Source organism: Paenibacillus sp. FSL L8-0470 (assembly GCF_038008625.1).
Taxonomy (GTDB): domain Bacteria; phylum Bacillota; class Bacilli; order Paenibacillales; family Paenibacillaceae; genus Paenibacillus_AQ.
This window is the reverse complement of sequence record NZ_JBBOZM010000001.1, coordinates 7,131,274-7,188,944: the sequence shown is the minus strand read 5'-3', so window position 1 is coordinate 7,188,944 and position 57,671 is coordinate 7,131,274. Positions and strand designations below refer to the sequence as shown.

General features: G+C 47.1%; 54 protein-coding genes (2 of these 54 only partly in view). 39 read left to right on the top strand and 15 right to left on the bottom strand.

The window, feature by feature from the left end:
- The 13 genes from NST99_RS32765 to NST99_RS32705 all read left to right on the top strand — a co-directional run.
- Nucleotides 1-34 carry the end of a M16 family metallopeptidase gene (locus NST99_RS32765; RefSeq protein ID WP_341097309.1) on the top strand. The gene continues 1,187 nt to the left of window position 1, outside the view, so the window shows 34 of its 1,221 coding nt (coding positions 1,188-1,221); its start codon lies off the left edge, out of view; it ends in the stop codon at nucleotides 32-34.
- A 26-nt stretch (nucleotides 35-60) separates the two neighbouring features.
- Nucleotides 61-1,092: a radical SAM/SPASM domain-containing protein gene (locus NST99_RS32760; RefSeq protein WP_341097308.1), complete on the top strand. Its 1,032-nt coding sequence runs from the start codon at nucleotides 61-63 to the stop codon at nucleotides 1,090-1,092.
- A gap of 20 nt (nucleotides 1,093-1,112) precedes the next feature.
- Nucleotides 1,113-1,430, top strand: coding sequence for a YciI family protein (locus NST99_RS32755; protein ID WP_052092395.1), 318 nt, complete (start codon nucleotides 1,113-1,115; stop codon nucleotides 1,428-1,430).
- Nucleotides 1,431-1,453: 23 nt separating this feature from the next.
- Nucleotides 1,454-2,692, top strand: a complete 1,239-nt coding sequence (locus NST99_RS32750) for an MDR family MFS transporter (RefSeq protein ID WP_341097307.1) — start codon at nucleotides 1,454-1,456, stop codon at nucleotides 2,690-2,692.
- Between the two features lie 16 nt (nucleotides 2,693-2,708).
- Complete coding sequence (locus tag NST99_RS32745; protein ID WP_341097305.1) at nucleotides 2,709-3,380, top strand: MOSC domain-containing protein; 672 nt, start codon at nucleotides 2,709-2,711, stop codon at nucleotides 3,378-3,380.
- Between the two features lie 168 nt (nucleotides 3,381-3,548).
- A complete protein-coding gene (locus NST99_RS32740; RefSeq protein ID WP_341097304.1) occupies nucleotides 3,549-4,496 on the top strand; it encodes a helix-turn-helix transcriptional regulator in 948 nt (315 codons plus the stop codon).
- A 65-nt stretch (nucleotides 4,497-4,561) separates the two neighbouring features.
- A complete protein-coding gene (locus NST99_RS32735) occupies nucleotides 4,562-5,107 on the top strand; it encodes a DinB family protein (protein WP_341097823.1) in 546 nt (181 codons plus the stop codon).
- A 248-nt stretch (nucleotides 5,108-5,355) separates the two neighbouring features.
- On the top strand, nucleotides 5,356-7,089 hold the full coding sequence (locus tag NST99_RS32730) for a histidine kinase (RefSeq protein WP_341097303.1): 1,734 nt from the start codon (nucleotides 5,356-5,358) through the stop codon (nucleotides 7,087-7,089).
- A gap of 13 nt (nucleotides 7,090-7,102) precedes the next feature.
- A complete protein-coding gene (locus NST99_RS32725) occupies nucleotides 7,103-8,677 on the top strand; it encodes a response regulator (protein ID WP_341097301.1) in 1,575 nt (524 codons plus the stop codon).
- Between the two features lie 149 nt (nucleotides 8,678-8,826).
- Nucleotides 8,827-9,747 carry an ABC transporter permease gene (locus NST99_RS32720; protein ID WP_341097300.1) on the top strand — a complete coding sequence of 307 codons (921 nt, stop codon included), beginning with the start codon at nucleotides 8,827-8,829 and terminating at the stop codon, nucleotides 9,745-9,747.
- A gap of 40 nt (nucleotides 9,748-9,787) precedes the next feature.
- Nucleotides 9,788-10,669, top strand: a complete 882-nt coding sequence (locus tag NST99_RS32715) for a carbohydrate ABC transporter permease (RefSeq protein WP_341097299.1) — start codon at nucleotides 9,788-9,790, stop codon at nucleotides 10,667-10,669.
- Nucleotides 10,670-10,723: 54 nt separating this feature from the next.
- Complete coding sequence (locus tag NST99_RS32710; protein ID WP_341097298.1) at nucleotides 10,724-12,313, top strand: ABC transporter substrate-binding protein; 1,590 nt, start codon at nucleotides 10,724-10,726, stop codon at nucleotides 12,311-12,313.
- Between the two features lie 415 nt (nucleotides 12,314-12,728).
- Complete coding sequence (locus tag NST99_RS32705) at nucleotides 12,729-14,243, top strand: hypothetical protein (protein WP_341097296.1); 1,515 nt, start codon at nucleotides 12,729-12,731, stop codon at nucleotides 14,241-14,243.
- 117 nt (nucleotides 14,244-14,360) lie between these two features.
- Here NST99_RS32705 and NST99_RS32700 read toward each other — a convergent pair whose 3' ends face one another.
- Both NST99_RS32700 and NST99_RS32695 read right to left on the bottom strand, forming a co-directional pair.
- The gene (locus tag NST99_RS32700; protein WP_341097294.1) at nucleotides 14,361-16,598 is read right to left on the bottom strand and encodes a M56 family metallopeptidase; all 2,238 of its coding nucleotides are present in this window, start codon (nucleotides 16,596-16,598) and stop codon (nucleotides 14,361-14,363) included.
- Nucleotides 16,595-16,972, bottom strand: coding sequence for a BlaI/MecI/CopY family transcriptional regulator (locus tag NST99_RS32695; protein WP_038598023.1), 378 nt, complete (start codon nucleotides 16,970-16,972; stop codon nucleotides 16,595-16,597). Before NST99_RS32695 ends, NST99_RS32700 begins: the two co-directional genes overlap by 4 nt.
- 308 nt (nucleotides 16,973-17,280) lie before the next feature.
- Here NST99_RS32695 and NST99_RS32690 point away from each other — a divergent pair, with 308 nt between their 5' ends.
- Nucleotides 17,281-18,783, top strand: coding sequence for a malate:quinone oxidoreductase (locus NST99_RS32690; protein ID WP_341097292.1), 1,503 nt, complete (start codon nucleotides 17,281-17,283; stop codon nucleotides 18,781-18,783).
- Between the two features lie 64 nt (nucleotides 18,784-18,847).
- Here the strand turns inward: NST99_RS32690 and NST99_RS32685 are convergent, their stop codons facing one another.
- Complete coding sequence (locus tag NST99_RS32685; RefSeq protein WP_341097290.1) at nucleotides 18,848-20,515, bottom strand: histidine kinase N-terminal 7TM domain-containing diguanylate cyclase; 1,668 nt, start codon at nucleotides 20,513-20,515, stop codon at nucleotides 18,848-18,850.
- Between the two features lie 198 nt (nucleotides 20,516-20,713).
- Between NST99_RS32685 and hprK the strand changes: the two genes are divergently transcribed.
- Nucleotides 20,714-21,631 (top strand): HPr(Ser) kinase/phosphatase, encoded by a 918-nt coding sequence (gene hprK, locus NST99_RS32680; protein ID WP_341097287.1) that lies wholly within the window; start codon nucleotides 20,714-20,716, stop codon nucleotides 21,629-21,631.
- Nucleotides 21,632-21,710: 79 nt separating this feature from the next.
- Here hprK and NST99_RS32675 read toward each other — a convergent pair whose 3' ends face one another.
- Nucleotides 21,711-22,331, bottom strand: a complete 621-nt coding sequence (locus tag NST99_RS32675) for a flavin reductase family protein (RefSeq protein ID WP_341097285.1) — start codon at nucleotides 22,329-22,331, stop codon at nucleotides 21,711-21,713.
- A 99-nt stretch (nucleotides 22,332-22,430) separates the two neighbouring features.
- Here NST99_RS32675 and NST99_RS32670 point away from each other — a divergent pair, with 99 nt between their 5' ends.
- Complete coding sequence (locus NST99_RS32670; RefSeq protein ID WP_341097284.1) at nucleotides 22,431-23,132, top strand: ArsR/SmtB family transcription factor; 702 nt, start codon at nucleotides 22,431-22,433, stop codon at nucleotides 23,130-23,132.
- Nucleotides 23,133-23,185: 53 nt separating this feature from the next.
- Entirely contained in the window at nucleotides 23,186-23,470 is a 285-nt protein-coding gene (locus NST99_RS32665) for an alpha/beta-type small acid-soluble spore protein (protein ID WP_341097283.1), read from the top strand.
- Nucleotides 23,471-23,630: 160 nt separating this feature from the next.
- Here the strand turns inward: NST99_RS32665 and NST99_RS32660 are convergent, their stop codons facing one another.
- Entirely contained in the window at nucleotides 23,631-24,170 is a 540-nt protein-coding gene (locus NST99_RS32660) for a MerR family transcriptional regulator (RefSeq protein ID WP_341097282.1), read from the bottom strand.
- Between the two features lie 306 nt (nucleotides 24,171-24,476).
- Here NST99_RS32660 and NST99_RS32655 point away from each other — a divergent pair, with 306 nt between their 5' ends.
- From NST99_RS32655 to NST99_RS32645, 3 genes are all read left to right on the top strand, one after another.
- Nucleotides 24,477-25,520: a sugar phosphate nucleotidyltransferase gene (locus NST99_RS32655; RefSeq protein ID WP_341097279.1), complete on the top strand. Its 1,044-nt coding sequence runs from the start codon at nucleotides 24,477-24,479 to the stop codon at nucleotides 25,518-25,520.
- Between the two features lie 120 nt (nucleotides 25,521-25,640).
- Nucleotides 25,641-26,870: a glycosyltransferase family 8 protein gene (locus NST99_RS32650; protein ID WP_341097278.1), complete on the top strand. Its 1,230-nt coding sequence runs from the start codon at nucleotides 25,641-25,643 to the stop codon at nucleotides 26,868-26,870.
- Between the two features lie 139 nt (nucleotides 26,871-27,009).
- Nucleotides 27,010-27,351 carry a zinc ribbon domain-containing protein YjdM gene (locus NST99_RS32645; protein ID WP_341097822.1) on the top strand — a complete coding sequence of 114 codons (342 nt, stop codon included), beginning with the start codon at nucleotides 27,010-27,012 and terminating at the stop codon, nucleotides 27,349-27,351.
- A gap of 53 nt (nucleotides 27,352-27,404) precedes the next feature.
- On the opposite strand, the gene NST99_RS32640 is transcribed toward NST99_RS32645, so the two are convergent.
- Both NST99_RS32640 and NST99_RS32635 read right to left on the bottom strand, forming a co-directional pair.
- The gene (locus NST99_RS32640; RefSeq protein WP_341097275.1) at nucleotides 27,405-28,079 is read right to left on the bottom strand and encodes an HAD family hydrolase; all 675 of its coding nucleotides are present in this window, start codon (nucleotides 28,077-28,079) and stop codon (nucleotides 27,405-27,407) included.
- Between the two features lie 52 nt (nucleotides 28,080-28,131).
- A complete protein-coding gene (locus NST99_RS32635; RefSeq protein WP_341097272.1) occupies nucleotides 28,132-28,347 on the bottom strand; it encodes a hypothetical protein in 216 nt (71 codons plus the stop codon).
- A 194-nt stretch (nucleotides 28,348-28,541) separates the two neighbouring features.
- Between NST99_RS32635 and NST99_RS32630 the strand changes: the two genes are divergently transcribed.
- Genes NST99_RS32630 through NST99_RS32620 form a run of 3 tightly spaced genes read left to right on the top strand, consistent with a single transcriptional unit; the run spans nucleotide 28,542 to nucleotide 30,804 of the window.
- Complete coding sequence (locus tag NST99_RS32630) at nucleotides 28,542-29,372, top strand: sugar phosphate isomerase/epimerase family protein (RefSeq protein ID WP_341097270.1); 831 nt, start codon at nucleotides 28,542-28,544, stop codon at nucleotides 29,370-29,372.
- Between the two features lie 54 nt (nucleotides 29,373-29,426).
- Nucleotides 29,427-30,005: an RNA polymerase sigma factor gene (locus tag NST99_RS32625; RefSeq protein ID WP_341097268.1), complete on the top strand. Its 579-nt coding sequence runs from the start codon at nucleotides 29,427-29,429 to the stop codon at nucleotides 30,003-30,005.
- The gene (locus tag NST99_RS32620) at nucleotides 29,998-30,804 is read left to right on the top strand and encodes an anti-sigma factor (protein WP_341097267.1); all 807 of its coding nucleotides are present in this window, start codon (nucleotides 29,998-30,000) and stop codon (nucleotides 30,802-30,804) included. Before NST99_RS32625 ends, NST99_RS32620 begins: the two co-directional genes overlap by 8 nt.
- Nucleotides 30,805-30,895: 91 nt before the next feature.
- Here NST99_RS32620 and NST99_RS32615 read toward each other — a convergent pair whose 3' ends face one another.
- Entirely contained in the window at nucleotides 30,896-31,693 is a 798-nt protein-coding gene (locus tag NST99_RS32615; RefSeq protein ID WP_341097264.1) for an AIM24 family protein, read from the bottom strand.
- 419 nt (nucleotides 31,694-32,112) lie between these two features.
- Here NST99_RS32615 and NST99_RS32610 point away from each other — a divergent pair, with 419 nt between their 5' ends.
- Nucleotides 32,113-33,840, top strand: a complete 1,728-nt coding sequence (locus NST99_RS32610; protein WP_341097262.1) for an ABC transporter ATP-binding protein — start codon at nucleotides 32,113-32,115, stop codon at nucleotides 33,838-33,840.
- Here NST99_RS32610 and NST99_RS32605 read toward each other — a convergent pair.
- The gene (locus NST99_RS32605) at nucleotides 33,809-34,366 is read right to left on the bottom strand and encodes a DUF5823 family protein (protein ID WP_341097261.1); all 558 of its coding nucleotides are present in this window, start codon (nucleotides 34,364-34,366) and stop codon (nucleotides 33,809-33,811) included. The genes NST99_RS32610 and NST99_RS32605 overlap by 32 nt on opposite strands.
- A 35-nt stretch (nucleotides 34,367-34,401) precedes the next feature.
- Nucleotides 34,402-35,301, bottom strand: coding sequence for a helix-turn-helix transcriptional regulator (locus NST99_RS32600; RefSeq protein WP_341097259.1), 900 nt, complete (start codon nucleotides 35,299-35,301; stop codon nucleotides 34,402-34,404).
- A 177-nt stretch (nucleotides 35,302-35,478) separates the two neighbouring features.
- On the opposite strand from NST99_RS32600, the gene NST99_RS32595 reads away from it, so the two are divergent.
- A complete protein-coding gene (locus NST99_RS32595) occupies nucleotides 35,479-36,348 on the top strand; it encodes an SMI1/KNR4 family protein (RefSeq protein WP_341097257.1) in 870 nt (289 codons plus the stop codon).
- A gap of 220 nt (nucleotides 36,349-36,568) precedes the next feature.
- Nucleotides 36,569-37,696, top strand: a complete 1,128-nt coding sequence (locus tag NST99_RS32590; protein WP_341097255.1) for a nucleotidyltransferase domain-containing protein — start codon at nucleotides 36,569-36,571, stop codon at nucleotides 37,694-37,696.
- A 135-nt stretch (nucleotides 37,697-37,831) separates the two neighbouring features.
- Here NST99_RS32590 and NST99_RS32585 read toward each other — a convergent pair whose 3' ends face one another.
- Both NST99_RS32585 and NST99_RS32580 read right to left on the bottom strand, forming a co-directional pair.
- The gene (locus tag NST99_RS32585) at nucleotides 37,832-38,695 is read right to left on the bottom strand and encodes a type II CAAX endopeptidase family protein (RefSeq protein ID WP_341097254.1); all 864 of its coding nucleotides are present in this window, start codon (nucleotides 38,693-38,695) and stop codon (nucleotides 37,832-37,834) included.
- A gap of 204 nt (nucleotides 38,696-38,899) precedes the next feature.
- Nucleotides 38,900-40,054, bottom strand: coding sequence for an MFS transporter (locus tag NST99_RS32580; RefSeq protein ID WP_341097821.1), 1,155 nt, complete (start codon nucleotides 40,052-40,054; stop codon nucleotides 38,900-38,902).
- A 310-nt stretch (nucleotides 40,055-40,364) separates the two neighbouring features.
- On the opposite strand from NST99_RS32580, the gene NST99_RS32575 reads away from it, so the two are divergent.
- The 3 genes from NST99_RS32575 (at nucleotide 40,365) to NST99_RS32565 (ending at nucleotide 43,338) form a co-directional block, all read left to right on the top strand.
- Complete coding sequence (locus tag NST99_RS32575) at nucleotides 40,365-40,946, top strand: TetR/AcrR family transcriptional regulator (protein ID WP_341097251.1); 582 nt, start codon at nucleotides 40,365-40,367, stop codon at nucleotides 40,944-40,946.
- Between the two features lie 97 nt (nucleotides 40,947-41,043).
- Nucleotides 41,044-41,754 carry a DUF421 domain-containing protein gene (locus NST99_RS32570; RefSeq protein WP_341097249.1) on the top strand — a complete coding sequence of 237 codons (711 nt, stop codon included), beginning with the start codon at nucleotides 41,044-41,046 and terminating at the stop codon, nucleotides 41,752-41,754.
- Nucleotides 41,755-41,928: 174 nt separating this feature from the next.
- Nucleotides 41,929-43,338: an alanine/glycine:cation symporter family protein gene (locus NST99_RS32565; RefSeq protein WP_341097248.1), complete on the top strand. Its 1,410-nt coding sequence runs from the start codon at nucleotides 41,929-41,931 to the stop codon at nucleotides 43,336-43,338.
- A 91-nt stretch (nucleotides 43,339-43,429) separates the two neighbouring features.
- Here the strand turns inward: NST99_RS32565 and NST99_RS32560 are convergent, their stop codons facing one another.
- Nucleotides 43,430-44,140: an SDR family NAD(P)-dependent oxidoreductase gene (locus tag NST99_RS32560; RefSeq protein WP_341097247.1), complete on the bottom strand. Its 711-nt coding sequence runs from the start codon at nucleotides 44,138-44,140 to the stop codon at nucleotides 43,430-43,432.
- Nucleotides 44,141-44,240: 100 nt separating this feature from the next.
- On the opposite strand from NST99_RS32560, the gene NST99_RS32555 reads away from it, so the two are divergent.
- Both NST99_RS32555 and NST99_RS32550 read left to right on the top strand, forming a co-directional pair.
- On the top strand, nucleotides 44,241-44,600 hold the full coding sequence (locus NST99_RS32555; protein ID WP_341097820.1) for a MerR family transcriptional regulator: 360 nt from the start codon (nucleotides 44,241-44,243) through the stop codon (nucleotides 44,598-44,600).
- A gap of 483 nt (nucleotides 44,601-45,083) precedes the next feature.
- A complete protein-coding gene (locus NST99_RS32550) occupies nucleotides 45,084-46,667 on the top strand; it encodes a hypothetical protein (protein ID WP_341097244.1) in 1,584 nt (527 codons plus the stop codon).
- A gap of 148 nt (nucleotides 46,668-46,815) precedes the next feature.
- On the opposite strand, the gene NST99_RS32545 is transcribed toward NST99_RS32550, so the two are convergent.
- A complete protein-coding gene (locus NST99_RS32545; protein ID WP_341097243.1) occupies nucleotides 46,816-47,148 on the bottom strand; it encodes a helix-turn-helix domain-containing protein in 333 nt (110 codons plus the stop codon).
- A 140-nt stretch (nucleotides 47,149-47,288) separates the two neighbouring features.
- Here NST99_RS32545 and NST99_RS32540 point away from each other — a divergent pair, with 140 nt between their 5' ends.
- Together NST99_RS32540 and NST99_RS32535 are read left to right on the top strand one after the other, a co-directional pair.
- Entirely contained in the window at nucleotides 47,289-48,014 is a 726-nt protein-coding gene (locus NST99_RS32540; RefSeq protein ID WP_341097241.1) for a DNA-binding protein, read from the top strand.
- Nucleotides 48,015-48,217: 203 nt separating this feature from the next.
- Nucleotides 48,218-48,961 (top strand): sugar phosphate nucleotidyltransferase, encoded by a 744-nt coding sequence (locus NST99_RS32535; protein ID WP_341097240.1) that lies wholly within the window; start codon nucleotides 48,218-48,220, stop codon nucleotides 48,959-48,961.
- A gap of 118 nt (nucleotides 48,962-49,079) precedes the next feature.
- Here NST99_RS32535 and infC read toward each other — a convergent pair whose 3' ends face one another.
- Nucleotides 49,080-49,595: a translation initiation factor IF-3 gene (infC, locus tag NST99_RS32530; RefSeq protein WP_341097239.1), complete on the bottom strand. Its 516-nt coding sequence runs from the start codon at nucleotides 49,593-49,595 to the stop codon at nucleotides 49,080-49,082.
- A 180-nt stretch (nucleotides 49,596-49,775) separates the two neighbouring features.
- On the opposite strand from infC, the gene NST99_RS32525 reads away from it, so the two are divergent.
- From NST99_RS32525 to NST99_RS32500, 6 genes are all read left to right on the top strand, one after another.
- On the top strand, nucleotides 49,776-51,104 hold the full coding sequence (locus NST99_RS32525; RefSeq protein WP_341097235.1) for an Imm51 family immunity protein: 1,329 nt from the start codon (nucleotides 49,776-49,778) through the stop codon (nucleotides 51,102-51,104).
- 799 nt (nucleotides 51,105-51,903) lie between these two features.
- Nucleotides 51,904-54,360 (top strand): hypothetical protein, encoded by a 2,457-nt coding sequence (locus NST99_RS32520; protein ID WP_341097233.1) that lies wholly within the window; start codon nucleotides 51,904-51,906, stop codon nucleotides 54,358-54,360.
- A 183-nt stretch (nucleotides 54,361-54,543) separates the two neighbouring features.
- Nucleotides 54,544-55,440 (top strand): ABC transporter ATP-binding protein, encoded by an 897-nt coding sequence (locus tag NST99_RS32515; RefSeq protein WP_341097232.1) that lies wholly within the window; start codon nucleotides 54,544-54,546, stop codon nucleotides 55,438-55,440.
- A complete protein-coding gene (locus NST99_RS32510) occupies nucleotides 55,437-56,672 on the top strand; it encodes an ABC transporter permease (RefSeq protein ID WP_341097229.1) in 1,236 nt (411 codons plus the stop codon). The genes NST99_RS32515 and NST99_RS32510 overlap by 4 nt, the downstream gene beginning before the upstream one ends.
- A gap of 15 nt (nucleotides 56,673-56,687) precedes the next feature.
- Nucleotides 56,688-57,527 (top strand): SDR family NAD(P)-dependent oxidoreductase, encoded by an 840-nt coding sequence (locus NST99_RS32505; RefSeq protein ID WP_341097227.1) that lies wholly within the window; start codon nucleotides 56,688-56,690, stop codon nucleotides 57,525-57,527.
- 95 nt (nucleotides 57,528-57,622) lie between these two features.
- Nucleotides 57,623-57,671, top strand: the 5' portion of a protein-coding gene (locus tag NST99_RS32500; protein WP_341097225.1) for a hypothetical protein. 689 nt of this gene lie beyond the right edge of the window; 49 of the gene's 738 nt are visible here — the first part of the coding sequence; its start codon is at nucleotides 57,623-57,625; the stop codon falls past the right edge of the window.

Sequence of the window (57,671 nt, the reverse complement as noted above, 5' to 3'; positions counted from 1 at the left end):
TAACAACCAGGAGTGCTTTGAAATATACGGATAATCACAAGAAACGGAGCTGGTCTAAACATGGTGGAGGAATGGTTCCGCTATCCTGTACATATGGTCTGGTCGGTTACTAATTTGTGTAATGCCCACTGCATACATTGCTCGTCAAGCTCTGGAACCTGTCTTCCGGGAGAACTGGATCAGGCGCGGGCATTGCAGTTAATTGACGAGCTGGCGGATATGGGTTGTATTGATTTAGCCTTATCCGGCGGGGAGCCGCTGCTTCGGGCAGATATCGAACAGATCATCGAACATGCCGTTCATCATCATATGCAGGTGGGTCTGGGAACCAACGGCTGGGGTCTGAATCTGAAAAGAGCGAAGGAACTGAGAGCATTAGGACTTCAGCGCATCCAGATCAGCCTCGATGGCATAGGCCAGACACATGATGAAGTGAGAGGGCTGAAGGGGCTGTTTAATCGTGTAGAACGTGCTATTGATGCTTCTCTGGAGTCAGGACTCCAGACACATATCTGCTTTACTCCTCACAAGGAAAATGTGCATCATACCGAGCAGGTCATTCAATATGCCTTATCCAAAGGAGTCCATCTATTCAATCTGTCCCAGTTCGTGCCTGTAGGCCGGGGAAGTCAAAGTATGGACTTGCTTCCCGGGCAATGGAGATCTTTGGCGATGCTGTGGGTGAACAAGAGGGAGCAGCTTAAAGGGCGTATGAAGTTCAGCAGCCACTTGGCGCAAATGGCTTTGGTTGATCCCACTTTAGCCTGCCAGGAGGGCTTCAGAGGCTGCCAAGCCGGTATGGCGCAAGGGTATATTTCTGCAGATGGCTGGGTCACTCCCTGTGTTATGCTTCCGGTACATTTAGGCAATGTCCATGAGCGCCCCTTAAAAGAGATTTGGGACAGCTCGCCTGTTATCCAGCAATTGCGTGACCGGAGCAACCTGGGCGGAAACTGCGGGCAATGCGGAATTCGGGAAAAATGCGGGGGCTGCCGCGGGGTTGCTTATGGCCTGTATCACGACTATTTAGCTGATGATACACACTGCTGGCTGCATTCCGCACCGGAGTCTGCAGACCGGATCACAGTCTAATAAAAAAGGGGAATGTACAAATGAGCTATGTTACCAGAGATGAAGATATTCGTTATGTTATTTTGCTCAGCCATGCAACGAATGAAAAAATGAGTCTTGAACTCATTCGCGCCCATGTGAACCATTTACGTGAGCTTGACCGGGAGGGGAAGCTGGTATTGTGCGGGCCGTTTACGGATTATGCCGGCGGTATGGTCATTATCCGCGCTGCGTCCAGAGAAGAGGCCGTGCAGATAGCAGAGCGTGATCCTTATGTCCTTTCGGGCAAAGAGAATTATGAATTGCGCACCTGGGAGTTGTCGCTTGAGAGTAACGGGCATATGGGCATTGTTGAATAGAATGAAGAGAGGTTGATTCTTTCATGCGGCTTACGTTTTCTTATTTTAGACGACATGACCCCGTACTATGGATTCGGGTGTTTGGAACCGGATTATGTGCATTAACTACATTTATGATCCGGCCTTTTCTCATTTTTTATATTTCGGATAAGCTTGGTGGAACTGTGCTGATGCCTCTGCTGGTTGTAGGTCTTCAACCGCTGGCGGGAATTATGCTCAGCTTCTGGGGCGGGGGGCTGGCTGACCGTTACGGGCGCAAGCCGGTTATGCTTGTATCCTTGGTTATTCAGGCTTTGTCCATGCTTGGTTTTATATTTGCCGATACCCTGTGGATGCTGATTCTGATTTCTGTACTTGGGGGCATGGGGATGCCGATGTTTCTGCCGGCAGCCAATGCCCAGATTTCTGACATTGTTCCCGAGGAGAAACGTGCGGAAGCCTTTGCCCTTATTCATGGTGCAGTCAATGTTGGCGGTGCGCTGGGGCCCTTGCTGGGCTTGGCCGTGTATCTATTGAACCAGAGTGTTATCTTTGTGATTTGTTCGGCTTCTTATGTTTTGTTCGCTTTGCTTATTTGGTGGAAGGTGCCGGAAACACGAACGGAAGAGATCCTGCAGCCTGATAAGCCTGCGGCCCATTCGACCAGACTTCCATACCGGGAACATAGATTGCTGTACCTGTTGACCTTGTTCGCGCTTCCTGTGGGATTATTGTACTCACAGGTGGAAACCACTCTTCCGCTGCATCTGAAAACTAACTTTTCTAATGCCTCCTCCATCTTTGCCGGACTTATGACAATTAACTCTATTGTTGTGATTCTGCTCATGGTCTGGCTGCCAAAGAAGACGGAAAACAAATCACCGCAGTCCATGATATTGATAAGTTATGTGCTGTTTGCCATCGTAAGTCTGGGTTATGGATTTGCTGCATCTTTCCTCGTATTAGTGGTCACGGAGCTGATTTTTACCGTAGGCGAAATTATAGGCATCATCCATTTGCAAAAATATGTTTCCATTGCTGCACCTGCAGGCATGAGAGGAAGATATAACTCTATCTTTGGCTTATATATGCAAATCCCCAAAATCCTCGGCCCCATTTGCTTCGGACTGATCTTTGAGTATTTTGGCGGGGGAATGATGTTTTCGCTTGTCGCTGGTCTGCTGGTTCTCTGTGGCGTGGCCATCTATCAACTAATCCGTAATGCACAGAATCAGAAAGTCGCTCTAATGCAAAAGGAGCTGCAGACGGATACAGCGGTTTAAGGAGAGTGGAATCAGAATGCAAATCTGTTCTGTGAACATCGGAAAAGCCGGATGGATTGAATGTGAAGGGAAACGCGTATTGTCTGCGATCACGAAGATACCAACAAAAGACCAGGTGTTCTTATCCGTTCTAGGTTTGCAAGGAGATGAACAGGCGAACAAAATCAGACATGGTGGACTAGACAAAGCGGTTTGCGCTTATCCTGAAGAATATTACGATGACTGGGAACAGGAGCTATGCATGGAGCTTCCCTTTGGTTCCTTCGGAGAAAATCTAACAGTACGGGGTATGAGGGAACCGGAAGTACATATCGGCGATATTTTTATGTGGGGGGAGGCGTTGCTTGAGATTACCCAGCCCCGCCCCCCATGTCATAAGCTGGCTAAAAAGTTTGGCAACCCTCAGCTGCCGCTTCTTTTTCAAAATCTGGGGAGAACCGGTTTTCTCATGCGTGTTCTGAAGGAAGGGTGGGTTAGCATGGATAGCCCTTTCTTTTGCTCCAAAACTCATCCCTCTCAAATTTCCATTGCAAGGGTCAATGATGTTATGTATAAGGATATACGGAATAAAGAGCTGCTCACGGCCATTTTACAGGTGGAGGCCTTGTCGCCAAGCGTTAGGACCACTTTCAAGCTAAGGCTGGCAGGGCATTATGAGGATTCTACGAACAGGCTGCAAGGGATGTAAATGGAGAAGCTGCTTCGATCGCACAAGAGACGGGAATTCCATTTCACCCCCCCTGAGTTTATGATTCAAAGTAAATATGCTTTGGGTTTCCTGTAAATTTTGCTCTATAGATGATATAGTGATCCGTATTGTAAGTAACGGTAAACAGCCGGGAAAGGGTGCAGCCGCATGAACAAAACGGATCGTTTGTTAGCCATAGTGCTTGAGCTGCAGCGTAATAAGGTGCTGCGGGCCGAGGATTTGGCCGCTACCTTTGAAACAAGCGTGAGAACCATTTATAGGGATATTCAGGCTTTAAGTGAAGCAGGTGTATCCGTGATAGGGGCGCCAGGACAGGGATACTCCTTAATGGAGGGGTATTTCCTGCCGCCAGTCAGCTTTACGGTAGAAGAAGCTGTGACGTTACTTATCGGAACGGATTTTATCGAGCAGTGGTTTGATGTCCACTATGGCCGTAAATCCCGTACTTCCAGAGGAAAGATTGAGGCGATCCTCCCGGAACCGGTCCGCAGTGAGGCTGCCCGGATACGTAAGAGCATTCGGTTGCGTACGTCTGCTGAGGATGTATCACGAATACAAGAGAAGGCATACCTGGAAGCGATTCGTCAGGCGATCCTGGAGGAAAGAAAAATAAGCTTCCACTATTCCAAAAAAATTGCCGAAGCCGATGGAAACCGCCAAAGCGTTCGTACAGTTGCTCCTTATGGGCTTGTGCTCCTTCATGGGGCATGGGTACTCATCGCATGGTGTGAATTGCGTCAAGACATCCGTCATTTCCGGTTGTCCCGGATGACAGAGCTTATTGAACTGGAAGCTGGATTCAAGCTTCCAGCAGATTTTAATTTGGAGGCATACCGGCCTCCAGACGACCGCAACATCCGTGTGCGCATCCGGGTCCAGCCTGACATTGCCGATAAGGTAAGGGAGTCAAACAACTTCTATATAGATACGATAGAGGATCAACCGGAAGGCTTGCTGGTAACCTTTCGTGTTAGGCAGGCGGAGGAATTGCTGCAATCCGTGCTCGGCTGGGGAGCGGGAGTGGTTGTACTGGAGCCGGAATCCTTCCGATATCGGGTAAGAGACGAACTTGAGAACATGTTGAAACGCTACTGACATAAGGGTGTCAGTAGCGTTTTTGTATACTTAGAACAAAAGATGATTAAAGGAGCTAATACATGATGGTTACAACTAAGGAAGCCTTACAACGTTTTGAGGAAACTGTGGCACATTATATTCATGAACTGGAACCATTCAGTATGGAGCAGCTGAAGCAAAAGCCAAGCGACAACGAGTGGTCTATCGGACAGATGGTTCAACATCTCATTAACTCAGCGCTTTATATGCAGCTTCGCAATGTAGATCAATGCCTGGTGCCAAGCGAAGACTCCCTGGTATCTCAAGCGGGAAAAACCGAAGCAGGTGAGGCAATATTCGCTCAAGGAAGTTTCCCGCCCGTTCGTGTTCAGGTTCCGCCTTCCCCTCAATATACGCCGCAGCAGCCGGAAAGCAAAGAGCAGCTAATTCAAGGGCTGCACGCGGTCATCCAGAGAATGAAGGAGATTGAACCGACCCTTGGGGAAGCGTCCAAACAAAATACAGTGCCCCATCCGCGATTCGGTGGATTGTGCGCAGAGGAATGGTTTCTGCTAGTTGAAATGCACTACCGTCATCATCTTCTGCAGCTGGACCGCTTAAAACAAGGTTTGGTTCATGCTCATGAATGAACAAGCTAACGTTGCCTCTTCTGAATAGGTAGAAAGGTATGGAGTTGAAGCTCGCACAGCCTGTTTTATCATCATTCCGGCCATGGTAGGAACACACCATGGAGAGGGTGCTGATTATAGTGCTGCGGGCTTTTTTTGTCGTTAAAAGTCGAATTTCCAAATGCATTCTCTAGTAACCGCTTTCAGTTCATTGTAGAATGGATAAAAACAAAGGTATATCATTGACACGGTTACAAGGGAGCATGCCCATGAAGAGGTTCTGGTTCAGGAAAAAGTATATTCCGTTCACCTACAAGATGATGATTCCATATCTCATTCTTGTATTGCTGACAGATGTGCTGGTCGGCTATATCGCATATACGATGCTTATTCAATCCAGGACAGAGATGGCGGAAACGAATATCAGGACCGCTCTGAAGCAGACAAGGAACAACATCGAATACCAGACGGATGAAATCAAACGAATGAGTAATTCGCTGTTTCTCAATTCGAACTTTCAAAATGCTCTTCAGTTTAGGGGGGAGCCTTTAGATAACATGCTTAAGATGAGAGACGATATCGTTCCTTATATGAAGGCCCCTCTGCAATTGTACGGGAACAAGCTAAGACTTGCGCTCTATACCGTGAATGAGACGATGCTTGAAATAACCGGTGACGATATGTCGATGCCGATCGGTAGAAGCGATTATTATGTTCTTCCTTACCGGACGATCGAAAATGCGGAGTGGTTTCAGTCGATCGTCACGGATAGCAAAGACAGCGTGTGGCTTCAGGCAGACACCGATCGCGAGCTGGGCAACATTTCGTATGTCCGTAAGCTCGTTTCTTCAAATGGTCCGGCCGTTATCGGTTATATTCGTGTCACGGCGAGAATTGACGAGCTTTTTGGCAATTTCGATACCTTTCCGGTTGAACAGGGGCTTGACCTTCGTTTGATTGACAGGATGCAAGGATCGACTATATATGAACAGGGTATTGTAGATGAGCATGCGAAGCAAGATTCTTATTTGATTATTAGCGAAGATGTTCCGATACCGGGATATGCCATCGAGGCAAGGGTACCGCACACTTATTTGAACAAAGACGCGAGCAGAATGCAGAAGGTGATTGGCACCGTCTGTTCCATCAGCTTTTTGGTTATGGCTGTTATCGGCTTCCTGGTAGCCCGAATCTCCGGCAAAAAAATTAAACGGATCGTATATTTGGTCCAGTCGTTTCAGGAAGGGAATTTTTACAAAAGAATCGGCTTTTCAGGAAATGATGAATTTGTTTACATTGCCAATAGCTTTAATCAAATGGCCACGAGCATCCAGGAACTGATCCGCGACGTCTACGAGCAGGGCATCCAGAAAAAACAAGCTGAGCTGGATGTGCTGCAAGCCCAAATCAGTCCGCATTTCTTGTACAACACACTGTCGACGATTGGCAGTCTGGCCAATTTGGGCGAAGTTGAGAAGGTAACGGGGATGGTACAAGGCCTTTCCAAATTTTACCGGCTTACCTTAAACGAAGGACATGTGTATATCTCTCTGGAAAAAGAGTTGGAGCAGGTAAGGACCTATCTTGAAATCCAGAGAGTAAAGTATGCGGATGCCTTCAAGGTTTATTATGATATCGATCCGGAAATTTTACGGATTCCCATTATTAAGCTGATTTTGCAGCCGTTTGTCGAGAATATATTCAAGCACGCCTGGTTCGGTGAGACGATTGCGATCCGTATTACCGGAAAGCGGCTTGGTGACCGGATTGAACTTAAGGTCATTGATAACGGGATCGGTATGCGGCCGGATACCCTTAGAACAATGCGGTCGAACCCGCTTCATTCTGACAGCTATGGTCTGAGAAACGTGGAAGAACGAATTAAACTGAGATACGGCAATGATTTCGGCATTCAGATTGGCAGCCATTTTGGGGCGGGAACGACAGTTCAAATTATTTTACCGGTCGATAATGCAGAAATCCGGGAAGTTATGGGGGAGTAGGAGGGTCATGGTGATGGAGATTAACGTTCTGCTGGTGGATGACGAAGTGGTCGATTTGGAATGGCTCAGACGGCGTGTGGCGGGCAATGAGCATTTGCCTTTGCATAACGTTAGAACGGCCGCGAGCGGGTTCGCCGCTCTCAAAGTGATGGAGCAGTATCCTGTTGACATCATTCTCTCCGATATCCGTATGCCCATTATGTCAGGAGTAGAATTTGCGCGGAAAGCGAAGGAGATCAACCCTGAGGTCCATATTGTTTTTATTAGCGGACATCAGGATTTCAGCTATGCCAAAGAAGCGATTCAATTGAGCGCATCCGGTTATTTGCTTAAGCCCGTCGATGACGATGAGCTAAACGATATGCTGAGCGGACTCTGCGCCAAAATTGAGAAAGCCCGGAAGCAGCATATCTCCTTGTCGGAGACGCTGACGCTTGTCAATCAGGAGCTGCTGCTGCGCTGGTTTAACGAGTCCACTCCGGGGCAGGTCGAGACGCATATTCAGAGTTTCCTTGAGCCCTATTTACAAGATGCGTCCGCGGTCGCCATCGTTGAGATCGACGACATGGCGTGGAAAATCCAGTCATGGACGGAAGAGAAACGAAGTATATGGAGCAGCAGCGCCAATCATTTCATCCGGAAGTTCGCTCACGATCAAAATTTAGGCATGGTCATCACCACCTATGACTATCACTTTGTGATATTGGCTGCGGTTCAGGAACAACATTTCACAGCTTTGATGGAAGAGCTGATTCGGGCGTTCTATCAGGAATTTTCCTTTTCCATTACCATCGGCCGGGGGATGTACACAACCGAACTCGACAAGCTGCATAAGTCCTACCGGCAGGCTCAGGCCGCTTTAAGCATCAAATGGATTGTCGGGAAGAACAGGCTCATCCAAGACGCCTCCGAGTGGCATCCAAAGGAAAAGATCGCTGCGGATGTAGAGGTTATTGTTGACCGGATGCTTAAGGCTATGCTCGACTACGACCTTACAACCATTGACGATTGCTTGCTGCAGCTGTTTGCCGGAGACAGCCCGATCTCCCAGAAAAACGACATCTACGACATCATTATTCGGATTACCTCCAAGCTTCATGCCGATCTGCGGCAAATGAATGAGCATTTGTACGAGATTTTGAATTGGGATTCCCATCATCCTTTTGTGCTGTTTCAGTTCGAAACGGTGCATGATATCCTTTCGTGGCTGAGAAGAAGGTTCTTTGAACTGTCGGAGCTGCTGTATTTGAAGCGGCAAAGACAAAAGCGGAAGCTAATTGATGAAATTACGGAATATGTGAAAGGAAGATTGGAGCAAAAAGTAACGCTGAACGAGGTTGCCGCTCATTTCGATTTTACGCCCAACTATCTGGGTCATCTGTTTAAAGTCGAAACCAACAGTCTATTCAGCGATTTCCTGGGCGAATTGCGAATGAAGCGGGTATGCGAGCTGCTCGAAGATCCGACGAAGAAAATATATGAAATTGCAGAACAGGCCGGATATAAAAATATTATTTATTTCAATAGGCAGTTCAAGCAGTACATGGGCATGTCCCCCGGCGAGTACCGGAAGAGAAACAAAATTTGAATCTATTCGTGAGGCTCTTGTTCCGGACGGGACAGGGCTTATTTTTTGTCGAATCGTTGAATTAGTATTAGGTTTAGTTGTTTCGCTGAATTATGCCGCTGCACCCGCCCTATTATAATCAGAGATATAGAGAAGAGAGGGGTGCAAAGATGAAAGGGCATACATTTTGGAGCGATTTGAAAAACTATAGGGTTCTCTTATTGATGCTGGCACCAGCGGTTGCATTTTTTCTTCTGTTTGCCTATGTCCCGATGGCAGGCATCATTATTGCCTTCAAGCATTATGACTACGCTGGCGGTATTTTTGGGAGTGCCTGGAACGGACTTGACAACTTCCGCTTTTTCTTTGAATCGGGAGATGCCTGGCGGGTCACGCGAAATACAGCATTGTACAACATTGCGTTTATTATTGTGAACAACTCGTTGCAAATATTTGCAGCAATCATGTTGTTTGAGGTCGGCGGCAAATGGTTCCGGAAAATTACACAATCGGCGCTGTTTCTTCCTTACTTTATCTCATGGGTCGTTGTCGGGGCGATTGCCTATAACCTGCTCAACTATGATATCGGCACTGTGAATGCGCTGCTTAGAGGCTTAGGACTGGAGCCTGTCGATATTTACAATACACCTTCCTACTGGCCGTATATCCTGGTTCTCGTTTCTGCCTGGAAAGGTCTTGGATACGGAACGGTGATGTACCTGGCCGCGATTACGGGCATAGATACCGAGATGTATGAAGCGGCTGAAATTGATGGTGCCAATATTTTTCAGCGGATCATGAAAGTGACGATTCCCAATCTTTATCCGACGATTATTATTCTGGTGCTGCTGGCGGTCGGGAATATCTTCCGGGGTGACTTCGGGATGTTCTATAACATGATCGGCAACAACGGTTTGTTGTTCTCTTCGACAGATGTTATCGACACTTTTGTTTTCAGATCGCTGATTACTTCTAATGACATCGGCATGTCGGCTGCGGCTGGCGTTTTCCAATCTGTTCTTGGATTCGTGACGATCATGACCGTGAACTTTGCTGTCCGTAAATACGACAAAGACCGCGCCCTGTTCTAAGCGCAGTAGGAGTTTAGTTTTTCAAAATGGAGGTAACGATATGAAGCAGCTCGATCGTAAAATATTCTCAGGTATTGGTTATGTATCCCTGATTTTTCTCGCGATATTATGTATTTTTCCCTTTGTGCTTGTCGTATCGTCATCCTTTACGGAAGAAAATAAAATCATTACGGAAGGCTATCAATTTATACCGACTGCATTTTCTACGGAAGCCTACAGCATTTTGTTTAAGTATCCCGAGCAAATGATTCAGGCCTACCTGGTGACGATAGGTGTTACGATAATAGGCACGCTGCTGGGCTTGTTTCTGACCTCGATGACCGCTTACGCGCTGTCCAGAAAAGATTTCAAGTGGCGCAACAAGTTTTCCTTCTTCTTCTTCTTTACGACTTTGTTTAGTGGCGGGCTGGTCCCGTGGTATCTGCTTATGGTCAACTACCTGGATATGAAGGATACTCTGGCGGCCTTAGTGATTCCAATGATGCTCAACGTCTTTTATATCATTGTCATGAAGTCTTTTATGGGCAGCATTCCGGAAGCAATTGTCGAATCGGCCAAAATTGACGGCGCAGGCGACTTCAAGATCTATGCCCGTCTAATCCTGCCGCTCTCTAAACCGGCGCTCGCTACAATCGGATTGTTCCTTGCACTTGCCTATTGGAACGACTGGTACAACGCGCTGCTATTTATATCCAATGAAAACCTGATGCCGCTCCAATATTATTTATATAAAATGCTTGGCAATATGGATGGCATGCGAAAAGCTATGATGGGTGCGGGAGCCGTCGTAACTACTTCGATTCCGACCGAAAGCTTGAAGATGGCGATGACGGTTGTAGCGACCGGGCCAATTCTGCTAGCTTATCCGTTCGTACAGAAGTACTTCGTCCAAGGCTTGACGATTGGCGCTGTGAAAGGGTGAACCCGGGGAAACCCGGTTAATCAATATATTTAAACATAAGGGGGAAGGTTTGAAATGCTGAAGAAAAATAGATTGATCATGTTGGCGCTCGTTTTAACCTTCGTAATGATTTTGAGTGCATGCGGCGGCGGAAAGAACAATACCAATGCACCTGCTCAGGCTACTAACAATGCATCAGAGTCAGCAGAGCCAGGCAGCGATACGACAGGCGGCTCAGACACCTCAGGCGCCATTGATACCTCCAAAGAAGTGAAGCTGAAAATGATTTTTGTGGGTCCCAAGCCTGTAGACTATGATATCGTTTTTGCTGAAATTAATAAAAAGCTGAAAGAAAAAATCAATGCCACGGTCGAAGGCGAGTTCCTGGACTGGTCTGACTGGGCGCAAAAATATCCACTGAAGCTGGCGGCGGATGAAGATTTTGACCTCATCTATTCAGCAAACTGGGCCGGCTACAATGATCAGGCGCTGAAAGGCGGATTCCTGGAATTGACCGATGAGCTGCTTACCAAATATATGCCGCAAACGATGGCTACGATGTCTGATGTGGGCTGGGATCAGGCGAAAGTAAACGGAAAACTGTACATGGTTCCGCAGAACAGAGGGGAGTCCGTCGAAAAGCTGATTCTGTATCGTGAAGATTTGCGTAAGAAACACAATCTGCCAGAAATCAACAGCCCGGAAACCTATGCTACTTATTTGAAAGCAATAGCTCAAAAGGAGAAGGGCGTATCGCCTTTCACTCCGGAAACAGGGGACTGGAAATTTCATAATTTGGACCGTGTCTTGCTGAAGCAGCAAAATGAATGGAATATGTTTGATCTCGACCTTCCGTTTGCCTTTAAATTGACGGATGAAAAAGGGCAAATCTTTAACGTATATGAAACGCAGGAGTTCAAAGATCTGCTCGTGTATTACAAGGATCTTGCCGATAACAATGCATGGTCGAAGAACGTTCTGAACAGCAAAAACGATCATCAGGCGGATTTCAAAGCAGGCAAAACGGCATCGATTACGCACAACAACGGAACGCTTGGAGCACTCATGGCTTTAATGCGCCAAGAAAATTCTCCTTATGAAGTAGCGCTGGCCGACATCAACCAAGGCAAGAAAAAATCGGTAGCTATTTCTACACAAAACGGTACGTCGGTCCATGCAACTTCCGAGAATCCGGAACGTTCCCTGATGTTAATCGATCTGATGCAAAATGATAAAGAGCTGCATGATCTGATGATGTACGGCGTAAGCGGTGTACACTATGAAGCGGTGGGCGACGACAAATATAAAGCAACCGCTAAAAATGCGAACTTTACCGGCTTCTCGAACTGGAGCTTCAACTCACCGCTCAACCGTGACAATGAAGCCTTCCCGCAAGAAATTTCCGATCTGGTGAATGGCTGGGAAGCAAAAGAAGTCTACCATTATCCGCTTGAAACGTTTGTATTCGACAACAGCAAAGTGAAAACGCAAATCGCCAATATAGGCAATGTGATGCTCCGCTATGCGGTTCCGCTTGAGTACGGGGTAATTGATGACATCGACAAAGGCCTTGCAGAGCTGAACAAGCAACTGAAATCGGCTGGCATTGATAAAATCCAGGCTGAACTGCAAGCTCAAATTGATGCTTTCTTGGCAAACAAGTAAACAACTCTAATGAGCAAAACCTCCACCCAAAAGGGAGGCCGCTGAAAAAGTCCATTAAAATCTCAAAAAGACATTCTCCTCATTTTTCTGAAGAGAATGTCTTTTTTGATCGGTATAAAAAGGCAGGTGGTCCCAATCTCTCTGAGCAGCCTGATCATTAAAATAGCACTTTCACTTAATCCCTTCATTCGCAGCAGCTTTTTACTAGTATTATATTCCCATATGGTCATATAAATGGTATGCTATTGTAAAGTTGTGCAAACGATTTCCTAAATTGAGTAGGAGGTATTGAATGGTATTAATTGAAATTGAGTTTGCTATTGAATTTAATGATGAAGCTTTAGATATTATAATCTTTAAAAACCGTTGAAGATCTGTGTAACTCATTATTCTAATCAGATTGGAGATTATGAGTATGACTTTAATTTTACCTTTTATTCATCCAAACAAAGATAATTATTTACTTGATCAGGTGAATTGTCTAGAAAAAACGTTATTAATTGTTGCAGAGGGGAAAAGGAGTTACTTTTCAAACTATTATCTAATTCTTCAGAAGTGTTTTGAATTATACCATAGTTCGAATTTAAAAATTGATTTCAGCCAGTTTTGTAAGAACACTGAAAAAGTTATGAGTCTTTTGGGTCTAAAGGTACATTATTTCCCCCTGTGCAAAGATATACATACGATTATTAGGGAACAAATAAATCTCCAAAGACCAGTTCTTGTCTCCGGCAACTTGAAAGCGCTCTATTACAGTCATCATTATAATGTATCTGATTGGATGCATTTATTTTTAATTAAAGGGTACAATGCCACAACAGGGGTTTATTATATTATGGACAGTGCACAAAAGAAAAATGAAGGTTATAAGTATGATGAATTTGTTATCACTACGGAAATGTTAGAAAGTTTGGCGACATCCTCTCATGAAACATATAATACAGAATACTTTTTCTCAATTGAAAGCTTACATGTAGAACCACTAGAATCAGAATTACTTATTACCTGCATAAACGAGATCCTAAATGCACCGATATATAATGAGATTATAGCCATGGAACAGCACCAAGAGAACAACAGCGGAATAACTACTGAATACATTGGCACCAAGTTATTAGGGATGGTTAAATCAAAGGAAGTCCTTAACGCAGAATTAGTGATACAATTTAAGCGTTTTTCAATAAATAGTACCTTAATAGAGAAAATAGAGGAGACATCCGCGCAACTTATTAAAGAATGGAAAACAGTTATTTCGGTTTATTTAAAAAGCTTAATTACAGAAAACCGATCCTTTAGTGTACAAGTGAACTCAGAAAAAGCAATAATATTAGAGAATTCCTTAAAAACTTATTTAAAAGAAGTTTTAATTATGCTTTATTCATTACGGGAAATACAACAGAAAGAAATGCCTGAAATGAAATGGAACACAGAAAACAATGAAGAAGGTATTATACAGTCTGACGAAGATATGATTAAGTTTTGTATTCAAACTGATAAAGAATATGATTACAATAATTCTCCTAAATTTATGTATCATATAAAGCCTAATCAAAATTTTATATATAATGTACAGATTTCTATTGCACAAGAACCTAAAGTGTCTGCATATCAAGCGGGTATTATCTTTAGGACAAAACTTGGTGAGACATATATTTGGGGTATTTTTAACAATGAAAAAGTTGTTTTATCCAAATCTATTGATCCGATATTTAGTTATAATGTAGCTCGGAATGTTGAGATATTACAAGTGAGACTTGAGAATAATGGAGATTATGTATTTTCTGTTGCTGATCAAGGTACATCCATTGTAGAAGTTTACAGAACAAATATGCTTTCTGATTTAAGTGCGATTGGAATTGGATTCAGGAATTGGTATTCTGTAAATTCGTTGCAACTAGACTTGAAATCACATATTGAACTAATAGAGTAACAGTGGTACCTCCTAAAAGACGACATTCATTCGCCAAGCTGCGAATGAATGTCGTCTTTTTCTGATGTTCTTGCTTTCCGCCAATCCGATATAACAACAAGGAGAAGCTACTCAGACCTATTGAACAGGGGCGAGAACTAAAGTCTTCAGGTTTAGTTCCTGGTCTTTATCCATACCCAGGAAGTTGGCAGCATAGTACAGACCGTTCTGCTCCCAGAAGTAATAAGTTTGAGTTTTTATCTTTGTTTTGTCTGAGCTGTTGTAAAAAGGTTCAGAGTATACGTGTGCGTTATCGGCATAAGCTGAAATTTCGATGCCGTTAATCTCCAGCTTCCGAATGAACGAGAGCTTGGACGTATTGAACAGTGGAGCTTTGCTCTGATAAAGCGAAAGTACATCATTCATATCATAGATTTTGGAATCGTGAGGTGCCCGATAGTCATTCCACAGGGCATCCGAGGTCTGTCTGAACGAGAACCCTGTGTTCTGGTCTCCGGCTTTCAGCAATACCGAGTCGGCCAGCGTAAGCTGGGTGTCGGGCAAACCGAACGGAAACTTCACGTTAAAGCCGAGAATATTCTTCGCTTCGAGCAAATCTTTTTCGTCGTATAGAGGAAAAGAATTTCCCTCCCCATCGTAGCGGACATGCTGAACCTGCTGCGGAGAAACAAAGGATTGCACGACTTTCGATAGCTCCTCTTGTGTGAACAGGCTGTAGGAATTGACCGCATATGCTATATCCTTGTCTTGCCAGATGTAGCTTATGCCCGTCCCCGGCTTACGCCCGTTGACTTGTGTTGCCGTGAATAGAGTGCCTTGGATATTACCCATCGCAACCGCCTCCTGCCGGTAAGAAGGAGAGGTTGTAGCCTCTTGGGAGTATGGAGCACCCCACAATAAATTGTGCTCCAGCATATTACCCTTGCCTTTGGAGGCGAGCATCTCGAACTGCTTCTCGTCTTCTTGTCCGAAATGGGATACATAAGTAATGGTTACTGTATCAATGAGGTCAACTTTGTTCGGATTGGAGAATAGCTTATTCAATGCCACATTCTCAAGCTGGTAACCTTCGGGCAGATAGTCAGGTACTTTAAAGTCGAATTTGGAAAAAACGATCGCCCGGTCTAGACGGTTAAACCATTTGAACGAGTTCATCGGTCTGACGATCCTGAATGAAGAAACAGTTTGCTTCTGGGAGTCTGTTGCATGGGTATTCACATCCGGCTGGGTGCCATTTGCATCTTGTGCTCCATTGGTGAGCAAGACGATGCTCAAGGCAAGAACCAAGAGAATAGCGGCGGCGGATAGCTTGTACGAACCTTTTTTGAACTTGGCGATCATCGTCACTCTCCGTTTCGTTTCATTCTGGTGCTCAAAGAAATGCGAAAGATTGACCCGCGGGGCAGAGGTTCTGGAAAATAAGCGCGACAGCATAAGAAGTGTCATACCGTACGACGCAGCTTCCTTTTCACCCAGCACCTCGAGCGCGCCTGCGTCGCAGGCGACCTCACGATCGGCATTCATTTTTTTCATGGCCAGCCGAACCAGCGGATTGTACCAATGGAGCCAGACCGCTAACGTCCACAGGGAATTGAACCATAAGTCTTTGCGTTGATAGTGGGTCAGCTCATGCAGCAGAATATGTGTGAGCTGCCTTGTATCGGCAATTACGACGATATCTTCGGGCAAATAAATTCTCGGCTTCATTAAGCCATAGAGACATGGGCTGCGAAGGCTGCTCGTTTCATAGACGGGAATGGTTTGGCGAATGCCTAATTTCTCTAGGCACGCCGCGAGAACGGAGAGCACCTCCGGGTTGTCTGACTTGCGGGAGGTTCCGGCCCTGCTTCTGAATTTGAGCGTGAAGAACAGGGAGTATGAACCGAAAAAAAGGAGTCCTCCAAGCCAAACTAGCGTGCTTACTGCTAACCCGCTCAGCCCATCGCAAACTTTCTCATAGATGTTCTCTTGAGGGGGCGGCTGTGCAATAGACGAGCTTTGTTCTCCCGAACGGATCGGGACAGTGTCTGGACGCAAGGTTTTTTCTCCACTATCCGTTACTGTCACCTTCGTACTGGAGTCGGATTCGGAGGAAAGCATCGGTAGGGTATTCTTTTGATTCAGACTCCATTCAACAGGCAACGCTTGCGGTATTAGATTGAATAGGCTGACAGGGCTTTGCGGAGCGAAGGGAACCAGCAGCTTAATCAAAACGATAAACCACAATGCATGCAGGATTCTAGGGCTAAGGCGCTTGAGGAACAGCTTCCGGGCCAAGAGCAACAATAGCAGGATGACCGTTGAAGCCAGGGACGCGGCCAGGAAGAGGAGGAACAGGGTGTCGATAGACTTCATGAGTTCTTCTTTTTCTCCAAAAGTTGTTGAAGCTCCTCAATTTCTTTCTCAGAGAGGTTCTCTTCTTCGAGAAATTTCGCGCATAACATACCGACGGCCCCTTTATAAACCCTGTCCAGGAAAGAACGATTTTCAGTTTTTAAGTATTCATCGTGTGAAACCAGCGGGTAGTAGAGATAGTTCCGGCCGGACTTCTCGAATGCAATCGCCTTTTTCTTATGCAGCCGGTTCAGAAAGGTTTTAATCGTCTGATCCGACCACTGCATCTGCTGCGTCAGCTTGGAAATAATCTCATTAGCGGACAAAGGCTCTTTTTGCCAGAGGAGCTTCATCACTTCGCTTTCGGCCTCGGTAATGCGTGGGGATTCCTGCATTGTCTTCACCTGTTTTCAATAATTTTTGTTTACGTCTGTAAACGATAGTTATAGTTTACAAGTGTAAACGTAACGAGTCAAGCCGAAAGCGAATCATCCGGTATTCCCATATCAAACATCTGCATATAAATGTCATACGGATTGTGTAAACTTTTGATTTTTTATTTGCTTCAAATTGTATATAATTATCTGATAACAGCCGATAACGTTTTTAATAGTATTCCTGAGTGGAGCCTTGCCTCTTACAGCCCCTAAGCAGTCGGTCTGGCTCTTTTTTGCAAATATAAAAGAGATAAGGAAGGTTTTTTATGAGCAGCGAACAGAAAAAAACAGACATTATCTTAATTGGTGCCGGAGTCATGAGTGCGACTTTGGGAGCTTTGCTGAAAGAGTTAGCACCGGAATGGGAAATTAAAGTGTTTGAGAAGCTTGCAGGCGCGGGAGAAGAAAGCTCTAACGAATGGAACAATGCAGGTACGGGCCATGCGGCACTGTGTGAGCTCAACTATACTTCCGAGAAGTACGACGGATCCATAGATATCAGTAAAGCTGTAAAAATCAATGAACAGTTCCAGCTTTCCAGACAGTTCTGGTCTTATCTGGTGGAACGCAACCTGATTCGTCATCCGCAGGACTTCATTATGCCGCTTCCGCACATGAGTTGGGTGCAAGGGGAAAAGGACGTCTCTTATTTGAACAGGCGATTTAAAGCGCTATCAAAAAATCCTCTGTTTCAGGGGATGGAGTATTCCGATGACCCTGCGAAGCTGAAGGAATGGATTCCGCTGATGATGGAAGGCCGTACATCGAATGAACCGGTAGCTGCAACCAAGATCGACTCGGGAACAGATGTCAACTTTGGCGCCTTGACGCGCCTGTTGTTTGATCATCTAAAAAGCCAAAACGTCGAAATCAACTATAAGCATGGGATCAAGGATATTAAACGGACCAGCGACGGTATGTGGAAAGTTAAAGTGCATAATCTGGATAACGGTAAAATTGAGTACCATACCGCCAAATTCGTCTTTATCGGGGCTGGAGGCGGCAGCTTATCCTTACTGCAAAAAACCGGCATTCCAGAGTCCAAACATATTGGCGGATTTCCGGTAAGCGGATTATTTATGGTCTGCCACAATCCGGAAGTCGTCGCACAGCATCATGCGAAAGTATACGGTAAAGCCAAGCTTGGGGCTCCGCCAATGTCTGTCCCGCATCTGGATACCCGTTATATCGGCAACAAAAAGGCACTGCTGTTCGGACCGTTTGCCGGCTTCTCGCCAAAGTTCCTGAAAACGGGTTCGAATTTGGATTTGATCGGTTCGGTAAAACCGAATAATCTCCTCACCATGCTGGCGGCTGGTGTAAAAGAAATGTCTTTGACCAAATATCTGATCCAGCAGCTAATGTTATCGAATGAACAACGTATGGATGAAATACGCGAGTTTATTCCCAACGCCAAAAGTGCAGACTGGAGTATGGTGGCAGCAGGCCAACGTGTGCAGGTGATCAAAGATACGGAGGGTGGTAAAGGAACGCTCCAATTTGGTACCGAAGTAGTGAGTGCCGCCGATGGGTCGGTAGCTGCGCTGTTGGGCGCTTCTCCAGGTGCTTCTACTGCCGTTCACGTGATGCTGGAAGTACTTGAGAAATGCTTCCCGCAGCATATCAGGCAATGGGAGCCGAAAATAAAAGAAATGATTCCTTCTTACGGCATTTCACTGGAGGACAACCCGGAATTGCTCCAGGAGATTCTGGCTTCTCTAACGCAGACACTTGGTCTAAGTGAAAAAGAACCGCAAACGACCCCATAAACCATCCTTGAGTTGAACCGTTTCGTACGGTTCAACTTTTTTGTAGCGCTCCGGCTATAAGTCCTTATCCTCGAATGGAAACAATCCGGTTGCGGCCTTGATCTTTAGCTTCGTATAAGGCTTCGTCCACCGATTTGAACAAATCACTTAAGTAGGCAGCCGCGTCCCTTGGCTGCCGGGCCGTGAAATCACTGATACTTAGAAGACCCATACTAATGGTGACCGACACAGGCTGATCCACATTCTCGATACTCATCTTATTGAATTCTATGTTCGCTTTGAGCTGTTCGGCCAGGAGCAGTGCCTGTGACTCATCCGTATCCGGTAAATAAATAATGAATTCCTCTCCGCCATAACGGGCTAAGATGTCATCCTGCCGAATCGTTTGCTGCAGGATATCCACCGTACCGCAAATCACCGCATCTCCGGCCAAATGACCGTAACGATCATTGACCGCTTTGAAGAAATCAATATCTATCAGGATAAGTGTGGACGGGGCCCGGTATTCCCGGTTCTTGGTCACTTCACTCTCCAGCTGTTGGGTTAAATAGTGACGATTATAGCATCCTGTCAAGCTGTCGGTGATCGCCATCTTCGTAAGCTTGCGGTTGGTCTGAAACAACTCCTCCTGGACCTTGATTAAAGATTCGTTTCTTTCCTGGAGGATGCTGTTCTGATGATTAGTCTCCTCAATGAGCCGGCGAAGTTCGCTCATATCCTGGAACGTGATGATCCGCCCCACCCTGACAGCATTAACCATAATGGGCGCGGCATGAATGTGGATGTATAGCTGGATGTCAGGCTTCCAGAACTCAATCTCAGCCACCTCATCGGGACATTCCCGGTAACGAAGCAGGAAGTTTGCGTTCTCTACGGTGCTGCCGGGCAAGATGCCGGATATGTCGAACAGGTCACCGGCTTCCATTAGCAGGAGGGGGTGCAGGGCCTGATTGATTTCCACCACCTTTTCATGATCATCAAGCACTAGAATCCCATACTCCAACGTATCTATAATATCCTGGTGGGCGATGGTCACAATATCAAACACTTTATCCTGATGAATTGTAATCACAAAGAAAATAGCTGAGATCACAATACCCAAAGAGGTGAACCCCGGGATGACGGGCAAATAATCATCTAGTACAACATTCAGGAAGATATCGAGCATAAGAAATACGGTCACCGCCAGTATCCCTTTCAGCATGTACATGACCTGGTTTTTAATCCGGGGCGCCTGACCGGAGACCAGGGCTACATAAATGATATATAAGGATACGATGGCATGGATAACGAGAATCGAAATATTGATCCAAAAAATAGGACCATAGATTCTTTCTACATATCCGCCGTTTACAGGGAGAACAAACCAGCCATTCGGATTCAGCACCACACCGAGCGATGAGATGATAGCCGGGATGAACAGGAGCATTAATATTTTCCGCTTGAGAAATTGCGATTGGCCTGAGAGAAGAATGGTGAAGAAGATCCAGCCGGCAGTCAGCAGAGAAGCATCCACAAAGGCAAGCTTCACATAAAACAATTGGTGAATGGGGTCCCGGGCGGATCTGATGGCGAACTGGCAGTAAGGCCATATCATCATGGAAAAATGAAATGCCAAATATACTTTATGCAGATTTGTAATTGTGACTGAAGTAAATATGTATACGAACAAAAGAAATAAAATGAAGCAAAGTATCAAATCAATCCACGACTCCAAAGCCAATTGGTGCACCCTCTTGCTATTATTAGTAATTTGAATCAATGTGGGTCTAGAGTCTTATATATTGATTTTAATATATAATCAGCATGGAAAGATTACAAGATATTAAGGGGATTAATACAGGAAAGTACCATTCGGCCGTTGAATATATCCGAAACCGCACTATTGAATAAGTAGGCGTATCCAGATAAGCCGCAGGAGGAGAACAATATGAAGTCGATCACCGTTCAAAGTCTTACGGAAAAGTTTCATTTGGAGGTGCTTGCGGGTTCCAGCCGTATGGACCGTTTAATTACCCGTCCGCGGACGCATAGACCGGGGCTTGAGTTTGTGGGGTATTTTGATTTCTTTCCCATGGAGCGGGTGCAAGTGCTCGGGCGCAAGGAAATTAATTATTTATTGACGCTAAGCGTAGAAGAACGCAGGCTGCATATCGGGAATATCGTCAAATATCATCCGCCGTGTTTCATTGTGACGACAGGCCAGCAGGAGATCCCTTATCTGACCCTGTTCTGCGACCAGGAGGGCATTCCCCTGCTGCGGACAGCAGAGACGACAACCGAGTTCATCGCCAAGCTGGACAGCTATCTGGTGAAGACACTTGCGCCCGAGCTGTCGATCCATGGCGTATGCGTCAACGTATCGGGCATAGGCATACTGCTCAGGGGCAAGTCCGGGATCGGCAAAAGCGAAACCGCACACACGCTTATTAGAAGAGGCCACCGGTTCGTGGCGGACGATATAGTGGTGCTTAAGAAGCTGGGGCCGGCTACGCTGCTCGGGACGCATAATGAGACAACACGCGAGTTCCTGGCGCTGCGGAGCATCGGGCTGATTAATGTCGTACGCCAATACGGGCGCAGGGCTTTTCAGGACGAGACACGAATCGTACTCGACATTGAGCTGTCCCCATGGCGGGAGAATTCTCTGAATAATGAGCTGGAGCTGGTACCTAAGTTCACCGAATATCTTGGCGTCCAAATTCCGCATATCGAGGTCCAGCTTCAGCCGGGTCGTGATGTCGCCGGTCTGATCGAGGCAGCCGCCAACAATTGGTACCTGAAGCAGCTCGGTTACAGCGCCGTTGAAGATTTCATGAAGCGGATCGAAGATGGGATGCAGCCGTGAGCGTAGGGAATAGGGTAGAAAGACAGACTGCGAAGGAACCCTAGGCAGTCTGTCTTCTTTTTTATGGAATGTCCGGGTTTTATGTTTCTGACCGAAAGGTTTTACCGAGCGGATGACCCAGGCCGAAATAATGACGGAAATTATAGATTAACGGACTCCATTTTTGCGGATCGATATGATCTCCTTCAAGGATAATTTCTTTATGCGCATGTACATGCACAGCTTGGGTCTCAATAATAGCAAAGTCCGGAGAATGCTCAGGAATCCGAATGTTTTTTACGCGGGCTTCAATTTGTAGCGGGCATTCCATAATTCGTGCAGGTTGTACCGCTATAGACTGGGCAGGAGTCAATCCACTTATAGCATATTTGTCTTTTTGATAGGAAAATCCATATTTCTGCTTATGCTCTGGAACGGGGTTTTTGCCGGTATAAGGCGCTAATTGTTCTACATTCTCCCAAAGGGAAGGGCCCGGAATATTAATTACACACTCAGGAAGCAGCTCTAAATTTTCAAGCGCTTTCCCCTCCAGTCCAACCCCTAGTACAATACAATCTCCCAATGCCCATGATGAAGAAATAGGACTAATATTTACTGTTCCATCTTCATTTAATGTATTTAGCAATATGACCGGAGTTCCATAATAGAGAATTTTAGGTTTAATCAATTCTGTCTGTGGCATCTGGTTCGTATTGTTCATTAGTCGTTCTCCTCCTATTTTGTATACATCCTCCCTAATTGTATAATATAAATAGTTCAATCATCATCGAAATGTGGAATGCAAAAATGGAGGGCGAAAATGAAAGCAAATTCGAATGTAGCTGTGATTGCTTCTCTGGTGAGCGAAACTTCCCGTGCAGCAATATTAACTGTTTTACTGGATGGAAGGTTTCATGCAGCAAGTGAGTTAGCCTATATGGCAGGCATCCAGCCTCAAACAGCAAGTTTCCATTTAGCAAAAATGGTCAATGCTAACGTAGTTGCCGTTGAGAAACAAGGGAGACACCGGTACTATGGGATTCGTAATCAGGAGGTAGCCCAGGTGATGGAATCCTTGTTATCACTCGCTCCACCCGTCCCAATTAAGTCTTTAAGACAAGCTTCAGAGGATAAAGCACTGCGTTACGCAAGAACTTGTTATGATCATCTCGCCGGGAGTATAGGAGTTCAATTAACCAATGCCCTCCTTAGAGCAGGTATTCTGCGTGAAGATAAGGAAGGGTTTGCTGTAACTGAAGACGGGGAGGATTTTTTTGCAAGCTTTCAAATAGACGTTGAACAGGTTAAGAAAAAACGCCGCTCATTTTCACACAAATGTCTGGATTGGAGTGAAAGACGGCACCACCTTGCCGGAGCATTAGGGAGTGCTCTTCTGGAGAAGCTGTTAGAGGTGAATTGGGTGCAGCGTCTGCCTAACACACGAGCCATAAAGATTACTTCTGAGGGCAAAAGGGGCTTCAAGGAAGTTTTTTCATTGGATGTTGAGGATGAACAGGGATAACTCTCAAGCCTTCAGGGTATGTTAGGGAAAAGACATCAAGGGAGTGCATGAGGATGGCCAGAAGAAATAGAAGATATGCCGTGCCCGGGGCTGCACAGGGGATGCAGACGTTCAAAGCAGATGTGATGAAGAGCGAAGGTTATGCCGTTGATCCCAGCCACCCGGACAACGTAAAATACGAAGTGGCCAAGGAGCTGGGTATTCCTCTGCAGCCAGGCAACAATGGCGGTCTGACTACGGAATCAGCCGGACATATTGGCGGGAAAATCGGCGGTGCGATGGTCCGGGAAATGGTCCGTCTTGCCCAGGAGCAGCTTGCGAACAAAGACCAACCCTAAGCCATGAAGCTGCAGCAGCAGCTATACAGGCTTGCGTGCTTCTGCCGGATCAACTACATCATTCTTAATATAGCTAACTCCGTCCCTCTGGGGACGGTTTTTTGCGTTGACAAGCAGCAGCCCGAGTGCTGTATTCATCAGGACTCAGGCTGCATGTACCTTACAGTGAGAATAAAGTGCGCAAAAGGCCGCGCTTTTTGGGTGGAGCCTGAAGCTTGGCAGTGGCAATAGGGCGTATTTCTTCAGAGGACGATGTTTTGCTGTTTGGTTTCTGAATTGTTTCTATGGATACAGCCAATTGCTGGATCATCTGGCGCAGGTCCTCGAGTTCTTCACGCTGCCGGAGCAGTTGAACCGAGACCACTTCGTCGGCTTTCTGGTCAAGGGAGTGTTCAATATGAACGATGCGGGATAACAGCTCTTCCATAGGCTTATCCGGTGTGCGCAGGGGGCGCATATCTTGCAGCGGCTCTGCCGGCTCAGGTTGTTTGTTGCCCCCCAGATCAATACTATCCAAGGTCTCCCCATGCTCGATTCGCTCTTTAATAGATTGTAGCAGGCCGATTTCCTGCCCGGTGAAGATGTAGTGCCCAAATCGGTCCTTTGGAAAGAAATTAGGGAACATGGCGGCCCAACGTTTGATTGTCGTCTGGCTAACGGACAGCAGTTCTGCAGCTTCCTTTGTTTTTAACATTTCCATTTCGATTCCTCCGCTTCGGGGTGTTTGCTATAACCAATTCGTTGTCTTTAAGCGACTCCCTGCAAGGGTGACAAAGGAGGTGTCTATTCGCTAAACAAAGTGCTATTACGAGCAAACATACGGTTAGCTGAAGGATACTGTTCTACAAAAAAGGCCATTTCGTGCAGTCAAACCAGATAATAGATTAATAGGTTATTGCTGCTTATTATATACCCAAGCCCCTTCACAGTTTGTGCATAAAATATAAAGAGACTCCATTTCACTGAGTTTCAAAGATTGCAGATTTTAAGAGTAAGGAGGATGGTTATGAAAGGATTAATCTTATGCGCCGGTAAGGGAACAAGACTTCGGCCTTCGACTTATACCAAACCCAAATGCATGTTGCCTGTTAACGGGGAGTATATTCTTGTCTCCATCATTAAGAAGCTTGTTGCTGCCGGTATTACCGATATTGGAATCGTAGTGAACGCTACACAAGGGGAGATCCGGGAAACGATCGGGGACGGGGAGCGGTGGAACGCCTCTTTAACCTTTCTGCTGCAAGATGAAGCTAAGGGTCTGGCGGATGCGGTCAAAAGTGCAAAGTCTTTTATGGCGGATTCTCCTTTTGTATTAATGCTTGGCGATAATTTATATGAAGGTGACATAGAGCCCTTGATTGGCTCACTGGACGCGGATCATTTTAAGGCTTCGATATTGCTTCAGCGGGTCGAGGACCCCAGTCAATTTGGTGTTGCCGTGATTGAGGAACAGCAAATTGTCAGTCTGGAGGAGAAGCCGAAATCTCCGAAATCTAACTTGGCTATTGTCGGCGTATATGCTTTAACTGCGGCCATCTGGCCGGTCATTGAGAGACTTACGCCTTCTCCCCGCGGAGAATATGAGTTGACTGATGCCATTCAAATGCTCATCTCACAAGGCGGACATGTGGCGTACAGTGTGACGGAGGCGCCATTTTTTGATATCGGTACCCATGAACGCTGGCTTGAGGCGAATCGCTACAAGATGGATCATGATCCAAAGAACTTTGCAGACCGCTCTGATCAGGACAGTAAGGTTCAGTGGATTCCTCCCGTCATTGTTGATCCAACCGCCCTCGTAATGAACAGTGTGATTGGACCCCATGTGTATATTGGGCCGAATTGTGTCGTCGAAGATTGCATTATAACCAATAGTATTTTGACGGATGAGGTGCGGTTGTCCCATGTCCATGCGGCGGGAAGTGTGTTTGGATCACATGTTCATCTGGCCGAACAGGAAATTCACGAGCAGCCGGCCCGTCATATTCTGGGTGATCGTTCAACAGTCACAAGACTCCATTCTGACCCGCAGAACGGCGATTCAAAATAATTTAGATACGTACTGGGGATTAGTCCAATCCAGACACAGGGATAAACATACACTTAAAGTAGTCTAATGCATCAGACAAATGTGCAGGAGTATACTTTTAAGGGCAGGTGATCCTTGAGAATGATTGAGCTGGTTTTGACGATCAATGACAAAGACGGGAGCTATACCGAACATGCGGGTGTTGTACTTGCATCAATCTTTTCCAATACCCAGCAACCGATCAATGTGCACATTGTGCACGATGATACCTTAAGCGGAGAAAACAAGTGGAAGCTTACCCAACTGGTGGAAACATTCTATCACAACATTTATTTTTATCATGTTACTGTTCCTGAGGACTTGAAAGAGGTTGCGTCCGGTGTGCAAAAAATAGACTATTGGACGATAGCCAGTATGTACCGTTTGTTGTTTCCGCTAATTCTTCAGGTTGACAGGGTTATTTATCTGGACTGCGACATTTTGGTCAATATGGATATTAACGAATTGTGGAGCATCGATCTGGGAGAACGCTATTTGGGCGCAGTATTGGATCAGGGCGAAAATATGCTGGAGTATTTTATTTCACTTGGATTAAATGCGGAGGTGTATTTCAACTCGGGAGTCATTCTGTTCCAACTGGATAATATTCGTAAGCATCCGAACTGGTATGGAGAAATGCTTCATTTCTTGCGCTATTATCCAACGATGACCATGCCTGATCAGGATGTTCTGAATGCCATATACAGCTCCAACTTTTTGCAGATGGATCTGCGGTTTAATACATTCGCCCATGATGAACTGGATTTAAATAATAAAATTGTTCATTTCGCCGGAGACACCAAATGGTGGGAGCCGGAGTCTCCTGCATCACCGCTGTACAATAGGTTCCTTTCCATGACTCCCTGGTCTAAAGAATTCACACCAGAGCCAGTTTATGAACCGGAGCCGGTCTACATCGCCCCTGAGCTACCCGCTCAGGAAATCCATCATGTAGAAGAGATACAGCATGTGGAAGAGGTGCATCAGCCTGCAGAAATACTGCTTCCGCCGCCACCGCCACCGCCACCGCCACCACCACCACCACCACCACCACCGCCACTGGTCCCTGAGGTGGCCCCACCAGTTCCGGTGAAGCCTCCCGTAAAGCGGCACAGACTGAAACGCCGCAGAGTGTTGCGGTTAAAATTAAGACTGAGAAGAAAAAGATTGATCCGTCTCAAATTCCGCTCTCTCAAGCGGGTAAGGCTGATTAAAGGACATCGTGCAAAGAAGAGAAAAGTACGCAAATTGGCAATGAGAAGGCAACGTTTGGCCAGAAAAAAGAGAATTCATGTGGTAAGAAGAAAACATGCGTTAAAACGTACCTCATAAGGACCTATGCCAAGGATCTGTCCAGTGTTCCGGTATCTAAAGAAACCACTCCGCTCAGGAGTGGTTTCTTTAAGGATTGCCAATAGGTGAGGATTATGGGACTATAGTAGAAAAACAGCAAATGGGGAACAACAATACTATGTCGAATTTACCAAAATGTCCAAAATGTAATTCGGAATACACTTATGAGGATGGCAGCTTGCTCGTATGCCCGGAATGTGCCCATGAATGGAGTCTGGAAGCAGAGGCCGGGGACAGCGAAGATCAAAAGATTGTTAAAGACTCCAATGGAAATGTCCTGAACGATGGCGACACGATAACAGTGATTAAAGACCTGAAAGTTAAAGGAACGTCTTTGGTCGTGAAAATAGGCACAAAAGTAAAAAATATTCGTCTGATTGACGGAGATCATGATATTGACTGCAAAATTGACGGGTTTGGGGCCATGAAATTAAAATCAGAGTTTGTGAAAAAGGTATAAAAAGACAAAAGCGGCTTTAGCGATAACATTCGCTGGCCGCTTTTGTGCATCTTTCAACCCTTAATTTTTTTGAATGAGATCTCTTTAGCAAGAAGTTCGCGGAATTCCGCTACATTGCTGAAAATTCCATCCGGCGAAACATCGTAGACCAGGCTCTGGTAAGTGGATAACCAGCGGACACCGTAAGTACGCAGTCCGGCAGCCTTGCCTGCGAGGATGTCTGCATTGCTGTCACCTACGAATACAGCATCTGCCGGATCAAGGCCCAGTATGTTCAATGCTTTATGTATACCTTCGGGGTCTGGCTTGGGTCTATCCACGTCATCCCCTGTAATCGTGATATCAAAAAAGTCCGTCATGTTCAAAGCCCCGGTTGATATCTCAAACGCGCGTCTGCTTTTCCCCGTGATTACAGCAAGCTTCACACCTTGTCCCTTCAATAAATGAAGCAGATCCATAATTCCCTGGTCGGGTTGGAAATCTTCTTCAAAATGCCCCTGCTCATATAACGAGTAATAATCTTGAATACCTTGCAGAACGGAGGCTTTATCTTTGAAGTTGCCGCCAATGATGTCTTCCTCTGTCGGGCCAAACATGGCAACCAGTTCGTCATTCGTAACCTCTCGATTATCGTATTGCTTAAATACGGCTTTAAAGGCACTGAAGGATACCGGCAAAGTATCGGCAAGCGTCCCATCAAAATCAAATAATACGGCTTGAATTGACATATAAAGAGCACCCCATAAATTAGTATAGGAAATAAAATACATTATATCAGAATCAATCGCTCCTTTGGATATACTCCAGAAATTCAAGGATGATTTCAGAAACAGCATCTTCTTTGGGCATGTGAATGAACTTGCTTATATTTACTATATCTTCCTTATAGAGCTGAATAAGCTCCAGCATCGCTTCCGGGTCCTTTTGCCTGACAGCCTGCATTAATTCCAGGATCTGGCGGTCTGTGATCATTTCAGCATCATCTTTGTTTTCCATAGTGAATTGCCCCTCTAGTTGAGCTATTTGATAGGAACTTATGTTCGCATATTAACATAATTTAAATCATTATTCAATATTTTGGGTGGGGTGTGAACCGCTTCATCCTGTTCCTCGACCCATGTGATTTAGGGTGATCTAAAGTGATATAATAGTGCCAGCTTCTAGCCGAATGACATGAAAGGAGGTTTCTTGTGCACCTATCTGTGTTTTACAATCATATTGTAAGGGCAAGCGAGCAAACCGGGCTGACATTGGAGGAAGTACTGGATAAAGCACAGGAGTTTGGCATCAGTGCGGTAGAGCTGGATCTTGAAGAGGCCTTAGGCTGCGGCAAAGAGGTCATGAAGAAACGGCTGGAACAAGCGGGTATTTCGGTCGCGTCGATGTATGGCTTTTTTGATTTTGGGAATGACCCCGATACCAATCCAGGGTTTGAATTTATCGACACGGCGGAATATTTGGGAGCGGGGAAAGTGCTCATGATCCCCGGATTCATTGATGAATCTGCAAGTGCCGAGGAGCGCAATAAGGCGCTGCATAATATGGCCGGGGCTTTGAAAGCGATTTGTGATTATGCTGAACGTAAACGCATTCTTGTGACGATGGAGGACTTCGATGACCTTCGCGCGCCGTTCTCCGGCTCGGAGGAACTGCTCTGGTTCCTGGAGCATGCGCCTAAGCTGCACATCACTTTTGATACAGGGAATTTCGTTTACCGTGGTGAGGATGAACTGGAAGCCTTTGAGAAGCTTAAGCATAGAGTCGTCCATGTCCACTGCAAAGACCGCTCAGTGGATGAACAGAATGGCGGCATGCCGAAGCTGGCCATGAGTGGAGCGCGGCTGTTCCCATCGCCCGCCGGGTATGGCTTCATCCCGATTGAAGAGATTCTGACCCGGCTGAAGGCGAGCGGTTACGATGATACGCTGGCTATTGAGCATTTTGATGCTGTGGACCAGTTGGGCTACATGGAACAATCGGCGGAGTGGCTTCGTTCCGGCTGGGCTAAGCAGCCGGTCTAAAAACTTAAACACACATAAGAATGGCCATTTTACTTTGTAAAAGGAGGACTGGAATTGTTTGATACAGCTGACGATGGGCAATTGATTGAGCGCATAATGCAAAAAGACCCGGATGCCCTCGAAAGGCTTTACGACCGATATGAACAAGTAATCTATAGCTTTGCCTACCGGATAGTAAAGGACTCGATGGCGGCCGAGGAAGTGATGCAGGAGCTGTTCCTGCGTATTTGGAAGAATGCGGAGCACTTTGATGCGGCCAAGGGGAAGCTCACCACCTGGATGTTCACGGTGACCCGCAATATTGCCATAGCCCATCTTCGCAAGCGGAGCACAAGGGTTCCGCAGCAACCCGGATCAGAGAGTCTGGAGCTGATCCAGGATCAGGCGACGATGACCGAGGAAACGGCCGAGCTGCTGATGGCCGGGGAGCAGGTAAGGGCAGCACTGAGAGAGCTGAGCAGGGATCAGCAGCAGGCTCTGGATATGATCTATTATCAGGGCTTAACCCAGCAGGAGGCAGCAGACCTTGCATCCATTCCGCCGGGCACGGTCAAGAGCAGGGTAAGATTGGCAATGAAACAGCTCCAGAAGCGATTGAGCCATTGGGGAAGGAGGGAGCATGTTCATGACTGAAGAGGCGAACGATAGATGTGAACTGGTTGAATTGTATGTTCTGGAAGCTTTGCCTGAAGATGAAATGCAGAAATTCGAGGCTCATTTAATGGAGTGCACAGATTGTAGCAAGCGGGTGAAGGAATATCGCAGCGTGATGGACCTGCTTCCTCTTGCCTCAGAGCCTGTTCAGCTGCCCTCGGGAATGAAGTCACGGATAATGTCCCGGGTACTGGTAACGGATGCTCCGGCACAGGTCAAACGTTCAATAGAAGAGGAGCCGGTCCAGGCACTTCCTGTAGAACGGGAAGTGAAGACAGTGCCCCCGGCTGCGCCCGCCAAAAAAATCCCATTCTGGCGGTACGTAAGCCTGGGTCTTGCCGCAGCGGTGCTGATTATGATGATTTATGCGGGACAGCTGCGTCAGGATGTGGACCAGCTCCAGCAGCAGATTGCCGGCGGCACGAAGCCGGCACAGGAGCTTAAGGTTCATGAGTCGGTCGCACTGAGTCCGGCGGCCAAGGATATTGTGGCCAGCGGTTTGGCGACGATCGTCGTTGACAGCAGCGGCACCCATCTTGTCGTTCAAGCGGAGAATCTGCCGGAGCTGACAGGAACGGAAGTGTTTCAGGTATGGCTGATCAAGGGAGATGCCCCGCAGAATGCAGGAACCTTTGTATCACGCGCGGGGAATGGCGCGCTCTATTATTCATTCAAACCGCAGGAATACGATACAGTGGCGATCAGCCTTGAGCCAGATGCCAGTGGAGAAGCACCACGGGGGCAGATGGTCCTTACCGCACCGATAAAAAAAGGGTAACAGGGCAGGGAATTAAATTCCCCGATACCGAAGAAGACAAAGGGCCATCCAAGCGGATGGCCCTTGTTCCAAATATAAGTTAGTTTACGGATTAAGATGTGGGATTCGCTTGGAACAGACTGTTTTTGTACTGAATCAGCGGTGCCAGCCACACCATACCCGTGCCCCGGTATACATTGACCAGTCCCTCACCGGAGGCCGCAGAGCCCATCCGGGTTTTGCCGGATTTCTCAACGGTGAAGTCCAGGGAATTGGACCACATTAACGCAAAGTTTCCATCCACCTTCAGTACATCATTCTGCAATTCGATGACGACGGCTTCTTCGGAAGGAATGGGGGCTTCCAGTGCCAGAATGCCTTTTCCTTTGGCACTTAGATTAAACAGTCCTTCTCCTCCCAGTACGGCAGAGGATGCATTCTTACGCGCAGTGACAGCAACGTCCAGTGTCGACTCGCAAGCCAGGAACATGCCATCGTCAATGACGATATGGTCGTTGTCGACGTCAATCAGCCACAAATATTTATAGGTGGTCTCCAGCAGAATCGTTCCCGTACCTTTGTAAAGCGGTTTGATTGCCGTGGTGCCGGTCACCGCACTGGAGACGATGTTTCTCATGAGCCCTCCAACACCCTTAACCCCGGAGGTCATTTCAATATTGCCAATCATATATTGCATCGCCCCTGCGCCCAGCATAACCTCGCTGTTGCTCAGTTCAATCATAAGCTGCTTGTTGCGCATATTGCTTTTGCTCATGAAGAAGTTGTTTTGGGCTTCCAGCAGTGTGGTGCTGCTCAGATCCTCCTTATATTCGATGACCGTAAATCCGCCAAGCTGCTCCTTAATCACTACATTGCTGTTATCTTTCAGATTATTAATCGTGTAAGCCATAAGATACACTCCTCCACCCTCGCAGATATTGTGACAATACGCAGTTGCCTTCAAGGCATAAGTATTCGACAAGAAAGGGCAGTATCCTTGCTTTTCACTCTTGAATAATAACAATACGAAATATATAATATGGAGAATCTGACAAATGAGGTGAATGGATGTCTTTCCGTATCGTTCCGAGGAACTAGTAATCGGGCTGGGTAACACGCGTACCAGCTATCAAGGGGGCAGTCTGTCTCTTTGATCGACTATTACTAGCATTCGGAATGGTGTCGGGCGGTCATTTTACGGAGCCGGGACACTAAGCGGTTTAACTTTGGGACACACATTTTTGAATTGTGGGGGTTCTCTGGAGTTGAACGGCGGAGGAAGTCCCGGCTTTTTTATATACTTCATTTGAAAGATTGGGGATATCTGTGATGTTGAGAAAATGTCTTGTCCATCTGAAAGGGTGGATTGTGCTGTATATCAGTTTAGGTTTTGCCATTCAATTCTTAAGCAGTCTGGGGATTGTGGTCTTTCAGAAGATCCTGGATAGGGCTGTGGAAGGAACATCTTTAGGAGAAATATCGGGTTTTATTGTGAGCTATGGGGTACTGCTGGGCCTGGTGGTCGTCCTTAACTATGTGGATGAATATCCAAGCGCCCATCTGTCGAACAGCATCACGGAGCGATTGAAGATCCTGGCGCTGTCCAAAATATCCAAAATCGATTATCTGGCCTATCAGGAGATGGGTACAGGCCAAATGATCAAAGTGATTGAGAACGGCGCAGCGGCCGGCAACAGCATTATTTACTCCTTTTTCCTCAAAACCCTGCATGAGCTGCTGCCCACGATAATCTTCAGCCTGATCTTCATCAGCTTCTACGATATGCGGATCATGCTGGTGATTGCTGCCGGCTATGTTGTGATCTTCCTGATCACAAACGTATTGCTCAAAGTTTTGTACCGGATCAAGTCAACCATACTTCAAGAGCAAGAAGCCATGTCCAGATATTCCATTCGTGGATTTATGGAGCTGGTCGTCTTCCGGACGAACAGAAAGTATGAGCAGGAGATCCGCAAAATAAGTGATACCGCAAGAAATATCATTCATAAAAGTGCTCAGCTGCAAATGATTCATGAGTCCTTTTTTGCAATCTTCGAACTGTTTATTACTGTCATCAAAGTGATTGTGCTGATCTACGGGGTGAGAAACGTGGTGTCAGGTCAGGCCTCTCTTGGGGTGATGGTCGCATTGTTTATGTTTATTGATAAAATATATACGCCGATTGCCATTTTCAATGTGCTGTTCGTGAATTATCGGCTGAATAAAGTAACCTACCAGCGGTTTGAGCAGTTCATCAATGCGCCGGAGGACCGGAATCTGGAAGCCGGAACAGCAGTTACAGAGCTGCGGGGTGCTTTTGAATTCAGAGATGTGTCTTTTAAATATGGAGAGGTTCCGGTTCTGCGTCAATTATCCTTTTCGATTGCGCCCGGAACGTCGGTTGCTCTGGTGGGACTGAGCGGAAGCGGGAAATCGACGATCATCAAATTAATGGCCGGACTGTTAAAAAAGAGCGGAGGCCAGCTGCTGCTCGACGGCGTGGAGTTGGATCAGATTTGCCTGAACAGCTATTACGAACATATCTCCTATCTCTCTCAGGACAGTCCGATTTTTGACGATTCCATCCGGGGGAATATGGTGTTCGAGCAGAGCCTTCCGGATGAAGAGCTGTATGCTGTGCTGGACAAGGTTCATTTGAAAGAGAAGGTGCTGCAGCTGCCGGAGCAGCTGGATACCCTGGTAGGGGAGAAAGGCCTCAAATTATCGGGAGGCGAAAGACAGCGTTTGGCCTTTGCCCGGGCTATTTTGCAGAAGCGAAATATTGTCATTCTGGATGAACCGGTATCAGCCCTCGATAATATTACGGAGAAAAGCATCATGGAAACGGTCTTCCGCGAATTTCAGCACAAAACGGTGATCATTATAGCCCATAGGCTGAATTTTATTAAAGAGGTCGACAAGATTCTTGTGATGGAGAACGGCTGTCTTGCGGGCGAAGGAGATTTCGAGTCCTTAATGGAACATTGCGCTCCTTTCAGGGCCTTGTGGAATAATGGCAGGGTATCTAACCAAACTCTTCCCTTTGCGAGATCTTGAACAGTGCAGCAAAAATGGCGGTGACAATGGATAAGGTGATCAGATAGGGCTGCGACATCGTCAACTCCGCAAACCAATACTCCCCGGCCAGCAGGAAGATGACATAAGCCAGACCCAGACCGAAGAGAAAGGAGCTTATTTCCCCGGCCTCTCTTTTTATGTTCAATTTCTGGGTAATCAGTGACAAAACTACGGACAGATCATACGCGATCACCATGAGCATGCCGGCAGTATAGTAGGTGCGGTCCTCCATCGGAGCAACCCCTTGGTCGATAATACCTGCAAAAAACTTTGCGATAAGCATGGCCACGATCCAGGCGATCAGATGGGAAGCTGTTTCTATAAGAACATTTTTTGAATAGCTTCCTGCAGTGGCCTGCGCCTGTTTCTCCCAATAGGAATAAATGAGGATATACAGGGTAAGTCCGATGCAGCATGTATAGAAATATCCGGGTAATTCCCCTGAAAACAGTTCTGTCAGAAGTTTAATACCTGTCTTTAATACTTCTCCGATGATGGAAAACAAAATTACGGCCTCCCCAAACCTATGTGGTATAAGAACTATTGGTCAAATTTCAGGTTTTGCGGTTCCGGCGGAAAGACTTCTGCATCCACCAGGCCATCCGTTACCGGGATATCCTTGCCTACTTCTTCAAATTCACAATCTCCCAGCCATACCTTCCCGGGGCCTGTCAACAGGATTCCGATATTGATACATACGGCTTCGGGAGGTACATCCAGCACACAAGCGTAATGGTTCCATTCCGTGGTCCCCCGAATGCTTCTGTGCTGCATGTTGTCGAAGGCTAACAGGTTCTGCAGCTTATCATCAATCCGCATCCATAAACCGCACCAGTCGGTGACATTCTCCGTACTGACAAAGCCGGCAAACCGCATCCGCTTTCCCGTATACGGCTGGGCCTGGAATTGCTGCATCACTGTACCGAAATCATTGAACTCGAATGTTTCTCCGGCCGTAGACTGTAGACAGACAGAGGGGGTGGTCTTATAGTGGATTCGGGTATCCAGCGTCACGTTATACTTCTCCGGAGTCGTTCCGGTAACTTTCCAGCCTTTAATTTCTGACATTGTGTAGACCTCTCTTTCTTGAATCAGCAGTTTCATCTGCGCTCTGTATTGGGCAGGCGGTAAAGCATAAATTTCCTTAAAAGCTCTGGTAAAGGCCTCCTGGCTCTCAAAGCCATATTGCAACGCAATATCAAGAATGCGCTCCTCCGAATACAGCAGGAGATTTGCCGCACAGCTCAGCCTGCGGCTGCGGATATGCTCATAGACACTTTTGCCGACATATTTACGAAAAATACGGTGGAAGTGATACTTGGAGAACCCCGCTTCCTGTGCAATCCGTTCCAGGCTGAGCTTCTCTTCGAGATGCTGTTCAATATACTCAATGCTCGTATGGATCAAATGGTAGTACAGTATGTTCACCCCTTCCGGCAAGTAATACTATATAACATACATCTGAACCGATTTTGATAAATCTTGCTGTGATTTAAACATCATCTTGTGCGTCTTCCGGTGCAGTATAAAGTCCACTTCGTCCTTGGTTGGCTGGAATCAGGCTGGAAATGGTATAATTCCTATAAGTAGTAGTTATCGAACTGGGAGGCATAAATAATGAGTGAAAATCTGTTGGAACAACTGGAATTGTGGCATGAAGAAGACGAGATTCAGGAGATCGTCGATGCGATTGAGGAGATTGATCCGGAGGAACGGGACTATGTGCTGAATAGCCACTTGGGCAGAGCGCTGAATAATCTCGGACGTTATGAAGAGGCACTGGAGCTTTTTGAGGAAATCGCCGAAGAGGGTGAAGAGGATCCGCTGTGGCATTTCCGCGTGGGCTTCTGCCATTACTATCTGAAGCAATATGATGAAGCCATCAGAGAGTTTGAAATCGCTGACAAGCTGGACCCTGAGGATGAAGATACCCTGGAGTTTCTGGCACTCAGCCGCCGTAAAGCCGCTAAGAAGAAGTCCACTGTCAAGAAGCCTGTACAAAAATTCGATTTCTCGAACTTTTGGGATGACAGCGAGTATGCGCTCGATACCTACGTATCAGCGCCGCCTTCGGATGAGCTGATTGCTTCCGTGGAGGAAGAGCTGGTCTTCAAACTGCCTGCGTTCTACACTTCCATGATGAAATTACATAACGGGGGGATTCCACACAGCACGCGTATTCCTTTAGGACAAGAGTCTCTCGAAATTTCCGGTTTTCTGGGCATTGGACGGGATAAGAGTCAATCACTGTGCGGAGCTGCGGGCAGCCGGGTTAGAATTGAAGAAGGCGGATACCCTGAGATTGGCGTAGTCATATGCGACACCCCTGCTGCAGAGCATGAAGTGGTAATGCTGGATTACCGCTCATCCGGCAATGACGGCGAACCGGAGGTTGTTCATGTGGACAAGGACAATAATTACAAGATCACGAAGCTGGCCAATAACTTTGAGGCCTTTATTCGCGGACTGGTGAGTGCGGAGAACTGAGTTGCCGCGGATAGAATCGTGCAGTTCAGTGTAATGACGTCATGCTGAATAGTTGGAATGCAAAGGCCCCCATTAGGAGGGCCTTTTTGCAACTGATAAGAAAGGACATAGCCGGTTCTTCTGCACAGTAGACAAAAATTATAGCTGAACTCTGCCTAAACGGGGGGATTAAACTTTGCTATGATGACGGGGCAAGGCTTACATAACGGGAGGAAATACAATGTTGAATGTGTTTGATGTTGCCAAGACGCTTGTAAATCATATTGAAAAAGTTTATTCCGAAGATATCGCGCTGGTTGCTTATTACGGGTCATATGCTCAAGGGACGGCTACTAAACGCTCGGACCTGGACTTCTTTTTCATTCCGGCTACGCCTAAAGGTTACGGGGCAAGCATTCAGTTTATTATTGATGACATCAGTTTCGACTTTTGGCCAATCAGTTGGGAACGTGCGGCAAGCATGGCCTCATTTGAGGAATTCAAAACTTCGATTATCGCTGACTGCAAGCTGCTGTACGTACGCTCAGAGGAAGACCGTGAAAGACTCATGAAGCTGCGTGAACCTATTTCCAGCATGCAATCCCCCGAAAACAGAAGCAACAGGGTCGGAAAAGCAGAAGCCGAGTTCTGCAATGTATACACACACCTGTATAACCTTTGCCGCGCCGGTGCATCCGGGAATATAGCTTATTACAGAACAGAAGCGTACGGCGTATTAACGAGGGGGCTGCAAAGCCTGGCGTTGCTGAATGGAACATATTATAAAAGCGGCTTCGGCAAAAACCGGGAGCAAGTTCTCAGTCTTCCGTTACAACCGCCCCGCCTGGAGCCGCTGATGGAAACCATTATGCGCAGCAGCGTAACAAGCGAGATTGTAGAAGCTTGTGAGGAACTGGTAGCGGGTATATTTGCTATTCTGTCAGCGGAGCAGGAAATGGGCTATGACGCACCTTCTTACCCCGACCGCATGAAGGGTTGTTATGAAGAGGTGAAGGGCGTTCTGGACAAAATCATTACCGCTTGCGAAAGGAATGATTATGATACGGCATTCTTTTCCGCCATACAGGCACAGGAGGAGATCGCCAGCTTTTTATTTCTTGCCGAGACGGGAATCTGGCCCAGCGATTTGATGCTTCATTCGGCTTATGAGGACGTATACCGGCGGTTGGGATTCCCGGAGCTGGCTGGATTGCTGAACCCGGATGACCTATCGCCGTTACAAACCGCTGTGGAACGGTTAAATGCTGATTTGGAAGGGCTTTTCCGCTCCAAGGGAGTGGAGATCAACCGCTTCGCGGATATTGAAGAATTTCAAGCATTTCTAAAGGGAAAATACGCAACAGCATAATTTATTCTGCGGGAGCAAAGCACTCACCCTTAAAGGGATGGGTGCTTTTTGTGTCTTTTTGAAATCATAATCAATTTCGCTATATATAGAAAATATGGTAATTATGGGATTTAATCCGCATCCGCATTTAAACCTTCACAGTCTTTTTACATTCATCGGTATGCGTGAAAGGATCAATGCCGCTACCAGCAGGGCAAGGGCCACGAATACGCCGGACTCACCCGTCCATAACAGCACTTGATCCCCTTCAGAAAAGGTATCAAAGACATTTTGGATCACAGCATTCCAAGAAGCATGCAGGAAGATAGCAGGCCAGACGCTGCCGGTAGTGAGGCGGAGACGTCCAATGATATATCCGAATGAGGTTACTGTAACCATAAACAATACGATGGAGAGAGCGAGATAGGGGCCGGAATAATAGAGTCCAGCAATTATTAAGGGAAGATGCCATAGTCCCCAGATGATCCCGCTCGTCAATATCGGGTAAGGAACATGCGCATCAATCAGCCGTGTCAGCATATAACCCCGCCAGCCCAATTCCTCGCCGAGGCTGCCGATCAGCCCCATTGCGGTACCGGCGACCATCTGCACCAGCAGAAGTGCCGTGAAGACTACAGCAGGGGGAGCCTTAATATAGGTTTCAGGCGTAACATATTGCACGAGTCCAGTGATCCAGGCAATACCGTAGGCTACGAAGCCAATAAAGACAGGAAACAGAAGTACAAAAGGTAGTTTCTTTAACGATCGGCGTCCACCCACTCTTAAGGAGATATCAGCGATCCCTTCGCGCAGGATCAAACGGGCGAAGATTGAGGCAAGGCCCGGCGCCCACATCAGGAGCAGTATAAAAGCGGGGTTTTTCATACCCAAAATATAGCCGATGACAGAGATGGGAATGAGCAGGGTGAAAAAAACGAGAAGTCCCCGACGGGCAAATCGCATTCGTTCTTCCTGTCCGCCCGTAGCGGAGGCAGGTGTGCTGGCCAGTTTAATTTTCATGATTAACCCCTCTTTTTCCAATGTATGTATATCCATGGAATAGTATAGCAATCCCTCCACCCTGATCTGAACTAACCTCCGCCCAGTCTTTCTACTGGTCTGAGGCCCAGTAGAAATGGGGGTAGGAGTCTGGGCAGGGCACGTCAATGTTGGTGTTGGAGAGCTTCTGCGAGCTATAGCAGGGTTAATTTTGTGATGTTGGAATCAGTACAATCGGCGGGTCAATGCCCAGAAGAGCAGGGCCAATGCACTGACAACTGCGCCCAGCAAGCATACTCCATTCCAGCCCATGTGTTCATAGATCGTAGTCGACGCAATGGACCCGGTGGCGCTGCCAATAGAATAAAAAATCATGTAACCGGCGGTAAGCCGGCTTCGCGCTTCAGGCCGCACAGAGAGAATCATGCTCTGGTTGGTGACATGTACCGCTTGCACTGCCAGATCAAGCAGGAGGATACCAGCGATTAAGGCCCAAAGTGAATGTTCGGTATAACTGATAGGCAGCCATGACACAAGCAGCAGAATCAGTGCCGCGCCAGTGGTCCGCTGTCCTAACCCCAGATCCGCAAGCCGCCCTGCCCGCGCTGCCGCTAACGCCCCGGCGGCTCCCGCAAGGCCAAACGCTCCAATCGCAGTGTGTGAAAGAGAAAGCGGCGGAGCACTAAGCGGCAGCACAAGCGAGGTCCATAAAATACTGAAAGCAGTGAAAATCATCAGGGCGAGGGCAGCGCGAATGCGCAGGACCCGTTCCTGTAAAAACAAGGTGAGTGTAGAGCGCAGCAGCTGCAAATAGGATAATGGCTCTCTTTCATGCTCATCATGAGGCAGTACCCGGAACAATACGCCAGCCATAAGCAGCGATAATCCGGCAGAGACTATGTAAACAGAGCGCCAGCCGGCTAAATCCGTCAATAGGCCGGCAAACGTCCGTGCAAGCAGAATGCCGATGACGATTCCACTGGTTACGAGACCGACGACACGTCCGCGCTCGGCTGGTGCCGCAAGGGTTGCCGCGAACGCAACGAGCGTCTGCGTCACTACGGCGAGCAGGCCAACAATGGCCATACCTATGAATAATACGATGCTGGAAGAGGCAGTCCCCACCACAATTAAAGCCAGGACGGATAAAAGCATCTGTCCGGCGATTAGTGAGCGGCGGTTCAGAAGATCACCGAGCGGCACCAGCAGCAGCAGCCCCAGGGCGTAACATGCTTGTGTGATTGTAATAACGATTCCGGCGGATGAATGGGGGATGCGGAACTCATCCGCAATAGCGTCAAGCAAAGGCTGTGCGTAGTAAATATTGGCAACTGCAAGCCCGCAGGCGATGGCAAACAAGAGCGGCACGTAACGGGGGATTGCAGAGCGGGGGGCTTCTGCTTGAGCTGGCTCCCATCCGGTGCCTGTATTCTCTACTGCAATCAACTTCGTTTCTGCATCAAGCTTCTTCAAAGCTTATACCTCCATGAATTTAGTATTGAGCAATTTAATAATAACATACTGATTGGTATGTAATTGGTCTTAGAAAATATACTGCTATAAAATGCTATTTGTCAAGGAATTAAACGGAAATTATGCGGGAGGCGAGCTAAAAAATGTGGATTATTGATAAGTAATCTATGGTATTATAGACGAATAACATACCGTTCGATATGTAAAGGGGTGCATTATGGCTAGGCTTCGCGAATTTAATGAGGAAAAGGCACTGGATGCAGCTATGCAGCTATTTTGGGAAAAGGGGTTCGAAGCGACCTCATTAAGCGATTTAACATCCGCTATGGGCATTCAGCGGCCAAGCATCTATTCGGCCTTTGGAGATAAAAAAGGACTATTTGAGGCAGCTTTGCGGAAATACACAAGTGCCCACGCTTCTGATGTTCGTGCCAGCCTTCAAAAGAATGTAACGGTTAGAGAGGCGTTCCGTGATTTTTTTGATGCTCTGGTGGCAAAAGAATATGGAAATGGTGCGAATTGGGGGTGTTTTTGCATCAATTCAATGGTGGAGCTTGCACCTCATGATGAGAAGTTTGAAATCCTGACGAGGGAGCACCAGATGTATCTTTCGGTAATATTTCAGGAAACGATTGAACGGGGTTTGCGTTCAGGCGAGCTGAATGCCTGTATTAACGCCAAAAGTTTGGCACAGACACTGGTCGTGTCACTGATAGGACTCACGGTAATGCTGAAATCCCGTCCTGAACGGTCATTCGCCGATAATTTTGTGAAGGAGATCCTTACATTGCTCAAATAATCATCTGGTCCGCAGCGCATCCCTACAGGGGAGGATTCTCAAGCCCTGCTGTTTCTTTTGAACCCGTTTGGAAATAATGGGGGGAGGAGGATTGAAGATGAACTATGTAGAAATTCTAATGCGGACCATTCTCGCAGTGGGACTGCTGCTGCTCATTCCCCGAATCTTAGGGAAGCAGACCCTTTCGAGCATGACGTCGAACGATTTCGTGACCAGCATTACGCTGGGCTCCCTGGCGGCCAACCTGGCCTTCAATATTAGCCTGAAATCCTCATATCTTGTCCTGTCTCTGGTTGTTATTACAGCCATCTCGTTCCTGCTCTCCTTCATTGCGCTCAAAAGCCGCAGCCTGCGCAGCTGGATCTCCGGCTCCCCCACCGTGCTGATCGAGGACGGCAAAATCATGGAGGCCAACATGCGTAAGATCCACTATACGCTGGATTCGCTGGACCAGGCGCTGAGAGAGAAGGATATTTTTAATATCGAAGAGGTCGAATATGCGGTACTTGAGGATAACGGACAGGTCTCTGTTCTGAAGAAGGAAGCATATCAGTTCGTCACGAAGCAGGATCTGGGGCTGGCGCTGCAATCGCAGGTTTTTCCCGTGGAGCTGATTATGGATGGCGTGCTGGTGGAGGACAATCTGAAGCGGAACGGGCTGACCCGGGAGTGGCTGGAGAATGAGCTGAGGCAGAAGCGGAAAGGGAAGTCGCTGGCCGATGTGTTCTATGCGGTAAGAGGCACGCAGCAGCAGGTGGTGTTCGATTTCTATGAGGACGGGATACAGCAGCCGCTGGATCAGGAATAATCTCCTTCAGAAAAGCCATCAGCTTGTTCCATTCATCAGAGTGTGCTCATATGGAAGTATTTTGCATAACTTTTTTATTGGCTTTTGAAATTATGACTGCTATATTTGAAAATACTATGTTAGAGAGGGTAAGCAGCTGAGGTGTCGGCATAAAAGGATGAGAGGCGGAATTACATGCAACAAGTATTAGAGGGTATCAGTCTAACAAACGATTTTTTATGGTCTAAGCTTCTGATTGTTCTTCTTATTGGTTGTGGTTTTTATTTCACCATTCGATCGAGATTTGTACAATTGGGCATGTTCAAGGAAATGTTTGTTGTTCTAAAAGAGTCTAATGTTAAATCTAAAGACAGCATCTCATCGTTCCAGGCATTCTGTATCAGCATGGCAGCCAGGGTGGGGACAGGCAATATAACAGGAATTGCAATTGCAATTGCCTTAGGTGGGCCGGGCGCTGTCTTCTGGATGTGGGTTATTGCGATTATTGGTTCAGCATCCAGCTTTATTGAGAGTACTTTAGCACAGGTGTATAAAGTTAGAGATAAGACGGGATTTCGTGGGGGGCCTGCTTATTATATGGAGCAAGGCTTGAAGAAACGTTGGATGGGATCTTTATTTGCCGTGCTGATCACGTTGTCTTTCGGCCTCGTCTTTAACGCGGTCCAGTCCAATACGATTACCGTTGCTTTTGAAAATTCATTCGGCACCAATCGTTTTATTGTGGGGCTTCTAATGGCTGTTGCGTTTGCAAGTATTATCTTTGGCGGCATCAAACGTATTGCCAAATTGTCCGAGTATATTGTAGTCTTTATGGCCGTGATTTACATCGCTGTTGCCTTATGCATTGTGCTGATTAACATTACCAAAATGCCGGAGGTTCTGGCGCTTATTGTGAAGGGTGCATTCGGATTTGAGCAAGTCATAGGAGGGTCTCTTGGGGCGGTGATTCTGCAAGGGGTGAAGCGTGGTTTGTTCTCGAACGAAGCGGGAATGGGAAGTGCGCCGAATGCTGCAGCAACGGCAACGACAAGTCATCCCGTAAAACAAGGACTTATGCAAGCGTTCGGTGTGCTTACAGATACGTTGCTTATTTGTTCGAGCACCGCCTTCATTATTTTGCTATCCGATGCGTATAAGCAGCCTGGGCTGGATGGCATCAAGCTTACGCAAGCTGCACTAAGCGAGCATATCGGTTCTTGGGCATCTGGTTCTCTGGCTATCATGGTGTTCTTATTTGCGTTCAGCACGTTAATTGGAAATTATTATTACGGAGAAACGAATATAGAGTTCTTAAACTCAAAGAAATCAGTAGTCATATTCTACAGATACAGTGTTTTGGCCATGATTATATTCGGTTCGGTTGCCAAGGTTCAACTGGTATGGGATTTGGCTGACTTATTTATGGGGCTCATGGTGGTAGTTAATTTGATTGCCATCCTTCTCCTATCCAAAGTAGCCTTTGCTGCCCTTCATGATTACAAGCGGCAGAAACAGGCTGGGAAAAACCCGGTCTTTGTTAAAGATAGTATTAAAGGCCTGGATCACATTGAATGTTGGGAGAACACGTCAGGTATGGAAGGGTAATAGATGGTTAAAGCCCAGGGCTCCGGTAACGGAGCCTTTGTGTTATTGGGCATTAATAGCCAAGCAGGTTACAGCACGTTTATTACCAGCATTACCACGCGTAAACCCCATTCACATCCAAAAACTCTCCGTTATGGCGTTTGCCATCCGTGGCATAGCCCACAATAATGGACGCCCCAGCTTCTTTGGATTTCCCGCCTTCCGCATTACCATTCAGATCCGTCTTCGTGAAGCCGGGGGTTACTGCGAATACCTGAGCTTTGCTGTGTTGGAGTTCTATGGCCATGGCTACAGTCATCGCATTGTTTGCGGTTTTGGAGGAATTGTAGTCAAACGCATTCAGTGCGTATTCCGAATTCTGCATGAAGTGCAGTGACGCCATATCGGTGGAGACATTCACAATCGTTCCTTCATTCTCTTTAATTATGGAAAAAAGCCGTTGGTTCAAGCGGAAGGTGCCGAAGAAATTCACCTCAAAAGCGCTCCGCAAATGCTCCTCCCGGGTATCGCTGAATGAACCGGAGAACGCCCCCGGCATGCCGGCATTGTTAATGATAAGCGTCAGATCAGAATAATCGCTGCGAATCGTATCGGCTGCCTGCTCAATACTTTCGAGATTCGTCATGTCAATGGGTAAGAACTCCACATCCAGCCCTTGGCTGGTTAATTTAGAAGCTGCGTCCTTCCCCCGTTCGATGCTGCGTGCGCCAAGCAATATCCTCCATCCGGCTTCACCAAGCTGTCTTGCGATTTCAAAGCCGATCCCTTTATTGGCACCTGTTACAAAAGCGGTTTTTGTCATCTTCATCCTTCTTTCTGCAAGATATGATCTATCAACAATTTGTAGCTTACTATGCTACACTAAGTGTAGGTCAACACTAAAAGTCAGGAAGTGAGCAAAAATTTTCACCATTGGACAGGTTGCCAAAAAAGTAGGGATAAATATTGGAGCGATTCGCTTTTATGAACGAAAAGGTCTTCTGGAGCCCGTGGTCCGCAACGAGCAAAACAATCGCTTGTACACCGACAACGAGATTGATTGGCTGCTATTTCTGAAATGTCTGCGGGAAACGGGAATGAGTGTCGAGGAGATCAAAAAGTACTACGATATGGTCAAAGCCGGAACATCTACCTTGCCGGAGAGAACCAAACTCATCCAGGACCAGAAGCAAGCCCTTTTGGACGATATTGAAAAGAAAAAAGCTCAACTCATTCACTTGGAGCATAAGCTGGAGCGCTATTATCGCGGGGAGAATTATTAGTATTCTGAGTAAGATGTAAAATGTTAATCTCCATATCAAACCACGACACAGCTGTCCGATTTCCCCTCCTATAATAAACGTATCTTGAAATGATAAGGAGACGAGCACAGGTATGGGCGAGATCGTTAGGCATGATGTGAATGAGGAGTATGCATTCTCGTGATTGGTGGAGGCGGGGGACGTTGTGTTTCTCAGCTTCTGTGTAGGCAATGTGGAGGATATCCGGGTGATTATGGATGATTTGCAGGACAATCCCAAAGGAAAGAATGATTAAAGGATGAGAGAGCGGCCCCTAGGCAATCGGAAGATTATTCGGGAGTAACTTTTACCTTTCATGAAAATATATGTTATCGCGTTGGGAATATCTAAGCATTGAGAGAATTATTTGGCATTTAGAAGTTGAATATATTGAATCGACATTTTTATTATTGAATTTTGGAAATACATATATACTTGTATTATTAAATGTCGAGGGTGATTTTGGTGGCTGTGAAAAAAAGTGAGGATATATTAAATAAACCAGAAATCGATGATTTAGTACGTGCAGTTGAAGAAGCAACCAGAGCGACTGTAATGAGTACTACAAGATTCATAGAACCAGCAGGGAGTACTTTGAGCAGGGCTATGTCAAAACGAAATCATATTGTATTTGGACGTAGGGGATCAGGTAAGACTAGTTTGCTTTTAAAGGCCAAACGAGACTTATCTCTAAAAAGAACACCTGTTGCTTTTGTCGATATGGAACAGTTTAAGAGTCATAGTTACCCAGATGTTTTAATTAGTGTATTAATAGCTACTCTCGAATCTTTTAAGGAGTGGGTTCAAGAAGTTGGTTTGAATTCTACGAATAAAATTTCATGGTGGAAGAAAGTTTTTGGAGCACAGCCTGAGCGATCTCCTCTAAATAAAACGAAAAGTGGACAATTAGTAATAAATTTAAATCAACAAATTGAAAATCTGAATACTATTTTACATTCCGAAGATGAGGCGGACCTTAGTTATAAATGGTCATCTGGTGACTCGGTAGAAGCTGAAAATACCGGAGAACTTGGGGTGGAGTTAAAAGGGATTAAAGCGGGTGTAAACTCAAAAGAAACAAGAAAAAATGATTCTAATATAGAAGTAACTGAAGCTTCTCGTCGATCTAAGGTCAATTATTTGCATAGACATATGCTTGACTTTCGAAAATTATTTAAAGAGATTTCAGATTTAGCTGGTACTGATGCATTTTTGATGTTAGATGATTTATATCATATAAGAAGATCTGATCAAGCAAATGTACTTGATTATTTTCATAGAGCAACAAAAGGAAATCAGGTATGGTTAAAGGCTGGGACGATTCGTCACCGCACAGACTGGTATCTTCATAGTGATCCGCCTAAGGGTTTAAAACTTGGTGATGATGCAGATGAAATTGATCTGGACATTACTCTTGAAAAATTCTCAATTGCAAGAACTTTTTTATCAAGCGTATTACAGGAAATAGCTGAAGAGGCAGGCTCGCAAAACCCTCGAATCATTATGGCAGAAAGTGCCATGGATCGATTGGTACTTGCGAGTGGCGGGGTAGCAAGAGATTTTCTAACTATTTTTCGTAGATCAGTAGAGGTAGCAAGGGAAAGAGGTGGAGGGTTTAGAGGACCTAAAATAGGAGCTGAGGATGTCAACCGTGCTGCTGGTGAGCATGACTCTTCAAAAAGAGAAGAATTAAAAAGGGATACGAACGATGAAAGAGAGAGACTTGAAAAACTTTTTGAAAATGTAAGAGAGTTTTGTTTTAATACGGGTACAAATTGTTTTTTGGTAGAACGTGATTGGAATCAAGATGGAGCGAAAGATATAGAGGAGTTAGTTGATCTTCGACTTATTCATCGAATAAATCCAAGGGTTACTGTTCGAGATAGAGCTGGAAAACTTTATATTGCTTACATGCTAGATTTAAGTCAATATACAGGCGACCGTAAACGTCGTGGATTAAATATGATCTCCTTTTGGTCAAAGGATGGTTCAGATCAGTTAAGAAAAGCTAGTCTGATTTTTGCTGAGAGACCTGTATCTGGAAAATAATCTAAAGGCACCTAACAGGTGCCTTTTTACATACAGTTAGACTGCCAAATAGATTAAATAACTTAACGTTATACTCTTCAACTTCGTTGGATAGTGTCGGTATATGCATTCTAAGCTTTGTTTCTACTATGCCTGGTCAAGATATTCATTATCTGATCCCCAGAGCAGCAATAACTTCCCGATTAATCTTAGTGAGTGCTGCTATTTCCTCTGTACTTCTATCACTGATCAAAGTCATATGTTCATCTAAAGCCTTACGGCGGTCAGCTTCATCCTCAAAACGAAAAATTTCTACAGCCGGAACTTGGAAGGCGGCTATTATTTTCTCCAGAGTTTCCAAAGAAATGTTCCGGTCTCCCCGTTCTACTCCACCTATGTAACTGTAATGAAGCGATGCTGCTTCGGCCAGTTGTTCTTGGGTCCATCCTTTTGCCTTTCTGAGCTCTCGTATCCGATTTCCTACACTTTCTGGTAAATTCATGTCATCACCTCCACTTAAGGTTAGAAGAGGTACACTGACCATTACAGATCATCAAGTGCAAACTTATTATTTGATTAATTGTACTTAAAAGTACTATTTATATTGACCAAATATAAAATCGGCTATACAATTAACTGAAAATGGATAAAAAGGAGGCCCCAACCGTGCGCCCTTCCATTCTGAAATCACTGAAGCCGGATATTATAGTTGAAATGCTGGAGATGGCTTATCGCTTCGAGGATTGGGACAAGATGCTGAATACGGCGGGTATTCTGTACAGCTATGCGCAGTGCATCTATGAGGAACGGCAGTATCACAAGGCTAAGAAGCTTCCGGTACCGATTCTGGATACAGAGCGTCCGCTGGTCTATTATTTCGGGTTCAGTCACCTGATGCGGGGCATCGTTTGCCAGAAGCAGGGGAAGTATGATGAGGCCAGAGAATCCATATACCGCTATGCCGAGCTGGGCTGGATGGAGGATTTGGGGGAGGAAGGGCGGGAGATTGCCGAGGAGTTCCGGGTTCTGGCTCGTGCCAACTTATACATCGTGGAGATTCTGTCCGGCAAGACGGAATTGCTGGAGGGGTATGCGCGATTCTTGCAGGATAATCCCGAGGAGCTACTGCCAGGGCTTGGGACTGTTTTGCAGGCTGCGGTCCAGTATGGGTTTGATGTGGATGATCTGCTGCATACTTTCGCGGAACAGAGTGCCGGATTTGGGGAGTATGAGGATGCAGGCAATATCTCGCATTATTACAGCTATTGTTATCACTTGGCGTTATACCATAGGCGGGAAGACAGACTGCCAGAGGCGCTTGACTGGACTATGAATTGCCTGGAATTGGTTGACCGTTCAAACGGATGAGCAGATTAAGCGCTATCAGGATATTACAACACTCGGAACAATTGATAACCACCTCCATAAACTACAAAACCAAAGAACCTCCCACCATTAGCACGATATTTACTTAAATTTGTCATAGAGGATAAAGGATAGACTCTGGTTCAATGAGGTGGCGTGTGGTATATAGTAGAGGGACATTTTCCAAGGTAGAGGAGCGAACAGGAATGATTGCATTGATCTTGGCTGCGGGGTATGCGACCCGTCTCTATCCGTTAACCAGGGATACGCCGAAGCCGCTGCTGCCGGTTCAAGGAAACCGTACAATTCTGGATCTGCTGATTGACCGTCTGGAGGTACTGGAGGAGATTACGGAGATTCTGATTGTGACGAATGACCGCTTCTTTCATGCTTTTGAGCAGTGGCATCAGCAGTACAGGGGGCCGAAGCCGATTCGTATTCTGAATGACGGAACCTCTTCTCCAGAGGGACGGTTAGGAGCGATTGGCGATATCCAGTTTGTCATCGGGCGGGAACAGCTGCAGGAGGATTTGCTGGTGCTGGCGGGCGACAACGTGCTCGGCTTTGGCCTTGAGGGGTATCTGAATTATTTTCATAAAGTCGATAAAGACTGCATTCTGGTCCGGACAGTGGACGATATTGAGGAACTGCAGAGTGTTGGCGTGGCAGAGCTGGATGCACAGAGGCGTGTCCTTTCTTTAGAAGAAAAGCCGCAGTCACCCAAGACGAACATTGGCGTATTTGCACTCTATATCTACAAGCGATCTACATTGCCGTTATTCTCCCGTTATCTTGCCGATGGCGGCAACCCGGATGCGCCGAGTTATTTTCCCGAGTGGCTGCATTCCCGCCAAGAGATGCGGGCCTACTATACGGAGGGCACGATTGATGATGTGGGCACCCCGGAAGCTTATGCCCAGATGCGGGCTAGACTGGGGAATGCCCAATAGGAACAAGGTTAATCTTCAAGCTGTAAGCAGTTCATCCTGTAGGGGATGGACTGCTTTTTTCATATGCCCAGCATGGGCGTCAGCTCTTGGGGAGAAGTCCCGATCGGGGGCTTACTGCTTATCGCGGATTAACTTTTACCTGCGAGCCTTTGCCGCTGGTTTGGATACCGCTTTCCTTCAATCCGGCTTCCTTCAAATCGCCCAGCAGCCGCTCCAGCACAGCCTTGGCTGCTGCCGCCTCCTTCGCTCCGTTCGCCTTCACGACTAGCTGCACCGGCTTGCCGGAGCGCAGATGCTTGTCTGCCTGGCGCAGCTTGGTATCGTAGTCATGCTCTTCGATGTGAGCGGTGAATCGAAGCTCCTTGACCTTCCCGCCGCCGCTCTGGCCGGCGGCATGTCCAGCGCCCGCTTTGCGGGACGCGGCTTCCTTCTGCGCGGCAGCTTTCCCCTTGCCCTTAGCGATCAGGCTGCAGGGAGGGGGGCTGCTCATCAGCGAGGTGCAGACGAGGTCTGCACCGGCAGAGCGGGCCATCGCCAGCGCCTCCGCTCGTGATAACGTGCCGAGCTTCTCCCCCTTGAGGCCGGTCAGCACCACCTCGGATGCTTTGATTTGCTCGTTGATGAATACGGCCATGGAAACGGGCCCCTCCTTTGTAAACAATGTTAAACCTATTTTATACGAAATGAGGCTGCGGTTCACCTATACGCTGAGGTTGATTTTATTATCTAAACGGTTAGAGTAGAATTAAACACTTCTATGCGATTATCATTGATTACATTTTTGAAATAGCAGACTAATCCGGGAGGGTAAACTATGGACAATCATTGGATGAACCAACTAACGCTTTGGCATGAGGCGGATGAATATCAACAAATCGTCGACAGCATTATGGAGGTTCCTGCACAAGACAGAGATTATGCGGTCATCGGCCAATTGGCGAGAGCGCTGAATAATCTGGAGCGATACGAAGAGGCGCTGGAACAGCTTTTGGCTATTGCCGGGCAGGGAGCGAATGATCCGTTATGGCATTTTCGTGCGGGGTATTCCTACTACTATTTGAAACAATATGAGGAAGCTGCCAGAGCCTTTAAAAAGGCCGACGAACTGGATCCCGGAGACCAGGATACGCTAATGCTATTCAATTGGAGTGTACGCGGTGCCGAGAAGCAGAAAAGGGAGCAGAAGCGTTTTGCGGCTGCACAAATGGCCAAGGAACAGAGCGGTGATAGCAACTCCTTTGAGCCAGCGGATTTCTCGGACTTTTGGGAGAACAGCGATTATGCTTTAAAAGAATATGTATCCGAGCCGCCGACGGAGGAGATGATTGCCTCAGTGGAGCAGGAGCTGGGTTACAAGCTGCCGGCCTCCTATATCGAACTGATGAAGCTGCAGAATGGGGGAATCCCGCAAAACACCTGTTTTCCTACCGGGGAAGCAACTTCATGGGCGGAAGACCATATTGCCATTTCAAGTATTATGGGAATCGGGCGGGAGAAAAGCTATTCACTGTGCGGAGATTTGGGCAGCCGCTTTATGATTGAAGAGTGGGGGTATCCGGACATTGGGGTGGTAATTTGCGACTGCCCATCTGCCGGCCATGATGTAGTAATGCTGGATTACCGTTTATGCGGCAGAGAAGGCGAACCTGCGGTTATTCATGTCGATCAGGAAGGCGATTATGAAATTACGTTTCTGGCCGGCAGCTTTGAGGCCTTTATCCGCGGATTGGTGAATGATGAGGAATATGATTATGATGTGTCTGAGGATGACAGGGATGATGGGCTTACTCAGGAGGCAATTGAAGGAGGAGACCAGTTGAAACCCTTTATTCTGGTAGAGCAGGACAACGGCGGCATGTCAGTCATCTTAAACGCAGGCTCTTATAAAGCCGAACTATTTCAGACACGGGAAGACGAGGGCTTCGAAGGGAGCGGTTATGACTGGGCTTCCCTGGCATCTGTCTTTCTGGAAGAGAAGATGCCCCAGCTCTCGGACAGCATCCATTTTGACCCCGAAGCGGATATGTTCTGCGCGTATTCCAGCAATAGAGAGGCTGTGCAGAGCTTTGCAGCGGGCTTCAAAGCAGCTTGTGAGGACGACGCTCTTATCCGTGACTTATTCTCCCGTGCAGAACTCGATTAGCTAAACTTATTATTAAGAAGGAATGAGAGCCGCTGCCAAGCGGCTTTTTTAAAAATATAAGAATTTATATGTTTCAAACGATAACTTGTCCTTCTATTTCTCGCTGAAACGGCTTTGCCGTCCTTAAAAAGGACGGCAAAGCCGTTTCCACTTGTTTATATCAGTTGAACCAGAGCGTCTTCAAACTGGGAGAGCTCTGGAAGCAGGGATTTAGTAATGAAAGCAGGGTCCCTAAAAGCCCGCAGCGGGTTCGTTTGCTCGTAAAGGACTCAGGAGGCGCTATGGAGAGTAAAACCCCTGTTTAATCTCTTTTGCGGACCCAGCCGACCTTATCTGCTCTGTATTCTTTCTAAAAACGGCCATCATGGAGAAATAACTGCGCTGGAGTCCGTTTTCCTACTATAAGAGGCTAAAAGCCCCAATTAAGTGCAACTCGGTCCGTTCGTGCTCTGAGCCAGAAATACACTTTCCGCATGCACACACACGCCTTCGGAAAAAGAGCGAAGTCTTTGAAACACCGAGACGGGGTCTTGGCGGGTGAAGGGGCCTGAATCCAAACATTCACCGCAGTTGCATATTATGCCGGATCGGTAAGTCTAAAGTTCAACTTATTTAGTTAAGAATTCTATACCTGCTTAGTTTTGCCAGCTAGTTGCGCTTTTTGCTGCTGCATTCCGCAAGATGTTTGTGGGATGACGAAGGGTGCTTTTCGGTGTAAAACCTAAAAATATGAATTATGATTAGTCCATAAGAAAAATAATACGGCCCAAAAGTTACATAAGACGGCGAGGAGAGATGAATGGTGCTTGGACTATCCTTCGGGAACGGGATCACGCTGATACACTTCGAACAGCAGAAACCCAGGTTGTTCACTGCCGGTGATCATCTGGATTGCAGGTATATCAGAGCCTTCTTCAAAAGACAAGGCATGACGGCGACTCAATATATCGAACCTAATCTATCTAACATATATGATACAACTGCAGATATTGCTGCATTGGGGAATGAAATCATTGCACTTCATGTAACACCGTCAAACTACCGGTTATGTAAGCGGTTGACCTCCACCCTTAAGGAGCAGGAGGGCCGGAACCGGGTCATTTGGTTTGGTAATCTGGCAGCGGTTATCGGTGAGGAAGTGTTCGGGGAAACAGAAGTGGACGGTTTAGTAAGGTGGAGTCCTGAACGGACGCTCTCCCGGCTGGTGAATACAGAGGTAGAGGGCTGGTCTGCTGTGAATGGATTTACATCCCGGGCCATGGTTGGCAGAAAGCCTGGTGGAGATTCGCTGGCCCTTCCCGCGGAGGAGGAAGCCGCGGCTGCAGCAGGCGTCATGGAGCTGGATGAGCTGACCGGGGTATGGGAGGACATGTCAGACCGGAGGCGGGCGGCGATGCTGTCAGTGAAATGTGCGGATCAGCTCGGCAATCCTCATTATGTTGCCCAAGGGATACGGAGGCATTCTCCGGAGCGGCTGCAGCGTGATCTGGAGCTTGCGGTCCGGACATCCAGACAGACGGCACCCGTCATTACTATTGAGGGATTCGACCTGATCCGGGATGAGGCGCAGAGAGAGCAGATTCTGGAGGTTCTGGAGGAAGCGGAGTTCAAGGCCGGATATAAGCTGACTGTTCCGCTGGAAGCCTGTACATATTCAATGCTTGAGCGATTTAAACAGTGTGGGGTAGAACAACTCCAGATCAAGGTTCCCCTGGGCACCACGCCGGATGCCTTCCCGAAAGAAGAAGCAATTAATTATATGATATGGCAAAGGCAAACCAGTCAGCCGATGACCTTCTCCGTTACGCTTACCGATGACGGAAACCGGGAAGCAGACCCCAGCCTTACGGCGGAGCTGCTGCACAGATGGATCACTGAAGGAGTGATTGAGGCGGTATCTGTACGGGCAGAACCGATGGACCGGGCCAAAGCCATTCAGCCCGTCATTCTCCCGGAAGCCTTAGCCGTTGTAATGCTTGAGCATCTGACCACAGAGCAGCCTCCGTTCTTATTAAACGAGTATACGGCCTATATGACCGGATACTATCCGCAGCAGGCGATCGGCGGCGGGGTCAAGCATATCGGGCTCACAGAACCGCTAGAGGAAGAAGTGCCAAGTAACTATTTTGGGGAGTACACAGCCCTCAATAGCGCACTTATATACGAATATAACCAAGTATACAGGGGAGAAAACCCGAGTTATATCTATTATGATTCCGATGGGGTATGGAAGCGCAGCAACCGGAGATTTGAGGAATTGTCGGAGGCTGCTGACAAAGAAGAATACTATTTATCCAATGCTCATCAAGTGGTGCAGACGGAAGGAACTGAATATATTCTGCAGCTGAATGACTTTCTCCAGGTGGAGCCGATCCGCATCCGGCAAATGGGCTATTCAGAAGCGGCAACCAGGGAACGGGATAGGAACAACGTGGAGTTCCAGATGCTAAGGATAACATCCACTGAAGATCTGGAGGCCTATCTGGAGGATGTGGACCATTTCAGCCGAACAGGGACCTTCCGGCACGGATATGAAATCCAGTCGTATCTGGTGGATAGCTGCCGCTGGTCGGGAGCCCAGACTTGCACAGTGAAGCAGCTTCCGAGGCTGTTCGTAGACGGCAATCAGGCGGTATCCGGGTGCAGAGGCTGCGCCGCTATCGGCACTCTGGATGATTCTATGGATAGGTTGCTGCTGCAGACTGCGGTGGTCTCGGATCGGGAGCAGCTAGTAAGAGGCTGCGCGACTTGTGAAATCAACGCTTCCTGCACCAAATGCAGTTTCCTGCCCGCCTACATGAACCGCCAGCAATATTGTAATATCCGCAAGAAACATAACACAATGCACTTATATATGCAGACCATTGAAATGCTCAAAGGGCTTAACAAATATTCGCAGGCTTTAGACGGTCTTAGTGTGGACAACTTCCGGATGTCGCTGCCAACCTGCACACACAAATACCCCTATGAACGAAGGGGAAATGTCCGCTCGGCAGTCGCAGATACCGTACTTTTGTTCTTTATCGGGGAAACTCCGGCGGTCTACCAGACTAGCAGCCAGAAATTACTGAGGTTGAGCGAGCCCATGGCACTGCTGCTGGAAGGAATGATGGCGGGCGCCAATCGCTTTGAATTGAAGCAGGCCCTTAGGGACCGCTACCAGGTCGAAGAAGAACAAGCTGACCAAATCATATCCCAGGCTACAGACTTATTTATGCAGGAGGGATGCCTGAAACATCCTGTCGCAGTTTTGTGAACGTAGCTTGCCACCTCACAAGCCTACAGCCCTATGGCTGTAGGCTTTCATAAATCCGAAAATAACAGTTTCTTAGTTATACATACATGGACTAACAAGTATATAGAGACGGCCTGCCGGGAATCGGATATGTTCTGCTCTGCCATTTAACCCGAATTTAATTGATGTAATGGAGGAAACAGCATGGGACTACAGATTAATGGATTAATGAAGCAATATGGGAACAACCGGGTCATTCACGATATTACCATTGATGCCCCTACCGGCAAGGCTTTTGGACTTCTGGGAGGAAACGGGGCAGGTAAAACAACGACCATCCGTTCCATCCTCGGATTAGTGGATTATGATGCGGGAGACATTCTGTGGGAAGGAATACCGATTCTCGGTAACCGTCCTAGCATTGGATATTTGCCGGAGGAACGGGGCCTCTATCCTAAGGAAAAGGTTAGTGAACAGCTGGTTTATTTCGCCAGACTGGAGGGCATGTCACGGCAGGCGGCTATAAAGGCCATGAAGCATTGGCTGGAGCGGCTCGGAGTCGCAGAGCATGAGCATAAGCGCGTAGAACAGCTGTCCAAAGGGAACCAGCAGAAGGTGCAGATTATCTCTGCCCTGCTGCATAACCCTGAGCTGATCATTCTCGATGAGCCATTCAGCGGCCTCGACCCCATTAACTCGGATATGCTTGCGATGATTGTGAAGGAGCAGTTGTCCCTGGGAAAGACCATGATTTTCTCCACCCATCAGATGGGGCATGTAGAACAGTTCTGCGAGGATATATGCATTCTTAGGCACGGAAGAATGATAGTATCGGGCAGCATAGCAGACATTAAACGCTCCTATGAGCGCTGCAACGTGCTGCTGCGCAGCGATGAAGATCTCAGCCGGCATCTGGTGGCAACACATCTTCAGCCGCTTACCGCAGATGCAAAGGAATGGCAGATGAAGGTGCGGGATGAGGATGAGGCCAATGAGCTATTGCTGCGCTTAACCCAGATGGGCATCCGGCTGCTGAAATTTGAGATTAAAGAGCCAACACTGCATGAGATATTTGTGGAAAAGGTAGGTGAAGTGTCATGAGGAATTTTGGTCTGGTATTTGCTTACTCCTTCAAGGAACGCTTGCGTTCCAAAGCCTTTACCTATTTGACACTGATTATGATTGTGGCTGTGGCTGCACTTGTACTGGTTCCAAAATTAACTCAGGGTGACGGGGATTCCGCGAAGGGCGAAATTGATGTGCTGGATAGGACAGGAGCCATCCCGAACGCAGATAGTTTCAAGGAGAACGTATCAGCTTCCTATGACTGGCGGATGATCACCGAGAATGAAAGGGCCGGGGAGCTGAAGCGTCTGGAGGAGAAGAAATCACTTCTTGGGATTGTTCAGATTGAGAATCAAGGCAGCCAGCCGGTTCTTTCCTTAACCGTAAACAAGGCGGATGATGCTCCTTATATCCGTGAACTGAACAGCTACGTTCAGAATCAGTATACGATATTTCAAATTCACAAGCTGGGCCTGGGACAGGAGCAGCAGAAGCAGCTGACCTCAGCAGTTCAGATGCAAATACAGGAGATGGAGGCAGGAAGCAAATCTTTAACTGCCACGTATTGGCCGGTCTATATGATGACGTTCATGCTGTATCTTCTAATCTACATGTTCGGAAGCAATGTAGCGGTATCTGTATCCGTAGAGAAGGGCTCGCGGGTCAAGGAGATCCTGATTACGAAGGTTAAGCCGGTGCAGCTTCTTTTCGGCAAGGTGTTTGGCGTCGGCTTGGCAGGCATTCTGCAATTTGCCATTATTGTTGGCGCGGTTTACCTCATCCTGACGATGTCGGGTACGGGCGGGGTGCTGGAGCTGTTCGGCATGCCGGTGGATTTCTCCATTCTGGGCGGAACCACAATTATGCTGTTAACTCTCTTTTTCATTCTCGGTTATTTCTTCTTTGCTGCCTTGTTCGCGGCAACTGGATCGATGGTTAGCCGCAGCGAGGAAATCAACCAGGTGACGCTGCCTATCTCGATTTTGCTTATGGCAGGACTCATTGTTGCTATGTTAGCTATGCTGAACCCTGACGGCACACTGGCAGTGATAGGCTCATACATTCCTTTCTTTACCCCGTTCGTTATGTTCGCAAGAATTGGTGCCTCAGATCTGACAGCCTTGGAGATTGTAATTCCGACGCTGATCCTGTTCGTATCTACCCTGGCTGCTTGCTGGCTGTCGGCGAAGATTTATCAGGTGGGTGTCCTCCTGTATGGACAGAAGCTGAATCCTAAACTGCTCTACAAAGCTATAAAGGCCTTATAGAGGGGGGATGAGAATATGGGAAATGCAATGAAAACGGAGAAGCTTAAACCGGGCAAGGCACAGTGGAAAGAGCGCCCGATCCGTGCCGTGGAGGGCAAAAAGCTGCTTGGACAATGGGCAATGGTGACCGGCGCCGGAAGCGGGATAGGGGCGGAAATCGCTGAGCATTTTGCAGAGTCCGGCGCTTCTATAGTGCTCACGGAGCTGCCTGAATTTCTGGAGAATGCCGAGAATGAGGCTGAACGGCTTCAGCGCCTATACGGTGTTGAGGTGCTGTGCAAGCCCCTTGACCTGCGCAGCGTGGAGGACATCAAGCGGTGTATACGTTCTATCGAAGAACAGGTGGAGAGCATCGATATTCTGATCAACAATGCAGGCGTGAACCTGCTGTCGCCTGCGCTGAGTCTGAGCGAGGAGCAATGGGATTTCGTCGTAGATATTAATCTCAAGGGTACGTTCTTCCTGACCAGAGAGGTCGCGAAGACGATGGTCCGCCATAAGCGGGGCTCCATCATTATGATAGCTTCCCATGACGGTGTAGTAGGCAGTGAGAACCATGCGCCCTACAGCGTTAGCAAGGCAGGACTGATTCATCTAACACGGTCCCTGGCTGCTGAATGGGCAAAACACGGGATTAGAGTCAATGCGGTGTCCCCAACCTTTGTCATTACCGAGTCCAATGAGCAGGAGATGGATGATCCTCAGTTCCGGCGTACGAACCTGCCGCGTATTCCGCTCCGCAAGTTTGCGGTACCGGAGGATATTGCGAATTCGGTACTGTTTCTCGCCACAGATTCCGCAAGCATGATCACCGGGCATAATCTGGTGGTCGATGGCGGTTGGACTGTAGTTTAACCTGTGGTTATCCTGGACGCTCTCAGCGCCTGATCTCTCCTCCATCCTTTTCAATCAGACTCCAGGACCAAATCTATTACGAGGATGTGTTAAGCATGCAGGTTAAATCTATGGATTGGCGGTCGGAGCATGAACTTGAGGAAG

What these genes read in the sequence shown, in the direction of transcription:
- NST99_RS32760 (WP_341097308.1), top strand. Translation starts at nt 61, where the DNA reads ATGGTGGAGGAATGGTTCCGCTATCCTGTACATATGGTCTGGTCGGTT.
- NST99_RS32755 (WP_052092395.1), top strand. Translation starts at nt 1,113, where the DNA reads ATGAGCTATGTTACCAGAGATGAAGATATTCGTTATGTTATTTTGCTC.
- NST99_RS32750 (WP_341097307.1), top strand. Translation starts at nt 1,454, where the DNA reads ATGCGGCTTACGTTTTCTTATTTTAGACGACATGACCCCGTACTATGG.
- NST99_RS32745 (WP_341097305.1), top strand. Translation starts at nt 2,709, where the DNA reads ATGCAAATCTGTTCTGTGAACATCGGAAAAGCCGGATGGATTGAATGT.
- NST99_RS32740 (WP_341097304.1), top strand. Translation starts at nt 3,549, where the DNA reads ATGAACAAAACGGATCGTTTGTTAGCCATAGTGCTTGAGCTGCAGCGT.
- NST99_RS32735 (WP_341097823.1), top strand. Translation starts at nt 4,562, where the DNA reads ATGGTTACAACTAAGGAAGCCTTACAACGTTTTGAGGAAACTGTGGCA.
- NST99_RS32730 (WP_341097303.1), top strand. Translation starts at nt 5,356, where the DNA reads ATGAAGAGGTTCTGGTTCAGGAAAAAGTATATTCCGTTCACCTACAAG.
- NST99_RS32725 (WP_341097301.1), top strand. Translation starts at nt 7,103, where the DNA reads ATGGAGATTAACGTTCTGCTGGTGGATGACGAAGTGGTCGATTTGGAA.
- NST99_RS32720 (WP_341097300.1), top strand. Translation starts at nt 8,827, where the DNA reads ATGAAAGGGCATACATTTTGGAGCGATTTGAAAAACTATAGGGTTCTC.
- NST99_RS32715 (WP_341097299.1), top strand. Translation starts at nt 9,788, where the DNA reads ATGAAGCAGCTCGATCGTAAAATATTCTCAGGTATTGGTTATGTATCC.
- NST99_RS32710 (WP_341097298.1), top strand. Translation starts at nt 10,724, where the DNA reads ATGCTGAAGAAAAATAGATTGATCATGTTGGCGCTCGTTTTAACCTTC.
- NST99_RS32705 (WP_341097296.1), top strand. Translation starts at nt 12,729, where the DNA reads ATGACTTTAATTTTACCTTTTATTCATCCAAACAAAGATAATTATTTA.
- NST99_RS32700 (WP_341097294.1), bottom strand. Translation starts at nt 16,598, where the DNA reads ATGAAGTCTATCGACACCCTGTTCCTCCTCTTCCTGGCCGCGTCCCTG.
- NST99_RS32695 (WP_038598023.1), bottom strand. Translation starts at nt 16,972, where the DNA reads ATGCAGGAATCCCCACGCATTACCGAGGCCGAAAGCGAAGTGATGAAG.
- NST99_RS32690 (WP_341097292.1), top strand. Translation starts at nt 17,281, where the DNA reads ATGAGCAGCGAACAGAAAAAAACAGACATTATCTTAATTGGTGCCGGA.
- hprK (WP_341097287.1), top strand. Translation starts at nt 20,714, where the DNA reads ATGAAGTCGATCACCGTTCAAAGTCTTACGGAAAAGTTTCATTTGGAG.
- NST99_RS32675 (WP_341097285.1), bottom strand. Translation starts at nt 22,331, where the DNA reads ATGAACAATACGAACCAGATGCCACAGACAGAATTGATTAAACCTAAA.
- NST99_RS32670 (WP_341097284.1), top strand. Translation starts at nt 22,431, where the DNA reads ATGAAAGCAAATTCGAATGTAGCTGTGATTGCTTCTCTGGTGAGCGAA.
- NST99_RS32665 (WP_341097283.1), top strand. Translation starts at nt 23,186, where the DNA reads ATGGCCAGAAGAAATAGAAGATATGCCGTGCCCGGGGCTGCACAGGGG.
- NST99_RS32660 (WP_341097282.1), bottom strand. Translation starts at nt 24,170, where the DNA reads ATGGAAATGTTAAAAACAAAGGAAGCTGCAGAACTGCTGTCCGTTAGC.
- NST99_RS32655 (WP_341097279.1), top strand. Translation starts at nt 24,477, where the DNA reads ATGAAAGGATTAATCTTATGCGCCGGTAAGGGAACAAGACTTCGGCCT.
- NST99_RS32650 (WP_341097278.1), top strand. Translation starts at nt 25,641, where the DNA reads ATGATTGAGCTGGTTTTGACGATCAATGACAAAGACGGGAGCTATACC.
- NST99_RS32645 (WP_341097822.1), top strand. Translation starts at nt 27,010, where the DNA reads ATGTCGAATTTACCAAAATGTCCAAAATGTAATTCGGAATACACTTAT.
- NST99_RS32640 (WP_341097275.1), bottom strand. Translation starts at nt 28,079, where the DNA reads ATGTCAATTCAAGCCGTATTATTTGATTTTGATGGGACGCTTGCCGAT.
- NST99_RS32635 (WP_341097272.1), bottom strand. Translation starts at nt 28,347, where the DNA reads ATGGAAAACAAAGATGATGCTGAAATGATCACAGACCGCCAGATCCTG.
- NST99_RS32620 (WP_341097267.1), top strand. Translation starts at nt 29,998, where the DNA reads ATGACTGAAGAGGCGAACGATAGATGTGAACTGGTTGAATTGTATGTT.
- NST99_RS32615 (WP_341097264.1), bottom strand. Translation starts at nt 31,693, where the DNA reads ATGGCTTACACGATTAATAATCTGAAAGATAACAGCAATGTAGTGATT.
- NST99_RS32610 (WP_341097262.1), top strand. Translation starts at nt 32,113, where the DNA reads ATGTTGAGAAAATGTCTTGTCCATCTGAAAGGGTGGATTGTGCTGTAT.
- NST99_RS32595 (WP_341097257.1), top strand. Translation starts at nt 35,479, where the DNA reads ATGAGTGAAAATCTGTTGGAACAACTGGAATTGTGGCATGAAGAAGAC.
- NST99_RS32590 (WP_341097255.1), top strand. Translation starts at nt 36,569, where the DNA reads ATGTTGAATGTGTTTGATGTTGCCAAGACGCTTGTAAATCATATTGAA.
- NST99_RS32585 (WP_341097254.1), bottom strand. Translation starts at nt 38,695, where the DNA reads ATGAAAATTAAACTGGCCAGCACACCTGCCTCCGCTACGGGCGGACAG.
- NST99_RS32575 (WP_341097251.1), top strand. Translation starts at nt 40,365, where the DNA reads ATGGCTAGGCTTCGCGAATTTAATGAGGAAAAGGCACTGGATGCAGCT.
- NST99_RS32570 (WP_341097249.1), top strand. Translation starts at nt 41,044, where the DNA reads ATGAACTATGTAGAAATTCTAATGCGGACCATTCTCGCAGTGGGACTG.
- NST99_RS32565 (WP_341097248.1), top strand. Translation starts at nt 41,929, where the DNA reads ATGCAACAAGTATTAGAGGGTATCAGTCTAACAAACGATTTTTTATGG.
- NST99_RS32560 (WP_341097247.1), bottom strand. Translation starts at nt 44,140, where the DNA reads ATGACAAAAACCGCTTTTGTAACAGGTGCCAATAAAGGGATCGGCTTT.
- NST99_RS32545 (WP_341097243.1), bottom strand. Translation starts at nt 47,148, where the DNA reads ATGAATTTACCAGAAAGTGTAGGAAATCGGATACGAGAGCTCAGAAAG.
- NST99_RS32540 (WP_341097241.1), top strand. Translation starts at nt 47,289, where the DNA reads ATGGATAAAAAGGAGGCCCCAACCGTGCGCCCTTCCATTCTGAAATCA.
- NST99_RS32535 (WP_341097240.1), top strand. Translation starts at nt 48,218, where the DNA reads ATGATTGCATTGATCTTGGCTGCGGGGTATGCGACCCGTCTCTATCCG.
- infC (WP_341097239.1), bottom strand. Translation starts at nt 49,595, where the DNA reads ATGGCCGTATTCATCAACGAGCAAATCAAAGCATCCGAGGTGGTGCTG.
- NST99_RS32525 (WP_341097235.1), top strand. Translation starts at nt 49,776, where the DNA reads ATGGACAATCATTGGATGAACCAACTAACGCTTTGGCATGAGGCGGAT.
- NST99_RS32520 (WP_341097233.1), top strand. Translation starts at nt 51,904, where the DNA reads ATGGTGCTTGGACTATCCTTCGGGAACGGGATCACGCTGATACACTTC.
- NST99_RS32515 (WP_341097232.1), top strand. Translation starts at nt 54,544, where the DNA reads ATGGGACTACAGATTAATGGATTAATGAAGCAATATGGGAACAACCGG.
- NST99_RS32510 (WP_341097229.1), top strand. Translation starts at nt 55,437, where the DNA reads ATGAGGAATTTTGGTCTGGTATTTGCTTACTCCTTCAAGGAACGCTTG.
- NST99_RS32505 (WP_341097227.1), top strand. Translation starts at nt 56,688, where the DNA reads ATGGGAAATGCAATGAAAACGGAGAAGCTTAAACCGGGCAAGGCACAG.